The organism is Pseudomonas sp. BF-RE-22, assembly GCF_019956155.1.
In the GTDB taxonomy this organism is placed as follows: Bacteria; Pseudomonadota; Gammaproteobacteria; order Pseudomonadales; family Pseudomonadaceae; genus Aquipseudomonas; species Aquipseudomonas migulae.
This window is the reverse complement of the sequence record NZ_JAHBDD010000087.1, coordinates 55,435-113,105: the sequence shown is the minus strand read 5'-3', so window position 1 is coordinate 113,105 and position 57,671 is coordinate 55,435. Positions and strand designations below refer to the sequence as shown.

The following is a 57,671-nucleotide window of genomic DNA, read 5'->3' as shown; positions in this document are numbered from 1 at the left end:
GGACATGAAAGGTAATTTCCTACTGAGCCTGCCGGATGCCTGAACCGTTTCCGCATTGCGTTTCTGATTCAATTTCAGGCAGGATCGAAACACGGCTGCCCGAGTGAAGAACCGTTCGCCGTCAGAGCATGTGAAGACAGCCACTTGAAGACGAGACCTATCGATGCGGATTATTCAAGCGACCCTTGAACACCTGGACCTGCTGACCCCGTTGTTCGTCAAATATCGCGAGTTTTATGGTTCCCTGCCGTATCCGGACTCGTCCCGGGCGTTCCTCGAGAAACGCCTGCGTCGCAAGGAATCGGTGATCTACCTGGCCCTGGCCGATGACGACGACAAGAAGCTGATGGGTTTCTGTCAGCTGTACCCGAGCTTTTCGTCGCTTTCGCTTAAACGCGTATGGATCCTCAACGACATTTATGTCGCCGAAGACGCCCGCCGGCAGTTAGTGGCTGACAACCTGATGCGCACCGCGAAAAAAATGGCCAAGGAAACCAATGCCGTGCGCATGCGCGTTTCCACCAGCAGCGACAACAAAATCGCACAGAAAACCTACGAATCCATCGGATTCAAGGAAGACACTGAGTTTAAAAACTACGTGTTGCCGATCAGCGACGAGCTTTGATCCGCACCGAGCCCTCGTAGGAGCGAAGCTTGCTCGCGAAAGCGGTATGTCATTCAGCATATCCGCCGGATGCTCGACCGCTTTCGCGAGCAATCGAGCGTCGACCGGCTGCTCCTACAAAAAAAAGCAGACCGCGCCGCCGGTCTTGCGCGACACTCCTCGCTACAAACTCGACGCGCTTTTCACTTCTCAGCCCGTATAATGCCGACCTTTCCGGCTTGTAAGAAAAACTACACCCGTCTGTAGCCTTACGCGAAGTCATCCGCACAGGCCTGCCGAGTCGGGCCGTCACCACAGGTGCCTCCATGGATTTCAACCCGCTCGACCTTATCCTGCATCTCGATGTTTACCTCGACTTGCTGGTAAACAACTACGGGCCATGGATCTACGCCATCCTGTTTCTGGTGATCTTCTGCGAGACCGGCCTGGTGGTGATGCCTTTCCTGCCGGGCGATTCCCTTCTTTTCATCGCCGGTGCCGTGGCGGCCGGTGGCGGCATGGACCCGGTATTGCTCGGTGGCCTGCTGATGCTGGCGGCGATCCTCGGGGACAGCACCAACTACATCATCGGACGAACGGTGGGCGAGCGACTGTTCAGCAACCCGAACTCGAAAATTTTCCGCCGCGATTACCTGCAACAAACCCACGACTTCTATGACAAGCACGGCGGCAAAACCGTGACCCTGGCGCGCTTCCTGCCGATCATCCGCACCTTTGCTCCGTTCGTCGCCGGCGTGGCGAAAATGCCTTACCCGCGTTTCTTCTTTTTCAGCGTCCTCGGCACCATCCTCTGGGTTGGCGGCCTGGTGACCCTCGGTTACTTCTTCGGCAACGTGCCGTTCATCAAGAAAAACCTCTCGCTGCTGGTAGTGGGCATCATTCTGCTTTCACTGGTGCCGATGATCATCGGCGTGATTCGCAGCCGCTTCGGCAGCGCCGCGTCCAAAGCCGAACCACACTGAACGATGTGGTCGCTCAGCGCCTGGCGTCGCCGGCGCATCCTGGCCAGGCACCCGATTGCCGACGATATGTGGCAGCGGGTGCGCCATCACCTGAGTTTCCTCGACGGCATCAGCGCGGCTGAAGACCAGTGGTTGCGCGAAGCCTGCGTACTGTTTCTCGACGACAAACACCTGACCGCCCTGCCCGGCGTCGAACTCCATCAGGAACAGCGTTTACTGCTCGCCGCCCAGGCGCAATTACCGTTGCTGAAGCTGGGCGATCTGAACTGGTATCAGGGTTTTCACGAAATCGTCCTCTACCCCGACGACTTCCTCAGCCCGCAGCGCCATCGCGACGCCAGCGGCGTTGAACACGAGTGGGACGGCGAACACAGCGGCGAAGCCTGGCAGCAAGGCCCGATCATTCTGGCCTGGCCCGGCGTGATGGCCAGTGGTGGCTGGGAAGGCTACAACCTGGTGATCCACGAACTCGCGCACAAGCTCGACATGCTCAACGGCGACGCCAACGGCCTGCCGCCGCTGCACGCGGACATGCGCGTCAGCGACTGGGCCAAGGTCATGCAAGAGGCCTACGACGACCTCGACGGGCAACTGGAGCGCAACCCGGACGCCGAAACCGCCATCGACCCCTACGCCGCGGAAAACCCCGCCGAGTTCTTCGCGGTCACCAGCGAATACTTCTTCAGCGCCCCGGATTTGCTGCATGAGGCTTATCCACAGGTGTATGAGCAGTTGAGGCTGTTTTACCGGCAGGATCCACTGGCGCGTCTGCGGCAACTTCTGGCCGAGAACCCTGTCTATCAGGCACACGACTAAGGTCTACACGACCTCTGATCCGTAGCGTGATCGGCGGAATATGCCTATAATCGCCGCCACTTTTTGGTCAATCCGGCCAAGTGTTTTTGGTCAACTAACGGGGGCACCGCCCAATGAGCTACAGCAAGATTCCGGCTGGCAAAGACCTGCCGAACGACATCTACGTCGCTATCGAGATTCCGGCCAACCACGCGCCGATCAAATACGAAATCGACAAAGACAGCGATTGCCTGTTCGTTGACCGTTTCATGGCCACCCCGATGTTCTACCCGGCCAACTACGGTTACATCCCGAACACCCTGGCTGACGACGGTGATCCCCTCGACGTGCTGGTCGTGACCCCTTACCCGGTTGCTCCAGGCTCCGTGATCCGCGCTCGTCCGGTCGGCATCCTGAACATGACCGACGACGGCGGCGGCGATGCCAAAGTCATCGCAGTCCCACACGACAAGCTGTCCCAGCTGTACGTCGACGTGAAGGAATACACCGACCTGCCAGCCCTGCTGATTCAGCAGATCGAGCACTTCTTCGCGAACTACAAAGATCTCGAAAAAGGCAAATGGGTGAAAATCGAAGGCTGGGCCGGTGCAGACGCCGCCCGCGAAGCGATCACCAAGTCGGTTGCTGCCTACAAAGGCTGAGACGCCACTGGCCTTGCGCCACTGACGACTTGAAAAAACCCCGGTTTATCCGGGGTTTTTTGTGCCCGCAGAAAAGCTTTTAAACGTGCCGTTTAACCATCCGGTGAATCGGTTTTTTCTTGTTTAATTTTTACTCGATACGTCTTACATCCGGTCTTAAATTTCCCTCGTATTTTGAACGGTTCGTTTATTCAAAGCCTCGCCATACGCCCGTAAACTCGTGCCCATGAAGAAAAAAAACACTAGCGGTCCACGGTTTAAAGCGCTCCTCAAAGTAGCGAACATCACGACGACCGGATTCGCCGAATACCTCGGCACGGCGCCGCAAAACGTCCACAACTGGTACACCCGCGGTGTGCCCGATCACTGCATGGAAGCCGTCGCCAGAAAACTCTCGGTCAACAGCGAGTGGCTCAAATATCTCGAAGGCCCGAAAGACGCCAAACACCTGCGTCTGGTCAGCGACACCGGCAACACCTTCGACGCCCAGGCCCTCCGCGGCATCTACACCGTCATCGAACCCACCGATGTCGAATTGCACTTTTACAAAGAAGCGCCCATCGCTCCCGGCTCCAGCAAAACCCACGTGGTCGAGGACACCAGCCACCCCATCCGCCTACCCCGCAGCCACCTCGACTCCCTGGAAATCAACCATGCGGATGCCATCTGCGCCTACATGATCGGCAACAGCATGGCCGAGAAAATTGAAGACGGCTCAACCATCGCCATCGATCGCGGCCTGACCCAGATTGTCGATGGAGAAATTTATGCGATCGAACACGACGGGATGCTGCGCATCAAGTACCTGCACCGAATGCCGGGCAATGGATTGCGAATGCGCAGCCACAACAGCGCCGAGTACCCGGATGAGACTTTCAGGGCCGCGCAAATTGAAGAGCAGAACATCCGGGTGTTGGGGTGGGTGTTTTGGTGGTCGACCCTCAACAAACGCAGACCGCCGTTGCCGTTCCTGTAATACCGCGCCGCATACTTCGCCGGCAAGCTGGTCTCGCTCCTACAGGTACTGCGCAGTACCTGTAGGAGCGAGCCTGCTCGCGAAGGCGGTGGAACATTCACCGAAAAATCCACGCGAATTACCTGGCCAGAGCCCACCCGACAGCTCTACCCCACACACCACACTGGGAATTCCCCAAAAAAATCAGTATGCTGCGCCCCACATTTGCGCATCGACCCGCCCAGCGGCTCCGATCGCACCGACAAGGCAGATGATTTTCTCGCCGAGTCCCACAGCCGGACGCAAGATCCGGGTGTACGTTTTGAAGGCTGGCGCGGTTTACCAAAAATGAACCAAGCCAGTCCCCGAGAAGCCGGCCACAAGCCGGCTTTTTAATGTCTGCAGCCTTTATAAAATAAGGCCCATTTTGCAGAGCCCATCTCAGCCATACTTCAGCCCATATCCTCGATTTCGCAAGCTCTAGGCCATCGCGAACACTTCGAACAGTTGCTGTTAACAATCCCCGGTAAACCACAAGCAGAGCCTCCAATACCTACCGCTCCTGCATTGCCTATGACATGTAGGCAGTTCGACGGGTTAAACTCGGCTTTTTTGCCTACTCCAAGGAACTGTCGCGTGAATACGGAAAACCATTCCCAGACGGCCGCCTTTCTCTGGTCGATTGCCGACCTGCTCCGTGGTGATTTCAAGCAGTCCCAGTACGGCCGCATTATTCTGCCATTCACCTTGCTGCGGCGCATGGAGTGCGTGCTGACCCCGACTAAGGACGAAGTGATCAAGCAGACCTTCGCTCAGGAAGGCCGCCCCGATACCGTGCGCGAAATGATTCTGCTGCGCACTGCCAACCAGCAGTTCTTCAACGGATCTCCAATGACTCTCGGCACGTTGTCCGACACTCAGACCGCCGCGGACCTGATGAGCTACGTTCAGGCTTTCAGCAAGGACGCCCGCGAGATCTTCGAACATTTCCACTTCGAGGATTTCGTCCAGCAGTTGGCGACCGCCAATTTGCTGTATCAGGTGGTGCAGCGTTTTGCCGTCGCGCCCTTGGAACCTGAGCGCATCAGCAACTTCGGCATGGGCATCATCTTCGAAGAACTGATCCGCAAGTTCGCCGAAAGCTCCAACGAAACTGCGGGTGAGCATTTCACCCCACGAGATATCGTGCACCTCACCACTTCGTTGGTGATTACCGATCAGGACCACAAGCTTGCGCCCAACAGTATCGTCACCATCTATGATCCAACCGCGGGTACGGGTGGTTTTCTGTCCGAGGGCGATGAATACATTCAGTCCATCAGCGAAAAGGTCAGCGTCTCCCTGCACGGCCAAGAGCTAAATCCCGAGTCGTACGCTATCTGCAAAGCGGACATGCTGATCAAGGGCCAGGACGTGGCCAGCATCAAGCTCGGCAACACGCTGTCCAACGACCAACTGGCTGGCAAGCACTTCGACTTCATGCTCAGCAACCCGCCGTTCGGCGTGGAATGGAAGAAGGTGCAAAAGCAGATCACCGACGAGCACAGCCACAAGGGGTTCGACGGCCGCTTCGGCCCTGGCCTGCCACGAGTGTCTGACGGCTCGTTGCTGTTCCTGTTGCACTTAGTCAGCAAAATGCGTGACCCACGCGACGGTGGCTCGCGCATCGGCATCATCCTCAACGGCTCGCCGCTGTTTACCGGTGGCGCGGGTTCGGGTGAGTCCGAGATTCGCCGCTATCTACTGCAGAACGACCTGGTCGAAGCTATCGTTGCGTTGCCGACTGACATGTTCTATAACACCGGGATTGCCACTTATGTGTGGATACTCAGCAACCACAAAGCCGCCGCACGGCAGGGCAAGGTGCAGTTGATTGACGGCAGCCAGCACTTCGCCAAAATGCGCAAGTCGCTGGGCAGCAAGCGGCAATACATCACCGAAGATCAAATCAGCGAGATGGTGCGCCTATACGGCAGCTTTGAACAAACCGCGCAGAGCAAAATCTTCCCCATCGATGCCTTCGGCTACCGGCGCATCACCGTCGAGCGTCCGCTGCGCCTGAACTTCCAAACTAGCGCTGAACGCATCGGCAAAGTGCTGGAAGAAAAAGCACTGCAGAAGCTCGACAGTGCCATTCAGCAGCAACTGATTGCCGCCCTGCAAGTCATGGACTCGGGCGTGCTGCACCGTAACCGCGAGCAGTTCAGCAAGCTGCTGAAAAAAGCCCTCGCCACGCACAGCGTCAGTCTCAGTACACCAGAGCGCAAAGCTTTGCTCAATGCCCTGAGCGAGCGCGATCCAGAGGCCGACATCTGTACCACTAACGGCCAACCGGAAGCTGACGCCGGACTGCGTGACAACGAGAACGTACCGCTTGGCGAGTCGGTGCACGCCTACTTCCACCGCGAAGTCATCCCCCATGTGCCGGATGCCTGGATTGACGAAACCAAGACAGACGCCCTGGACGGAGAGGTCGGCATTGTCGGCTTCGAGATTCCATTCAACCGACACTTTTATGTGTTTCAGCCACCGCGTCCATTAGCAATTATCGACCGTGACTTGAAAGCCTGCACCGATCGCATCAAGCAGATGATTGAGGGGCTGTCGGCATGACGTTTCCAACCTACCCAGAGTACAAAGACTTCGGAGCACTGGGGTCCGGTGAGGTGCCAACGCATTGGATTTTAGGCTCCATAAAGCGTATGGGCTGGATACGTAACGGAAAAGATTACAAGGATGTAGAGAGCCCTGACGGTGAATACCCAGTTATTGGCTCGGGAGGGCAGTTTGCAAAGGCCACACGGTATCTTTATGACGGAGAGTCTGTATTGCTTGGCCGGAAGGGAACAATAGATAAACCTCTATATATTCACGGTCGATTCTGGACTGTCGATACCATGTTCTACACCGAAGTGTGCTTAGGCGCTTCAGCAAAATTCTTCTATTACAACGCGCTCACAATTCCCTTTCAGTTCTACTCAACCAGTACTGCTCTACCGAGCATGACCCAGGGCGATTTACTCAATCACCCTTGCGCCATTCCACCAGTTGAAGAACAAACCCAAATTGCTCGCTTTCTTGACTACGAAACCGCCCGCATCGATGCCCTGATCGAAGAGCAGCAGCGCCTGATCGAACTGCTCAAGGAAAAGCGCCAAGCCGTGATCTCCCACGCCGTCACCAAAGGCCTCGACCCCACGGTTCCTATGAAAGGCTCCGACGTAGAGTGGCTAGGCGAGGTACCGGTGCATTGGGCGGTTGCACCAACAAGCTATCGCTATGAAATTCAGTTGGGGAGAATGCTGAACGAACAGCGTGCGCAGGGCGAATACCTGAAGCCCTATCTCCGAGTATTTGATGTTCAGTGGAACGCAATTAATACTCTGGATTTGCCTCTGATGGATTTTCCTCCAGAAGCTCAGCGCTCATACCGGCTAAAAATTGGAGACCTGCTGGTCAATGAAGGTGGTAGCTATGTTGGTCGCTCGGCAATATGGAGAGGTGAGTTGGACGAGTGCTACTACCAGAAAGCTCTCCATCGATTGCGACCCCGTGATTTCAATAGCGATACTGCGGAATTTTTTTTATACGTGATGGAAATGGCGACTCAAAGAGGGGTGTTTGTTGCCGGCGGTAATCAGACTACGATCGACCATTTGACTGCCGAACAGCTGCGTCAGTATCGATTTGCTTTTCCTCCTTTAAAAGAGCAACAGCAGATCTCAAAGCATGTATCTATCGAAACATCGAAGATTTCTAGTACAGCCCGCGATGCAGAAGAACTTATTGCTCTTCTCCAAGAGCGTCGCGCTGCCCTAATTTCAGCAGCTGTGACTGGCAAAATCGACGTGCGCGGCTGGCATCCTGCAACCAGCACGCGTGAGTTTCCCGAATTAGAAAAAGAGGCTGTGTAATGGCGGACAGCAAGGAAGCGCAGTTTCAACAGGACATTATCGCCGCACTGGTCGTCCAAGGCTGGTTAGTGGGTACGGCCAGTGGCTACGACCGCCACACGGCGTTGTACACCGAAGATGTGTTGGACTACTTCAAGGAGGCTTGGCCGGAGCGCTGGGACAAGTTCGCCAAGGCCAACCCCAATGCTCCAGAAGAGGTTCTGGTACAGAAGCTCGTGCGCGAACTGGAGCAGAGCGGCACCCTGGATGTGCTGCGCCATGGCTTCAAGTTGCCGGCGGTGAAGGTGGAGCTGTGCAGCTTCCAGCCCGACCACGGTATGAACCCGGATACCTTGAAGCGCTACCAGTGCAACCGCCTGCGCGTGGTACCGGAGGTGTCCTACTCGCCGCATGCGCGTGAGGCTGGCAGCAGTGGGCAGAGCTACAATCCACGGCTGGATCTGGTACTGTTCGTTAACGGCATCCCCACAGCCACGCTGGAGCTGAAAAGCGAGTTCAAGCAGTCGGTCGAGAACGCCAAGCGTCAGTACCGTTACGACCGCCCGGTGAAAGACCCGCTGACGCGCAAGCCCGAGCCGCTGCTGACCTTCAAACGTGGCGCGCTGGTGCACTTTGCCGTAGGCCAGAATGAGGTTGCGATGACCACAAAACTGGCGGGCAAGGATACCTTCTTCCTGCCTTTTAACCTCGGCAATGAGGAAGGCGGCGCGGGCAACCCAATACCTGCCGACGATAGCCAGTACGCCACCAGCTACCTGTGGCAGCGTTTGTTGCAGCCAGATGCCTGGCTCAAAGTCCTGGGGCGCTTTCTGCACCTGGACAAAAAAACCAGCGAAGGCTTCGACGGAACACTAGTTACCAAGGAAACGATGATCTTCCCGCGTTACCACCAATGGGAAGTGGTCAACAAGCTGGTCAACACCACCCGCGCCGAAGGACCTGGCAAGCGCTATTTAATCCAGCACAGCGCCGGCTCGGGCAAGTCCAACTCCATCGCCTGGACTGCGCATCAACTGGCCTCGCTGTATGACGCCGCCGGCCAGCGCCTGTTCAACTCGGTGATCGTGGTCACCGACCGCACGGTGCTTGATAGCCAGTTGCAGAACACCATTTACCAGTTCGAACATGCCCAGGGCGTGGTCAAACCGATCAGTCGCGATGTTGGCAACCAGAGCAAGTCCGAACAACTGGCTGAGGCGCTGGCTGAGCAGACGCGCATCATCATCGTCACCATCCAGACTTTTCCTGCGCTGTTCGATGCCCTAGACAAGTACCCCAAGCTGGCTAGCGGGCGTTATGCAGTAATCGCTGACGAGGCGCATTCCTCGCAAACTGGCACGTCGGCCAGCAAGCTGAAACAGATTCTAGGCAGCGATGCACTGGACGCCGAGGAAGTCAGCGCCGAAGAGTTGTTGGACGCAGCCGTACAGGCGCGCCAACCGAATGAGCGCATCAGTTACTACGCCTTCACTGCCACACCCAAGGCCAAGACCCTGGAGCTGTTCGGTCGCCCGGTCGACCCCACGCTGCCGGCCAGTTCCAGCAACAAGCCGGAGGCTTTTCATCTGTATTCCATGCGCCAGGCTATCGAGGAGGGTTTCATCCTCGACGTGCTGCGCAACTACACCACCTACAGCACCGCTTGGAAGATCGCCCACCCAGATGGCGAAGACGACGAGGTGGACAGCAAGAAGGCGCGCATCAAGCTAGCGCGCTGGGTGCGTTTGCATCCATACAACATCAGTCAAAAGGTTGAAGTGATCGTCGAACACTTCCGCGCCAATATTCGCAATTTGCTCAATGGCCAGGCCAAGGCCATGGTGGTGACCAGCAGCCGCCAGGAGGCTGTGCGTTACCAGTTGGCGGTGAGAGCCTACGTACAGCAGATGGGTTACAACGATGTCCACCCGCTGGTGGCATTTTCCGGCAGCGTGCTACCGGATGAGGTGATCCCCGAAGAGGTGACGGAAAACAGCAGCCTGCTCAACCCTGGCCTGAATGGCCGCGACCTGGCAGTGGCGTTCGACACCCAAGACTTCAACGTGATGATCGCGGCCAATAAGTATCAGACTGGCTTCGATCAACCCAAGCTGTGTGCCATGTACGTGGACAAGAAGCTGCAAGGCGTGGACTGCGTACAGACCCTGTCGCGGCTGAACCGCACTTTCGGTGACAGCAAGGAAACCTTCATCCTCGACTTCTTCAACGAGCCGCAGGATATTCTCGACGCCTTCTTGCCGTACTACACCAAGGCCGAGCTGACCGATGTAACCGACCCGCAGATCATCTATGACCTGCAGAAGAAGTTGGATGCCGAAGGGATCTATCACTGGCAGGAAGTCGAGGCTTTCGCCATGTCCTTCTTCGACCGCAAGGCGGCGGCCAGCAAGCTCAGCTATTACTGCGCGCCGGCCAAGGAGCGCTTTGCCAAGCGTTATGCCTTCTCGGTGGAGTCGCATCAGCAGGCGCTGGATTACAAGCGCATGGCCGAGGCGAACGGTGACAGCGCCGGCCTGAAAAAAGCCGAGCATGCGCTGAAAGCGACCGGCGAACAGATCGATCAACTGGACCTCTTCCGAAAGAATCTGCAGAGCTTCGTGCGCCTGTACGAGTTCCTCTCGCAGATTGTGCCCTATGAGGACCGCGAACTAGAGCAGCTCTGCGTGTACGCCAAACATCTGCACCCGCTGCTGCGCTTCGATCGCCTGCAACAAGACGACGTGGACGTGGGCGAGCTGCAACTGAGCCACTACCGCCTGAGCAAGCGCGCCGAGCATCAGTTGCGCCTGAACGAGGAAAACGGCGAATACACACTCAAGCCCGGCAGTGATGTGGGTAGTGGTAAGCCTCATGATCCGGAGAAGAAGCGCTTGTCAGAAATTATCGAGGCGCTGAACGATATCTTCGGTGCAGAGGTGAGCGATGACGATCAGTTGCAGTTCCTCACCGGTATCGCCCAGCGTATCAGGCGCCAGGAAGATGTGATGGCCCAGGTGAACAACCACTCCGTGGATCAAGTGATGCATGGCCTATTTCCTAAGCGCGTTCTCGATACCGTATTAGACGCCATGACAGACCACGAGAAGCTGTCGCTGGAAGTTTTGGATAACGAAACGAAGAGCCGGGCGTTTGCACTGGTGATTTTGAAGATGCTGAAATCGGCAGCGAGCCTTGATAAGACCGTTCCACAGGCGTAAGGAGTGACAATGCCAATTCCGGATTTTCAAAGCGTGATGCGGCCGGTGCTGACCACCGTGCAGAACGGCGCACCACTACCGCTCAATGCACTGCGCGAGCAGATTGCTGATCAGTTCCAACTGACCGAAGAAGAGCGCAAGGAGCACCTGCCTTCCGGGCATCAGACGGTGATCAACAACCGCGTAGGCTGGGCTCGGACCTATCTAAATAAGGCAGGCCTACTGACTATTCCAGCGAAGGGCATGGTGCAAATCACCCCGCGCGGCCTCGATGCCTTGTCCAATGGACCAGAGCGCATCACCGTGAGCTGGCTAAAGCAATTCCCCGAGTTCGCCGATTTCCATACCACCAAGCCACACGCAGCGGGCATACCCGTTGTGATGGATATCACTACATCGGAAACCACTCCAGATGAGCAAATGGCCGAGGCCCATCAAGCTCTTGTGCAATCACTTGCTGATGAGCTTCTTGTTCAGGTGCGGGCAGCAACGCCGAGCTTTTTCGAACAAGTGGTGGTCGATCTGATGCTGGCCATGGGGTACGGTGGCTCACGCAAGGAAGCCGGCAAAGCCACTCAGCTCACCAATGACGGCGGTATCGACGGCATCATCAAAGAAGACAAACTTGGCTTGGACGTGATCTACCTGCAGGCCAAGCGTTGGAACAACACCGTGCATCGCCCTGAAATCGACAAATTCATCGGCGCACTGACCCGCCAGCGGGCCCGCAAGGGTGTGTTCATTACCACCTCGGACTTTTCCATGGGCGCAAGGGACGCTGCACTTAGCCTTGATATCAAGGTGGTACTTATCGATGGTGTCGAGCTCGCTCGGCTGATGGTAGAGCATAACTTGGGCGTGAGCGTTAAGCAGGTATACGAGGTAAAGCAGCTCGACAGCGATTACTTTGCCGAAGAGTGATTCGCGAACGGTCAGTTGGCTCATTTCAACTGGTGCGAGGATCCAGAACACGGCTTACTTCAGGAGTGCAGCAAAGTTCTGATGACCTCATCAGCCTGATCTGGTAGCGGCGATTTGCGTAGCCGGGTGAAGTGTTCAACAGCGCAACTGTGCGTGAAGCGTTAAAGCATTGGGATGACGTAGCCGGGGTTGCCGCCCGCAAAAGCATACTGTTTGACGATTCGGCGTTTGATATTGCTCTCAAACGCTTGATCTCCACTGGTTTAAGGTCTGAAATTGCGACTGCTCGGAAAGGACGTCCTTCACCTTGCACTCACGACCGGCATTCACCGACTCCAGGTCTCACGAGGCCACTTTTAAAAAACCAATTTTGACTACTACGCTCAAGTTTTCTTCTTCAAAGTTAATATTAGCCGTGTCATTTCGTTCTGCAGGTCTGCCAACTGTCTTTCAAGGTCAACTTGACGCTCAACCAGTGTTTCCAAGGGATTAACATCATCGAGCACTTCACGTACAAGATATTTGGAAACGCTCAAATTCCAATCATTATTTTCAATATCCGCCAATGACACCAATTTAGAAAAATCCTCATCATCTGATCTGGCGTCACAAAGAGCAACAACTTTACTCACCGCCTCACCGAGAATAACATTCCGATTACGGTCCTTCGAAAAAAAACTAGATGCATCTACAAAAAGCACATCACTTTCTTTTCGAGTTCGACGAAGAACCAAAATATTTGCAGGGACAGCAGTGCCGTAAAAAGTATTCGGCGGCACAGCCACGACCGTTTCAACATGATGATTAGCTAAAAACTTTACTCTAATAGCCTTCTCAACACCCTCTCGAGAGAGAACCCCAGTGGGTACAATAACTGCAGCACGGCCATTTTCCTTCAGACTAAACAACGCTCGCTGAAGAAAGGCATAATCTGCATTAGATCTAGGTGGAATGCCGTACTCAAAAAAAACATCGCTCGCATTGCCATCCCAGCGGAGGGAAAACGGAGGATTCGCAGTGACCACATCAAAGCGCCCGAACTTCCCTTTACCGTCATGAACGCTGAACATACTATTTGAAAGCTCAATACTTTTTTCATCCAACCCATGCAGCAGCATATTTGACTTTGCAATAAAAAGTGAGGCAGATGAAATATCTTGACCGTACAAATTTAACTGACCACCACTTGAATCCTCACTAACACGCCTTGCTGCTGCTATCAAAAACCCGGCGGACCCACATACCGGATCATACATACTCTCCGATTCTTGAGCCTTTAGCATCTCCGTCACCAAATGCACCACACCACGTGGAGTATAAGAGTAACCCGCACTATCGATACTATTTTCTGCAAATATAAAAAGGAGCAACTCGAAACACTCCCCAAGCGCTACTTGACCATCCCCTCCTTCGAATGGCAAGTGGCTCAGTCCTTGCCACAACTCATACAGATCCGCTTGTAAACGTGCATCTGTCCTCATCGAAGCAATGGACTTTAGACAAACCGAAACAAAATACTTTTTAAAACTACTCGAGTCACGGCCACTTTTTTCTACGGTGACCATTAACCATCGATCAAAATTCTCTCGCCCGCTTAACAATGGTACGCTTTTGGAAAAATTATAATCTAAAAAATAAAACCTCAAAACCATCAACAGTACTATTTGCTCAACCAACTCTGAACCACTTAAACGCGACCGCAGCCGTTCAATCGAGGGAGAGACAACACGAATAAATTCCTGCTGCAAGTTAGCCGTCACTTTACTTCACCTTCCAATACTTGCATACAAGCACTGGCCATCAAGTTTTCACCATTCACCAAAAGCTCCTGCAATACTGATTTCTGCTTACACCAATTATCATAGATTTGCAGAATCATCCCCTGATCTTCAGGACCCGGAATCGGAATTTCTATTTCAGATAAATTTTTTATACTTATGTTTGGAATCGTCGCACCGCCACGAATTGAATCCAACGCTCTACGACCAAAAGGCGAATTTAAATACCAATGAAAATATGCAGAACCAACACCCTGATCCAACGACTTTATTACTGCCACTTGATTTGTCGTGACGACTAAAATGTCAGAGTTCTTCACGCTATAGAGCATAGCCTCACTCCTATTCCCTCTCAGAGGTAACAGGACATCACCAAAAGTCAAAGATACTTTAATCTTGGCCGGATCAATTTCCGCAAAAGGCAATTCGTCAGCATCTATCAGAGCCCCCTCACGAATATCTTTTATTTGAATCAAGCGTATGCCACTCTCATCGCTTATCGCTTCTGCTTTTTCTCTGAAAGTCTGCCCAACAGAAATTTTTGCAACCGATGAAAGTTTTTTTTTCTGAATCATTTTTTTAGGAGTCCGCTCTGGTCGACAACGTCTTTTTTTAGCGCTACCTCTATGCTACTGATGTGTGAACCGTCAATCGAGGTTGACAGGGACTGTCTGAAGTCGAAATTAATGCTCGGGCTTAGGACAAGAAAAATCGCCACCGTCAGGGCGTGAGTAGAAAATTTCTTAGATCGTTTCTTTTTCATTTTTTTTTGCTCCACCCATCGCTTAACAAGATCAGCGGCGACCACAGAGGCCTGTACTGCTGGTACTGCTCATGCAGTAAGGCAAGAGTAGGTGCTTGTCTCGCTACTGTCAAATCAGTATTGCCAGTACCGCGCTGAATTCTCTTGGCGATCTATCCTCCACTCAGCTGATCAAACCAAAACCAATTGCAATCTTTTTCAGCCACGGCTTATGAAAAATCTAGCAATGCTGATCACGGATAACTAAACCCCTTAACCAACGTCAACTCCCCCACCGCCCGCATCGGCACCAGAAAAGTCTCCATCTTCTCGTTCGGCGTCCCTTCCTCCGTAATCACCGTCACCTGCGCCGTCGTCAACGGCTGAACCGCATCCTCCTGCCCCTCTTCATCACTCCGATACCCGCCCCCAAAGTAATTCACATACACCAAATACTGCCCCTTGATCGGCGCCGGCATGGCGAAGATTTCCGGCCCATACCCCGTCGTCACGTCCACATCCAGCGCCGCGCCATTAGGCGCAACACGATCGCCATACCAGATATGCGCACCATCGGGCGTGATGAGGTGCAAGTCCAGATCCGTGCCGTCGCTGTCCCAGGCCAGCAACACCCGCAATTTCGCCGGTGTCGCACCGCCGCTGGCGTTGAGGAACTGTGTGCGATGGCGTTGTTGGCCATCGGGGCTGCGGACTTCGACGCTGTTGCTGCCGTTGGGGAAGGAGAACGGTCGGTCAAAGCGGCCAGCGGGATCGATCTTCAGCGGCATGCTGACGCCGTTTACGATCAACCGGCCCGGTTCAGTGGACTTGGGGGTGGCTTTGATCTGGCCGGTGATGCGTGCGGTGTTGGCCTGTCCTACCGGCGTATTCACTGAGGAGGCCGGGTAGTTGACGGTCTGGCGGAAGTTTTCGCCTTCGCCCTCGGCCGCGCCCGTGCGCCAGCCGCCGACGGGGGTGTCGAGTTTGACGGCGCTTTCAGCCGCAAAAACCGTCGGCAATACGCAAACAGAACAAAGGAACAGGAAGACCTGTGGATAACGGAGTTTCATGGCCTATTCCAGCAAGAGGTGGCGGGCGAGCCCTTCGATGTAGGTTTCATCCTGGCCGTTGGGGTGTGCTTCGAAGGCCAGGTGCAGGTATTCGTGGGTCAGGTCGAGGCGGTCTTGCAGCGACAGCACGCCGCGCACGTAAATGCGCTGACGCTCGCGGTCCACAAAAGGGCGGCCGAAGGCCAGGCGGCAGACGGCGAAGGTGCTGACTTCGTTGTAGCCGGTTTCGCTTTCGAGGCGTTGGCGCCAGCCGCGTCGTTGGGTTTGCAGCCAGTCTTGGGCGGCGGGCAGTGCTTCGCAGGAGGCGACGGGGTTGTCCCAGCGGCTGAGGCTCGCGCGCGGGTAGGCGTGCAGCAGGATGGCGTCGTAGCGCTGGCCGGCGTTGGCTTGTTCGACGGCGTGTTGCCAGGAGAGTTTGTCCGGGCCGGGTTGATCGGAGTGATAGGTGACGGTGCTGCCGGCGAGTACCAGGTCGCTGGTCCATGCGGCGATGTTGCGTGATTCGGCGGTGGCCGGGCGTGGGGCGACGCGTTGGCGGCTGCTGCTGTCGTCGATGCTCAGGCAGTCGCCGTTGCGGGTGGCGTTTTGCAGCAGGTAGGTGCGGATGGCGATGGCCAACGCTTTGGCGGCTTCAGCAGGTTCGGGTTTGGCTTCTCGTTGCAGGACGCGAGCGACATATTCTTCTCGGTCCAGACGGGCGATCAATTTATCGCCCACCAAAAACAGTTCTCCGTCGCTGTGGATATCGAGTTGGTTGCCATTAGAAAACTCGACGCGAAAATCGCCCTGCAGTGGTCCGGAAGAAACAACACGATCCCCCGCCAGAATCCGCCCGATCGGATAACGAGAAAACAGACCGACTTCGACGCAGCGCCCCGCATCCAGAGGCCATTCAACCGGCAGCACCGAAGCCAACGCCTCACCATAATTGCGCAGCACCATTTGACTGGTCCCGCGCCCACCCGCCCAGATCGGCGTTCCATCCACCATCCAACCGGCAAACCCACCTTGGCGCGTCGATGGATCCTGGTCGCCCAACCAGCTCCAGGTTTTCACCCGCAACCGGCCACCGAGTTCGCCCACGACATTGCCGTCGGCGGCATTCAACACCACGTCCAGCAACACTCGCCGTGCCTGATCCTGCGCGGGCATCACGGCCAGCACTTTAAGCAATTCAGCCACCGACACTCGCGTGGATGGCTGCAATGAAGGCAAGTCCAGCAACCACTCCGGCGCCTGCCGTGCCTGCCAATATGTGCGCCAATCAGCGCCAGCAATGCCCAGCCGCGTAGGCTCAAAGTACAAGCCACACGACTTCACCAGCGCCTGATCACGCTCGATCTTGCCGCCTGCGGTGCAGCAATAGACTTCTTCTTTCGACTGCCCGCGACACTCATACGCTGGCTCACGGGCGCCGGTTTCCACCAGCCAGCCGTACACAAATAACTTCCACAGACTGCCCAATGGCGTTTGCAAATCCGAAGGCAACGGCTCGCGAGCAATCACCTGAGTCCGGCTCAGCGACAGCAATTCACCCTTGAAGCCCAGACGCAGCGGCTCGTCCTGCGCCGTCGCCAGCGCAGGGATCAAACACAGCAGCCACCAAAGCAAACGCCGGGTCATGTCAGTTGACCGTGACCTGGCCAAGCGCCGGTTTCTGTTCCTGAGCCTGATGCTGCGGCGCGTAGACCTGAGTGAAGCGCACTGGCGGCAGGTTGAACTGGCCTTTCTGCGAGAAGCGCACCAAGTGACGCAAACGCAATTCGCCGCTCAAGGCATCTACCGGAATTGCGTAAGCCATCTGGCCCGGCTCAAAGCGCGCCTTCTCCAGCGCCGTCGGTTCGGTGCCCGCCTTGCCCATCAACTTGATGCCCCACGTGGTGCGCTCGACATCCGCGCCCGGCGGAAGCGGCACTTCGATCATGCCGTAGCGCAGCGGTTTCGCGGCTTTGCTGGTGATGATCACTTCGTCCAGATACAGGCTGTCGCTGGACAACGGTTTGGTGCCCACCGCTTCCAGTTTGAAGGTGAAGGCTTCGTCACCCGGCACCAGACGCGACAAGCGACGCGTGATGGTCACAGCCATCGGATCAACCGGCGGTTGTTTCGTCTGGAAACTCAACACAGCACGCAACGGACGCTCTTGCGTCCCGCTCAGCGACAACACTGCCGGCACCGACGAAGCACCCTGCCACGTCCAATACATCTCACCGGTATCACCGTAGTTTTTCTTCCAGCCTTCACCCGGTGCCAGTGCGATGGTGGGCGAGGCCTGCTCGATGCTGCGTTGCAACCAGGTCAGCGCCAATGCGCGCTCCAGGGTCGATTGCTGTGGCAACAAACGTTGCAACAACGCTTGCGCATGAGCCTGATCGAAGCTTTGCAGCGACAGGTTCAAGGCTTCGGCAAACGGCTGCGAACTGACGGCCAGACGCTGTTGCGCATCCGCCAGTTGCCGATTGAAAGCATCCGGCAAAGTGACCTTCGACTGCTTCGCCAAAGAAGCGGTCAACGCACGCGCCGCCGCCAGACCCAACGCCGAATCCGGATCGCTCATGACAATGCTGTCTTCGCCATCCTCCATCAGCGTCGCTGCATTGCCCTCACCCGCTTTCGCCAGATCATCCATCAAACCACTGAGCAAGGTGTTGACCGGCAATTGCATCTGTTTGGCGAACGACAGGATCAACGCACGCTGCAACAGCGGCGTATTTTTCGCCTGTTTCGAATAGACCTCCAGCACCCGCTGCCAATGCTCCGGCGGCAGGCTCAGTTCCAGTGCTTTGCTGGCGTGCCAGTCGGCGTAATAGGCGTACGCAGTGAGGAACGCGTCCGGCTCACCGTCCATGCCCCACCAGGTGAAACTCGCCGACGGCCCGGCCATTTGCACCAGACGCAGACGGCTGTTCTGCATGATCAGGCGCAAGCGATCGCGGATCTGTGGGTTCGACGACAAAGTCGGGTACGCAATGCTCAACGGCAACAAACGACTGGCCGTCTGCTCGACGCCGCCATACGGATAGCTGAGCAAATCATCCAGTGCCGAACGGAACAGCGCTTGCGGACTGTCATCCAGACGCAGGCGAATGTCCGTCGCATCTGCCGGCAAGGTCAGCGGCGTATCACCGCTGGCCACGTCCAGGCTTTGACTCTGCGTAACGAGCCAACCTTCGCCGGTCGCGGTCAGACGCACGGCCAGGGCGTCAGCGGTTTTGCCGTCCTGCACCAGCTCGGCGGTCCACTCGCCACTGGACAAGTCGAACGCCGGCAGCGCGATGTAGTTGATGCCGTTGTTCAGCGTCACGGGCACGCGCTGTTCGGCACCTGCGTAATGAATCACCAGCTCAGCCTTGACCGGTTTTTCCGCCTGACTGAAGGCGAACACGCCGAGGTCCGGTTTGTCGCCACTGCGGAACTTGGTCGGGCCGCTCCACTTCAGGTACAGCGGTTTTTCCGAGCGCAGGAATTGCTTTTTCTGCCCGACCTGACCGTCATCGGCGATGGCGCGCGCAGTGATGCGCCAGCGGGTCAGCGAGTCCGGCATCTTGAAGGTGAAGCGGGTTTTACCGCTGGCGTCGGTAATCAATTCCGGCTGCCACGCGGCGGTGTCGACATCTTCACGTCGCGGCCGCTCCAGCACTTTCACACCACGTTCGCTGCGGTTGGCTTTGCCCGGCGCACCGGGGCTGCCCGGCAACGCGACGTCATAGCTGATGAATGACAGACTGGCGCTGGTGCGCACGTTGTTGCGGCGCGGGTGATAGAAGAACTGGTCGATGGTTGGCGCGACTTCCGGTTGCAGCGCGTAGACCATTTCGTCGACGACGCTGACCGTCAGGTGCGCCGGAATCGGCTTGCCGGCGAACTGCGTTGTCAGGTCCACGGACACCGTATCGCCCGGCTGATACACCTCTTTATCGGTGACGATGGCGACGTCGATTTGCGGCGCGACCACCTTGATGCCAGCGTTCTGGAAGCTGTACTGGCCGCCCTTGGTGTACAACACCGAGAACGTCAGGTTCGGCGCAAAGTTATCCTTCACCGGAATGCGCGCGCGGTATTGGGTGTCGCTGAGTTTTTCCATTTTCAGCCAGTCGCCGCCCTTCGACATCAGCGCGGTGGCCTCGACCTTGTCGCGTTCCAGCGACAGCAAGGCATCGCTGACAGGCTCGGGAAAAGTGATCAGCGCGAGGGCTTCGTCGCCCGCCTTGTACTCGGGTTTATCGAGGACGATTTCCACGGTGCCGGGCACGGCTTTGACGCCATCGCCAGTGACCGAATGCCCCGTGGCACCGACCACGCGACCATGGTCATCCTTCAACGTCAGGTTGTAAGTCCCCGGACGTTCGAAGGCCAATGTGAAGCCTTTATCGCTTGCCGCCAGTTTGCCTTCGCCCGTGGTCTGATCTTCCAGACGCACCCAGCTGTAGCCGCTCGGCGTGACCGCCTTGCTCTGCTCGCTGCCGCCTTCATTCAGGTAGCTGAACGCAACCTTGTCGCCCACCGCACTGAAGCGCTGCGGCGCGTTCAAGCGGAAACTCGCGGCGCCACGGTCGATGAGGATTTCCTTGGTGGTCTTGACCCGATACGCCGCGCCATCGCTGGCGAAAACGGTGAGCATGTAACGGCTCGGTTTCTCGGCGGCAGGCAGGTCGAGGGTCGCGTTGCCTTTGGAATCGGTGGTCAGTTCGGTGCTGGTCAGCTCCACCGGGAATTGCCCGAGGTATTGCAGCTCGTTATCGACCATCGACAGTTGCTGGGCGCGCAGGCTCAGGCTCAACTTGGCATTCGCGACGGGTTTGCCGTCCGGGTACAACAGCACCAGGCTGCCTTTCACCGGTTCGCCGGTGCGGTAATCCTGCTTGGCCAGGTTCAGCGAAATCTCGAAGTGCGGCTTGATGTATTCAGCCACGCGGAAGGCGCTGCTGTAGGCCTGATCCTTGTAGCTGAAACGCAGTTCATAACCACCCGCCACCGCGTTGTCCGGCAGCTGGAAACGACCTTGTGTGCCGGCCTTGGAATCGAGTTTCAACGCCAGCGTTTGCAGCGCGGTGCCGGTGGCATCTAGCACCGTGACATTCACATCCGCCGCCGTCGGCAACACCGAGTCACGGGCGTTCTTGAACTCGCGACCGACGATTTTCAGCGATACCCAATCTCCCGGCCGATACAGCGGCCGGTCCGTAAACGCATAGAGTTTGGTGTCGTAGATTTCGCTGTCGTAATAGAAGTTCTCGGAGACAAACACCCCGCCCTCTTCGTCCTCGCCGATCACGAAAGAACGCTCCGGGCTGACGTGTTTCAGGCGCAGCAAACCATCGGCATCGGTGGCGCCACTGCTCATCACGCCGAGGCCATCGGTCCACAACACATTAACCTTCGGCACCGAACTGCCTTCGTGTTTACGTGCGGCCCAGACCAGCAGTTCATCACCGGCAATCTTGCTCACGGCCACGGTGTTGGAAACGAAAACCATGGTGGTCGCGCGGTACTTGCCGATCAGCGCTTCCACCAGATACAGCCCCGGCTTCAGGTTGCCCAACGGGATGTACACGTTGCCCGGCGCGACAGTGACGAACTCGCTGGACGAACCGGCGAGGTTCACGCCCTCGGGCGGCTGGATCGGTTTGGCTTGCCACAGTGGATAACGGAACTGGCTGACCACCGGCAGGCCCGGGATCAGTGCGAATTGCGGCTGCGCGTCGTAAGGCGTTGGCGCGGCGATGGCAGTGCCCATCTTCAGTTCCGGCACTTCCTCGGTGACTTGTTTACGCGACTCGTAGGAAAACGCCCGCTGCATCACGCGACGGGATTTGCGGTACCAGTTGTCCCACAGGTACGCGAGGGTGTTCGACAGGCCTTCACCCTTGAACTGACCGTCGCTGACCACGCGGTGCAGGTTCTTCTGGCGCTTGAGGAAATCCAGCGGTTTGTCGATGCGGTACACACGAATGTCCGCGCCGCCGTAAGGCTCCATGCGGAAACGACGATAGTCACGGCCCGGTGCTTCGAGGCGCACCATCGCCTGTTCGTCGCTGGCAAAACTGCTGTCCGCCAGCAGGAAAAAGCTTTCACCGGCCACCGGCGTGTAGCCGCTCGGTTCGACGGTGTCTTCGGCATTCACTGCCGAAAAAGGCAGGACCAATACCAACAGTAGAGACAGAAAACGCAGCATGCGGGCACCGGTCATTGGGAGAGAAAGTTCAGTCGATAGACGCCGATGAAGTTGGGGTTGGCTGCGTCGGGTATCCATCGGGTGTCCTTCCATGTCATGAGTTGCTGCAGGCTCGCGGAACGCATGCCGTTGTCAGTGAGGGTTGTGGTGCCGGTGTGATAGGCGATGTAGCGGCCCATCCAGATCATCAGGTGCTGGTCGTCGCCCTGATCGAAAAACATCAGGTCGCCGGGCCGGGCTTGGGCCAGGTCGCGGCCAACCAGATGGCTGTTGAACTGAATCAGTTTGATCGCGTTGACGTACGGCCCGACCTTGCCGCCGCCCTGCTGCCATTGCTGGGCGAGACCGCGTTGCGCCTCGCTCAGTTGCAGCTCCGGCGGCAGGTAGCGGTTGGACAGGCCATTGCTGCGCAGCCATTTGTCGTCATGGACTTTCAGCGCTTCGTTGGCGGCAAAACGCACCAGCCCCGCGCAGTCCTGCTGATACCAGCGCGGGCTCGGGCCCTGGGTCAGTTGCTCTTGGGCGATGCGCACGAACCAGGCGCGGAACACCTGGGATTGCTGCACGTCGAGCGGCGCGGCGTCACTGGCAAATACCCGACTGCCCAGCAACATCGCCAGCAGGCCGAGGCCTCGGATAAGTGCGGTCACAGCGCTTTCCATTCCAACGGCAGCCATTGCCAATGGCCGTCGGGCTCGCTGCCTTCCGGCAACGTCAGCGCGTATTTGCCGTAGCCGCCGAGCTTGCGCAGTTTCGGGATCAGGTAGGTTTGCGCGGCGTTGTAGAACACCGGTTCCATGTCCTGCGGCAGGCTGTCGAGGGTTTCCTGTTGCATCAGCTGCGCCATGGAATCCGGGCCGAAGTAGACCGGCATCAGCAAGTCTTTCGGCACCACATCGGCCATCGGCGGGAAGCGTTTGTCGAGGGTGCCGAGGGCTTTGTCCACGAGTTTGTCGTCGAGGGAGAACAGCAGCGTCGAACCGTGGCGCGCCAGGCTCACGCGCATGAACGCCTTGCCGGTGATTGCGTCCGGGTTCTCGGCGTCCTTGGCTTTGTAAGGACCGAAATTGGAACTGACCTGACGCTGCCACTGGTGGTTTTCACCTTCCTGCTTCTCGACCACCGGGAACGCGTGTTCTTCGACGTTGCCTTCGTAGGCGCCGACCATCGAGCTGAACAAATTGCCCAGGTCACCGTCGAGTTTGGCGCTGTCGTCGTCATTCAGACTGGCCACCAGCAGCGGCGTGTACAGCCGCGAATCGGCGTACCAGCACAGGCCGGCGGCACCGGCCATGTGTTCGGTCAGTGCCTGGGCCACGGTTTCTTCGGCACCGAGTTTCACCAGCAACGGCTTCTGTTGTTCGGCGGCGAGCGGCAAGGCCACGCAAGCACTGGCGCCCATCGGCATGGCTTGCCAGATCGGTTTGAAATCGAAGTCCGGCTGGTTTTCCAGTTCGTCCATGGCGAGGAAGCTGTGCCAGCCCTTGTCGTCCATGTCGAAACGCAGGCCGGCGAAGTTCGGGATGAACCGCTGGTAACCCATGGCCAGTACGCTGGAATTGACCGACAGGCGTTGTTTCACTTCCGGCGCGCGCAGCGGCAGGCCGAAGGCTTCGGGGAAGAGTTTCTGACCGCCGAGCAATGCTTCCAGCGATTGAGTCGAAACCATCCCAGGCTCATCGATCGGGCCATTACTGTTGTCGTACAGTTTCGAAGGATTGGACAGCACCACCAGCTTGTCGCCATGAGAGGCAAACAGCAGCGCCTTGCTGTTGTTGTAGGTGAGCTGATACAGCGGCACCGTATCGCCGGCGACCTTGATGTCACCGAGTTGCGTCAGCTGCGAATCATCCATCGCCACTTTGGCCAGCGGCTCCAGCACCTTGGCCAGACCACCGCGATCCATCACCAACAAAAAGTCTTTCAGGCGACCATCCGCCCCGCGCCACAACGCGACATCCGCCGGTTGATCGAAAAGCTGCTCGATCAGGCTGTCCTGCAGCTTCAGGTCATGTTCGTAGATGATCCGCCGCAGACTGCCGATCAAGCCGAGGCGATCGGCATGGGCTTCGTAATAGAAGACGAAATCTTCGGTCAGGGTTTCCTTGAGGAACGGCACCGCCAGCAAGTCCTTGGGCAATTGGCTCAAGGAGCGGGTTTCAAGCAGACCGTCCGGGCGGCTCATGCCCAGTTTGTCACTGGCCAATTGCGCCGCCGGCGCCTTGGGTTTGTGCATGAACCAGCCAAGTCCGGCCGCCACGCCAGCCACCAGGATCAGCCCGCCCAACAGCAACGGCCAGCGCCGGGAAGGTTTGGCAGCAGGTGCGTCAGCAGCCGGGGTAACAGTGTTATCGCTCATGTTCACAACGCCCAGTTCATCCGTGGTGCGGGATGCTTAATAGTTGAAAGTCTTGACCAGCAGCAGGTCACCGATCGCGCGCAGGGGCACGATGAAGGTCTCGCGTTTTTCGTCGACGGTGTTTTCGTTCAGCACCAGGTTGATCTGCGAGGTGATCACCTCGTTCTGGTTGCTGGTCTCATCGAAGTTATAGCCGCCGCTGCCGAAGTTGCCCCAATAGTTCACGTAAACCAGATAGGTGCCATGCAGCGGCGCGGTCATGGTGAACATTTCCGGGCCGGGGCCGTCGACGCCGTCCGGGTCGAGGCCGCCGCCGTTGCTCATCGCCGGGCGAGCCCAGAACGCATGTTGGCCGTCGGGGGTAATGATGTGCAGGTCGAGCTCGGCTTTCGGATCGTCCCAACCCAGCACCACGCGAATCCGCGCCGGGGTACGCAGGTTGTTGGCTTCATAGAATTGGACGCGCTTGAGGGACTGGCCTTCGACGCTGCGCACTTCGACGCTGTTGGAGCCTGCGCCAAACGCGTAGGGCCGGGCGAAACGCCCCTGGTCGTCGGTGTACAGGTTCAGAGGATTGCCGTTGACCGCCAGCGTGTGCGGCCCGCGTTGAGTGCCGATGGCCTTGAGCTGGCCTTCGATCATCGTGCGATTGCGCTGTACGCCCCGGTCGATGGGCGGCGTTGGGTAGGCGACTTGCGGGTTTTCGCTGCGATCGAGCAGGCCGTTGTAGCGCCAGCCGCCCACCGGTTCCGACAGCTCGGCTGTCGGTTCGGCACAGGCTGCGGTCGCGCAGACCCACCCCATCAGCAATAGAAGAAATGAACGCATGTGATGCCTCCTGCCATGCATAACGAAACCTTGCGCCTGATCCTCGGCGCGTTACAGATCCAAATACTGCGTTTCGTCAGAAAGACCCGTGACTATTGGGTCGTAGAAGGCGCGAAGGTTAGCCATTTGGCGGGTTTTTAACAATCGGATACATCTTGAATTGCGGGGGGGATCACGATGATTGTTGGATGTGGGCTGAATAATCCTCGTCATTGCAGTAGTGCTGTTACCTGAGAAAGCAGTCCTGCGGATGTACCCGGTACCTTTGTGGGAGCGGGCTTGCTCGCGAAGGCTGTGTGTCAGGCGGTAAGTTTTTTGATGGTGTACATATCCATTACTGGGGTAGCGGCGGCTATTGGTTCCGCCCTTACGGCGGGTTACTTGGAAAAGCGCCAAGTAACCAAGCGCCTGCGCCCCTGACGTACGGTGCCTCGCCAAGGCTCGGCATACCCTCGCTCCGGTCCTGCTCCGTGGGCCCGCCGCCATCGGCCATCCATGGCCGGGGGCGGCTAACCCGGCATCCATGCCGGGTTGCCCACTGCGCAGAACCTCCACTCGGCCTTCCGACGGGGCAGATCAAGATCAAAAGCCAAGGCAAAAACGAGGCGGCCTGCCAGCCGACCTGGCTCTTTGTTCGTACGCATCCCCCTGTAGGAGCCGGCTTGCTGGCGATGGCGTCCTGCCCTACCGCTATCGCCAGCAAGCTGGCTCCTACAAGGGAAATGCACATGCGTTTGGATAAATACGATCAACTGTAGGAGCCGGCTTGCTGGCGATAGCGTCCGTCCAGCCAATAAATATGTTGGATGACCCACCGCCATCGCCAGCAAGCCGGCTCCTACAGGGGGCGCGTACGCTTTTGATTCTCACCACTCATCAGGCCGAGCGTTAGCTCGCCTTCCGCTTTTGATCTTGAGGTACACGCCCCCTCGAGAGGCCGAGTGGAGGTTCTGCGCAGTGGGCAACCCGGCATGGATGCCGGGTTAGCCGCGCACGGCCATGGATGGCCGATCGCGGCGGGCCCACGGAGCAGGACCGGAGCGAGGGTATGCCGAGCCACAGCGAGGCACCGAACGAAAGGGGCAAAAGCCCTTGGTTACTTGGGGCTCTTCCAAGTGACCCGCCGTAAGGGCGGAACCAATAGAAGCCGTTACCGCAAAAACGGATATACCCCCAACCAACCAACCAACCGCGCACCAGACAATGCCCTCATTTGCCCATAACCCCCATGTCTGCTAGTGTCGCGCCGGTTTAACGTCAACCGGAAATCGCCGCCATGGCCCGCAAAAAAGCTGCACTGGATTTCGAACAATCCCTCGCCGACCTGCAAACGCTGGTAGAGCGACTGGAGAACGGCGAACTGTCGCTGGAAGACTCGCTGACGGCTTTCGAGCAAGGCATCGGTCTGACCCGTGATTGCCAGGCAGCGCTGGCCCAGGCCGAGCAGAAGGTTCAAGTGCTGCTCGAACGTGATGGCGAGCTCGCCGAGGAACCCTTCGACGCGGATCAACCAGAATGATTGCAGCGTATTCGGCGACGAGCCAGGCCCGCGTCAACGCGGCACTGGAAACCCTGTTCAACGCACCAAGCCCGGAACTCGCGCGGCTCTACGAAGCCATGCGCTACAGCGTGATGAACGGCGGTAAACGCGTGCGTCCGCTGCTGGCCTACGCAGCGTGCGAAGCGCTGGGCGGCAAGCCCGAGCAAGCCAACGGCGCTGCCTGCGCGGTGGAGCTGATCCACGCTTATTCGCTGGTGCACGACGATTTGCCGGCGATGGACGACGACGATCTGCGTCGCGGCCAGCCGACCACCCACAAAAAATTCGATGAAGCCTGCGCGATTCTCGCCGGTGACGGTTTGCAGAGCCTGGCCTTCAGCGCCCTGCTCGACCCGCGCCTGAGCACGTCCGACGCTGAGATCCGCCTGCAAATGGTCAGCGCATTGGCATTGGCAGCAGGGCCGGCCGGCATGGTCGGCGGTCAAGCCATCGACCTCGGTTCGGTCGGCTTGAAGCTCGATCAGAAAGCCCTCGAATACATGCACCGGCACAAGACCGGCGCGCTGATTGAGGCCAGCGTCAAACTCGGCGCCCTCGCCAGCGGCCGGGCCGAGAAAGACGAACTGAAGTCCTTGCAGACTTATGCACAGGCCATCGGCCTGGCCTTCCAGGTGCAGGACGACATTCTCGACGTCGAAAGCGATACCGAAACCCTCGGCAAACGCCAGGGCGCCGACATCGCGCGCGACAAACCGACCTACCCGGCCCTGCTCGGCCTCGATGCGGCCAAAGCCTACGCGCTGGAACTGCGCGATCAGGCCCTGCACGCGCTGCGACCGTTTGACGCGGCCGCCGAGCCATTGCGCGATTTGGCCCGGTATATCGTCGAACGGCGCAGCTGACAGCGTATCCGCCAAAAAAGAGCAACGCGTGGGCAGGGGCCGATGCATCAGGTAAACTGCCGCCTCTTCTATACCTATAACGATTCGCCTGATGCCCACGACGTTTCATGAGATTCCCCGCAAGCGCCCGACCACGCCCCTGCTCGACCGTGCCAACACGCCGGACGGCCTGCGCCGGTTAGGCGAAGCCGAGCTGGAAACCCTGGCCGATGAGTTGCGCCTGGAATTGCTCTACACGGTCGGTCAGACCGGCGGGCATTTCGGTGCCGGCCTGGGCGTCATCGAGCTGACCATCGCGTTGCATTACGTCTTCGACACCCCGGACGACCGACTGGTGTGGGACGTGGGTCATCAGGCCTATCCGCACAAGATCCTCACCGGCCGTCGCGAGCGCATGGGCACCCTGCGCCAGAAGGATGGCGTCGCCGCCTTCCCGCGCCGCTCCGAGAGCGAGTACGACACCTTTGGCGTCGGCCACTCCAGCACGTCGATCAGCGCAGCGCTGGGCATGGCCATTGCCGCCCGCCTGCAAAACAGTGATCGCAAGGCGATTGCCGTGATCGGCGACGGCGCGTTGACCGCCGGCATGGCGTTCGAAGCGCTGAACCACGCGCCGGAAGTGGACGCCAACATGCTGGTGATCCTCAACGACAACGACATGTCGATCTCGCGCAACGTCGGCGGCTTGTCGAATTACCTGGCGAAAATCCTTTCCAGCCGCACCTACGCGAGCATGCGTGAAGGCAGCAAAAAGGTCCTGTCGCGCCTGCCCGGCGCCTGGGAAATCGCCCGTCGCACCGAAGAATACGCCAAAGGCATGCTGGTTCCCGGCACGCTGTTCGAAGAGCTGGGCTGGAACTACATCGGCCCGATCGATGGCCACGACCTGCCGACCCTGATCGCCACTCTGCGTAACATGCGCGATCTCAAAGGCCCGCAGTTCCTGCACATTGTCACCAAGAAAGGCAAAGGCTTCGCCCCGGCGGAAGTCGACCCGATCGGTTACCACGCCATCACAAAACTCGAACCGCTGGACGCTCCGGCCGCTGCGCCGAAAAAAGCCAGCGGTCCGAAGTATTCCGGCGTGTTCGGCGAATGGCTGTGCGACATGGCCGCGGCCGACCCACGCTTGGTGGGCATCACCCCGGCGATGAAAGAAGGCTCCGACCTGGTGGCCTTCAGCGAGCGTTTCCCGCTGCGCTATTTCGACGTGGCGATTGCCGAACAGCACGCCGTCACCTTCGCGGCGGGCATGGCCTGTGAAGGCGCGAAACCGGTGGTGGCGATCTACTCGACGTTCCTGCAACGCGGCTACGATCAGCTTGTTCACGATGTGGCGGTGCAAAACCTCGACGTCCTGTTCGCCATCGACCGCGCCGGTCTGGTCGGCGAAGACGGCCCGACGCACGCCGGCAGTTTCGACCTGTCGTTCCTGCGTTGCATCCCCGGCATGCTGGTGATGACCCCGAGCGACGAAAACGAACTGCGCAAAATGCTCACCACGGGCCATCTGTACAACGGCCCGGCGGCGGTGCGTTACCCGCGCGGCAACGGCCCGAACGCAACGATCGAGAAAGACCTGCAACCAATCGAAATCGGCAAAGGCGTGGTTCGCCGTCAGGGCAGCAAAGTCGCCCTGCTGGTGTTCGGCGTGCAACTGGCCGAGGCGCTGAAAGTCGCCCAGACGCTGGATGCCACCGTGGTCGACATGCGTTTCGTCAAACCGCTGGATGAAGAGCTGGTTCGCGAAATCGCCGGCAGCCACGAGTTGCTGGTGACCATCGAAGAGAACGCGATCATGGGCGGTGCCGGTGGCGCGGTCAGCGAATTCCTCGCCCGCGAGAACATCCTCAAGTCGGTGCTGCACCTGGGCTTGCCGGACCTTTACGTCGAACACGCCAAGCCCGCGCAAATGCTGGCCGAGTGCGGGCTGGACGAGGCCGGGATCGAAGCCTCGATCCGCGAACGCCTGCAACTGCTAGCTCAGTAACCCCTCCCCCTGTAGGAGCGAGGCTTGCCCGCGAAGACGATCTAACGGTCAACATAAATGTTGAATGTTATGACCTCTTCGCGGGCAAGCCTCGCTCCTACAAGTCCCGTGTTTGCTACGGATTACCGATGAATTTCTCCCGCCTCGCCCTGACGCTGACCCTTCTGCCGTCCGGCCCGCTCCTGGCCGACACCTTCGAACGCGATCAAGCCCTGAAACTGCCCGACGTGCTGATCAGCGCCAACCGCCAGGTCGAAGCGCGCAACGACAGCAGCGCCGCCAACACCGTGTTCACCCGCGACGACATCGACCGCCTGCAACCGGGCAGCATCACCGACCTGCTGCGTCGCGTGCCGGGCGTGCAAGTCGGGCAAACCGGTGGGCGCGGCAGCTTGCCGGGGGTTTACATTCGCGGCACCAAATCCGCTCAGAGCCTGGTGCTGGTGGACGGTCAACGCATCGGCAACTCGACTTCCGGCGACAGCAACCTGCAACACATCAACATCGAGCAAGTCGAGCGCGTGGAAGTGCTGCGCGGCTCCCGCTCGGTGATTTATGGCAGCGATGCGATTGGTGGGGTGATCCAGATTTTCACCCGTCGTGGCGCCGAACAAGGCCTGCAACCGCGCCTGCACATGGGTTTTGGCAGTAACCAGACGTGGGAGCGCAGCCTTGGCGTGTCCGGTGGCGATGAGCAAACCCGCTTCAACCTGGGCGCCAGTCTCGATGAGACCGCCGGGATCAATCGCACCCACGCGTCGTACCCCAGCGATGGTGATCACGATGAGTATCGCAACAAGTCGGTGAGCCTGAGCCTGAGTCACGCCCTCACCGATGACCTCGAAATCGGCGCCAACCTGCTGGATAACCGTGGCAAAAGCGCGTTCGACAACCCGTTCGGCCGCTTCGATGCCACCACCTTCGAATCGGTCCAGCAGCAGCCTTACAACGAATTCACGGTGAGCAGCCTCAGCAGTTACCTCGATGCGCGCATCAACGACCGGTGGAAAACCCGCGTTGAGTTCGGCCACAGCGAAAACCGCGAGCAGACCTTCGACAAGCTCAACGATGAACGCAGCGTGTTCAACACCTACCGAGACTCGGTGAACTGGCAGAACGACCTGACGCTTGATGCGCGCAACAGCCTGATCCTCGGCGGCGATTGGTACGAAGACCGCATCAACAGCAGCACCGCATTCGACGAGGACAGCCGCTGGAACCGCGCGGCATTTATCCAGCATCGCTATCAGGCCGACAGCTTTTCCACGGAACTGGGCCTGCGCCGCGACCAGAACCAGCAGTTCGGCAGCCAGAACAGCTGGAGCGGCACCTTCACCCTGCCGTTGAACCCGGATAACGATGTGCTGCTGACCTACAGCGAAGGCTTTCGCGCACCAACGTTCAATGACTTGTATTACCCGGATTTCAGCAATCCGGACCTGAAGCCTGAAACCTCGAAAAGCTACGAGCTGCAATGGCGCAGTCAACTAACCGAAAACAGCCGCCTCGAAGCCTCGCTGTATCGCACCGATCTCAAGGACGCGATTATCTTCGGCAGCAACAACCGCCCACAGAACGTCGCCTCGGCACGGATCAACGGGTTTGAAGCGGCGTTGAAGCAGGAGCTGTTCGGTTGGCAGAGCAACCTTGGCGTGGCGTTCATCGACCCGCGGGATCGCGACAGTGGGCACACCCTGGCGCGTCGTGCACGGCGGACCTTGAGCCTGGATCTGGATCGACAGTTTGATCGACTGGGTCTCGGCGCCAGTTGGCAAGCGGTGAGCAGCAGCTTTGACGATGAGGACAATCGACAGCCGTTAGGCGGGTATGCGCTGCTGGGGTTGCGCAGCAGTTGGGAGCTGAATCGTGAGATCAAGCTTGAGCTGAAGGTCGATAACCTGCTGGACAAGGGTTACAGCCGGGCGTTGTACAGCCATGACGGCAGTCAGTATGGGTATCGCGAGGAAGGTCGGGTGTGGATGTTTGGGGTGACCTGGACGCCGGAGATCTGATCCGACATTCGCGGTGTTCAGGTGGGCCTCTTCGCGGGCAAGCCTCGCTCCTACAAAGCACCGTGATCCTCTGTAGGAGCGAGGCTTGCCCGCGAAGGTGGCGCCGCGGTTTAACGATCGGGCGCTATCAATTGGCAGAGCTTGGCCGTTGCCTCAATCATCTGCCCACTCGGCCGCTCCAGCCCTTTATCCGTCACCAACCGCAATCGCCCCTGCGCCACCGCCGCCACTTGCGGCCAGGCCTTCCACGCCTCCAGCTGCGCCTGATCACTGGCCAGAATCACCTCGGGATTGCGCTGCAACACCGCCTCCACGCTGACCTGCGGCGCTGGCAATGTCAGGTCGGCAAACACATTGCGCGCGCCGCACACGTCCAGCGCATCACTGATGATCTGCCCGCCACCGACGGTGTACAGCGGACGATCCCAGACCTGATAAAACACCCGCAGCGGTTCATCCCGTCGATAGCGCTGGCGCAGTGCATCGAGGCGCTGACGCAGTTCGCTGGCCAATGTCGCCCCTCGCTCGGGCCGGCCAAGCTGCGTGGCAATCGCCTCGATTTGCGCGGTCAGTTGGTCAAGAGTGTGGGGGTCGGCGACGTACGTGGGGATGTTCAGGTGCTTGAGTTGTTCACGCTGGGCCGAGCCGACGCTGCCGGGCCAGAGCAGCAACAAATCGGGTTTGAGGCTGAGCAACTGCTCCATGTCCAACTGGCCGTAGCGGCCAACGGAAGGCAGGTCTTTGAGTTCAGCGGGACGATCGCCGGCATCCAGTACGCCGACCAGAAGATCAGCCGAACCCAGCTCAACGACGATTTCAGAGAGAGACGGCGCAAGGCTGACGACGCGCTCGACCGCAATAGCCGAAGCGCTGACGACCAGCAGCAAAACCGCCAGCCCGATGCGGCGCATCAGCCGAGTTGACGCGGGATACGGTAGAGGTAGAACAGCACCGTGGTCGACAGCGCCAACAGCACCAACGGCACCGCTTCAAGACCGACGAATACGGCCAACGCACCGATCCAGGCCGGTAAACCGGCGGCCAGAAACGCAGTGCGGCGCTTGGCAGCCAGGACAATCCACGCGGCGGGCTCTTCAGGGGTATCGAGGGCTTTCTGGGTGGCGATCAGTGCGTGTTTGTAGCCACCGAAAAACTTCAGGCTGACAAACATCGAGGCCACACCGGCGATGAACAGCGGCATCGCCAGCACCGGCAGGATCGCCTCGCCCTGGCCAAACACGCCGTTGATCACGAACAGCGGCAGCAGGGCCAGCGCCAGGTATTGCCACCAGCTGACGGACAGTCGGCGCCGCACTTGACCGCGGGTCACGCCCGGTCTACCTCACCCTGATGCTCGTTGCCCATCATGTGGTCGAGCTTGCTGGCCTTGGTGGCCAGGTAGAGTTTGTTGTGCGGATTGTGGCCAGTGTGCAGCGGCACGCGCTCGGCGACGACGATACCCATGTCGGTCAAGGCTTTGACCTTGCGCGGGTTGTTGGTCATCAGGCGCAGGGATTTCACCCCCAGGTGCTCAAGCATCGGCAGGCACATGGCGTAGTCGCGCTGGTCGGCGGCGAAGCCCAGACGCTCGTTGGCTTCAACGGTGTCGGCGCCGCCGTCCTGCAATTCATAGGCGCGGATTTTGTTCAGCAGGCCAATGCCACGGCCTTCCTGACGCAAATACAGCAACACGCCACGGCCTTCGCGGGCGATGGCCTGCAAGGCAGCCTCGAGTTGCGAGCCGCAGTCGCAGCGCTGGCTGAACAAGGCATCGCCGGTCAGGCATTCAGAGTGCAAGCGGCCGAGTACCGGGGCACCGTCGTCGAACTCACCGAGGCTCAGTACAACGTGCTCGCGCCCGTTCTCTTCATCGAGAAAGCCATGCATGGTGAATTGCGCAAAAGGCGTTGGCAGCTTGGAAGCGGCGACAAAAACGACAGGCACCGGTGTGCTCCTGATCAATAAGTACTGGAGATTCGCAGACGCGGCATTGTAACAGCAGGTTCCTACAGACGCTTAGGCTGAATTATGGAGCATAACGATCTAAAAGTTTGATCACCGAATGCGCAACAACACCTGTAGGAGCCGGCTTGCTGGCGATAGCGGAGGTTCAGCCTGCATATTTATCGCCTGAATGGACGCCATCGCCAGCAAGCCGGCTCCTACAAAGTTCGCGGTGTGCCGCGGAACTTGTGTTCAATTCGGGTCGAACGGATACGGCTGTTTCCAGCGTTCGAAAATCGGTTTCAACTGGCCGTTTTTGACCAGCACGTCCATTCGCTCGTCGAACAGCGCCATCAGTTTCCGCGCCTTGGGCGTATTGGCAAAGCACAGGTACAGCGGCAATTCCGCGATGTGCGTGCGCCGGAACTGGGACGGATCCTTGGTCCAGCGGAGCACGTAATCCACCTCGGTCAGCGCGTCGATGTAGTAGTCGGCACGGTTGTGGGTCAGCATCGACAGAATGCCGGTGCGCCGCATCACCTCGTTATAGCGACGTACGTTGGGCAGGTAATCCTGGAAGCTGTAACCCCGGACCCAGGCCAGCCGGTAGTTGCCCAGCGTTTGCGGCGTCGGCACCGGATTGCTGGCCAGCCCCAGGGCGTAAATGTGATCGGTGTCGTAATTCCAGCGCGGATACAGCAAGTCGCTGACGTCATCCCGATAACCACCGACACAGGCGTCCACTTCGCCACGCTGCGCCAGGCCGATGGCGCGAATGTAGGGTTCGGTCCTGATGTCCAGTTTGACGCCGACCGGTTCGAAGACTTCGCGCAACACGTCCCAACCCAGGCCATGGCCATCGGCGGCGGTGTAATCCTCCCAGTCTTCGCTGGCCAGATGAATCACCGATGGCGTTGTCACTGCCTCCCCCGCCTGGGCGAGCGAAGCAAACAGTGCGAAACCCATCACAGCCAACCAGCGTCGAGCCATCCTAGTTCCCTGTTCCGCCACTCAGGCGAAAATCCATACCAGCCCCTGCATCGCCAACCACGCGAACACCCCGGCCAATACGTCGTCGAGCATGATCCCGACACCACCGTGCACATGCCGGTCAATCCAGTGAATCGGCCACGGCTTGAGGATGTCGAAGAAGCGGAACACCAGGAAACCCGCGAGCAACCAGTACCAGCCTTCCGGCACCAGCCACAGGGTGATCCACATCCCGACCATTTCGTCCCAGACGATGCCTTCGTGGTCGTGCACCCGCAGATCGTCGGCCACTTTGCCGCACAGCCAGAAGCCGAACAGCATGGTGATGCCCAGCATCAGCCAGTAACCCCAGTCGGGCAGCATCTGCCACAACGGAATAAAGGGTAGCGCAACTAACGAACCCCAGGTGCCCGGTGCCTTTGGCAAGGTGCCCGAGCCGAAGCCGAACGCCAGGAAATGCCAGGGATTGCGCCAGACCGACGGCGGTACGAATTCCGCCGGAACCTGTTTGGGATGATCTGTCACGGTGTCTCCCGAAAATGTTGATAGCCCCGTGCTTGCGGGGTGATGTCTTGTCCGGCGGCATCCAGCAGCACAACGCCCTGCCCCGTGACCACGCGCCCGATCACATGGATTGGCCAGCCATCTGCCAGCAACCCCGGCAACTCGACGGGCGGTAAGGTGAAGGCCAGTACGTAATCGTCACCACCGCTCAGGGCGGCGTTTTCGGCGCCCGATTGACCGAGGAAGGCCACTAAGGCCTTCGACAGCGGCAAGCGGTCCCGCTCAACCTGAATGCCGACCCTCGACGCGAGCGCGATGTGCCCGCAGTCGGCGAGCAAGCCATCGGAGATGTCCAGCGCCGAAGTGGCTTTACCGCGCAACGCCTGGCCCAGCGCGAGTTGCGGCTGTGGCGACCAGTAATGCGCCAGCAGCGGATCGGCGATGGCGGCTTCAGCCGTGCGCTGACCGAGCACCAGCGGCAAGGCACCGGCGGCGTTGCCCAGCTCACCGCCGACACACAGCAGGTCGCCTGGTTGCGCACCGCTGCGGGTCAACGCCAAACCACTTGGCACACGCCCGAACACGGTCATGGTCAGGCTCAGTGGCCCACGGGTAGTGTCGCCCCCCACCAGCGCGACGCCGCAGTTCTGCGCCATGCGGTTCAAACCACGGGCATAGGCGTCCAGCCAATCGGCGGTTACCGTCGGCAAGGTCAGGGCAAGGGTAAAGGCAACGGGGGTGGCGCCCATGGCCGCCAGATCGCTGACGGCCACGGCCAGCGAACGCTGACCGAGCAGAAACGGGTCGCAGGGGTCTGCGAAATGCACACCGGCCACGAGCGTGTCGGTGGAAATCGCCAGCTGCTCCCCGGGGGGAACAGCGAGCAAGGCGCAGTCATCGCCGATCCCGAGGGCAACGCCTTCGCCGCCCTGCGCACAAGGCGCGGCGGCGAAGAAATTGCGGATCAGCTCAAACTCGCCCATAGCAGTTACAAGCGCGGATCAGCGCTTGAACGCCTTCACTTCAGCTTCACGCAGACGCGGGGCCAGCTTGTCGAGTACACCGTTGACGAACTTGTGGCCGTCGGTGGAACCGAAGACTTTCGCCAGTTCGATACCTTCGTTGATCACAACGCGGTAAGGCACGTCGACGCGCTCGAGCAGTTCCCAGGTGGACAGGCGCAATACCGCCAGTTCAACCGGATCCAGCTCTTCGATGGTCAGGTCCAGGCAAGGTGTCAGTGCGGCGTCGATACGGTCTTTCTGCGCGGGAACCCCATGCAGGATTTCACGGAAGTAGGCGCCGTCGACATCGCTGAAATCGTTATCGACCCGGAACTGCGCTTCGATCTCGTTCAGCGATTGCCTGGCCATGTGCCATTGGTACAGCGCCTGAGTCGCGAGCTGACGGGCTTCGCGACGCTTGACGCTTTTCGATGGCTTGCCGGCATCCGCAGGCTTTGGATCGCGCGGGTTGAAACGATCGCTTTCGTCGCTAATCACTTGGCCTCCAACTGCGCCAGCAGGCTGACCATTTCCAGAGCGGACAGGGCAGCTTCGGCACCTTTGTTACCGGCCTTGGTGCCGGAACGTTCGATGGCTTGCTCGATGGAATCAACGGTCAGGACGCCGAAGGCAACCGGAACGCCGAACTCCATGGACACCTGGGCCAGGCCCTTGGTGCATTCACCCGCCACGTATTCGAAGTGCGGAGTACCGCCACGAATGACCGCGCCCAGAGCGATGATGGCTGCGAACTCGCCCTTCTGAGCGACTTTCTGCGCAACCAGCGGGATTTCGAAGGCGCCAGGTGCGCGGATGATGGTGATGTCGCTTTCGCTCACGCCATGGCGAACCAGGGCATCAACTGCACCGCTGACCAGGCTTTCAACAACGAAGCTGTTGAAACGGCCCACTACCAAAGCGTAGCGGCCTTTAGGGGCGATGAAGGTACCTTCGATGGTCTTCAGGGTCATTCGTTAGTTCTCTTAAAGAGCCGGGACGCGTCTTCTACGCGTCCCTCAGTGATATTTGAACCGCGAATACAGGGCCGGGAACAACCGGTCATTATTCGGAGGGCACGTATTCTACAACTTCCAGATCGAAACCGGATATCGCATTAAATTTCATTGGCGCAGACATCAGGCGCATTTTGCGCACGCCCAGGTCCCGAAGGATCTGCGAACCGGCACCGACGATGCTGTAGGTGGTCGGTTTTTTCACGGCTGCGTGATCGGCGGTTTCGCGGATGTGCGCCAGCAACACGTCGCCATCGAGCGGGTGACCGAGCAACAGCACCACGCCGCTGCCAGCCTCGGCAACCGCGGCCATGGCGGCGCGCAGGCTCCAGCGGCCCGGTTGCTTGACCATCAACAGGTCGCGCAGCGGGTCCATGTTGTGCACGCGAACCAGGGTCGGTTCTTCGGCGCACACGGTGCCCAGGGTCAGTGCCATGTGCACGTCGCCTTCCACGGAATCACGATAGGTCACCAGGTTGAATTGGCCCAGTTCGCTGTCCAGCGGCTGCTCGGCAATCCGCTGAACGGTACGTTCGTGGATCATCCGGTAGTGAATCAGGTCGGCGATGGTGCCGATCTTGATGTTGTGCTCGGCGGCGAAAGCTTCCAGTTCGGCGCGACGGGACATGGTGCCGTCGTCGTTCATCACTTCGCAGATCACGCCGCTCGGCTCGAAACCGGCCATGCGCGCGAGGTCGCAGGCAGCTTCAGTGTGGCCGGCGCGAGCCAGGGTGCCACCGGCCTGGGCCATCAGCGGGAAGATGTGGCCGGGGCTGACGATGTCTTCAGCCTTGGCGTCTTTCGCGGCAGCGGCCTGCACGGTGCGCGCACGGTCGGCGGCGGAGATGCCGGTGGTCACGCCGGTGGCGGCTTCGATGGACACGGTGAACTTGGTGCCGAAACCGGAACCGTTGCGTGGCGCCATCAACGGCAGCTTCAGCGTTTCGCAGCGCTCGCGGCTCATCGGCATGCAGATCAGGCCACGGGCGTGCTTGGCCATGAAATTGATGTGTTCGGCCTGGCAGCACTCGGCGGCCATGATCAGGTCGCCTTCGTTCTCGCGGTCTTCGTCATCCATGAGGATGACCATCTTGCCTTGGCGGATGTCTTCAACCAGTTCTTCGATGCTATTGAGCGCCACAAGGCACCCCCTTGGGTCAGGATTTGAGGTAGCCGTTGGCGGCCAGAAAGCTTTCGGTAATGTTACTGGAGGTTGGCTCTGCGGCCTTGTCGCCCAGCAACAGGCGCTCCAGGTAACGGGCCAGCAAGTCCACTTCCAGATTCACCCGGCGACCCGGCTGGTACGACGCCATGATGGTTTCGCTCAGGGTGTGCGGAATGATCGTCAGCAGGAACTCGGCGCCATCGACCGCGTTCACGGTCAGGCTGGTGCCGTCGACGGTGATCGAGCCTTTGTGGGCGATGTACTTGGCCAGTTCTTTCGGTGCACGGATGCGGAATTCCACGGCACGTGCGTTCTCGGTGCGGGCAACCACTTCGCCCACGCCATCGACGTGACCGCTGACCAGGTGCCCGCCGAGGCGAGTGGTCGGGGTCAGGGCTTTTTCCAGATTGACCGGGCTGCCGCTTTTCAGGTCGTTCATGGCGGTGCAGTCGAGGGTCTCGCGACTGACGTCCGCGGCAAAGCCGTTGCCTGGCAGCTCAACGGCCGTCAGGCACACGCCGTTGACCGCGATGCTGTCGCCCAGTTTGACGTCGCTCAGATCGAGCTTGCCGGTTTCTACATGGACCCGCACATCTCCGCCTTTTGGGGTCAATGCACGAATACTGCCGATGGATTCGATGATGCCGGTAAACATGAAGTCCTCCTCGAGAACAGGGCCGTCGCGTGGCGCAGGCCCGGAATTATACGCTCGCCGTCGGCGCAGGAATGGCAATGACTCGCCAGTCATCGCCAACCGCGCGGATTTCAGTGATTTTGAGCTCGGGCGCGTCTTTCATCTGCGCCAGTGGCCAGTCCAGCAACGGGCGCGCTGACGAGCCCAGGAACTTGCCGGCGATGAAAATCTGGAATTCATCCACCAGACCTTGCTGGGCAAAGGCCCCGGCCAGACGCGGACCGGCCTCGACCAGCACTTCGTTGACGCCGCGATTGGCCAGTTCAACCAGCAACTTGCGCAGGTCAACCAAGCCATCGTCGCCGGCCACGATCAGGCATTCCGGGCCGTTGGCGTATTGTTCTTCAATCGCCATGCAGGTGGCGACCAGCGCCGGACCGGCCTTGAAGAATGGCGCATCGAGTGGCACGCGCAGGCGGCCATCGATTAAAACGCGCAGCGGCGGACGACTCATTGCCAACGCGGTTTGCTCGGCGTCCAGCCCCAACTCGTCAGCGCGCACGGTCAAACGGGCGTTGTCCGCCAGCACTGTGTCGGCGCCAGTCAGCACCACGCTGGCCTGGGCGCGCAGGCGTTGAACCGCCGAACGTGCGGCCGGGCCGGTGATCCATTGGCTTTCGCCGCTTTCCATCGCCGTACGACCGTCGAGACTCATGGCCAACTTGACCCGCACGAACGGCAAGCCGTGTTCCATGCGCTTGAGGAAGCCTTGATTGAGCTTGCGTGCCTCACCTTCCAGCACACCGCTTTCGATGGCAATGCCGGCCTGAGCCAGACGCTGCATGCCACGACCGGCCACCGACGGGTTCGGGTCCTGCATCGCCGCGACGACGCGTGCGAGGCCGGCATTCACCAGCGCATCGGCGCAAGGCGGCGTGCGGCCGTGGTGGCTGCACGGTTCGAGGGTCACGTAAGCGGTGGCACCACGGGCCTTGTCGCCCGCAGCGCGCAGCGCGTGGACTTCGGCGTGGGGTTCGCCGGTGCGCTCGTGCCAGCCTTCGCCGACAATCTGCCCGTCCTTCACGATCACGCAGCCGACACGCGGGTTGGGATGCGTCGTGTAGTGGCCTTTGCGCGCCAGTTCCAGGGCGCGGGCCATGTAATGGGCGTCGAGGATGGCAAGCTCTGTGGAGGTGGTCATTCTTTCACCGGCTCACGGGCCAGGCGATCGATCTCTTCGCGGAACTCGTTGAGGTCCTGGAAGCGCCGATACACGGAGGCGAAACGAATGTAGGCGACTTCATCGAGCTTTTGCAGCTCGGCCATCACCAGTTCACCGACCACGAGGGACTTGACCTCGCGCTCGCCGGTGGCGCGCAGCTTGTGTTTGATGTGCACCAGCGACGATTCGAGGCGCTCGACACTCACCGGGCGCTTCTCCAGCGCACGCTGCATGCCGGCGCGGAGTTTTTCTTCGTCGAACGGCTGGCGGCTGCCGTCGGTTTTGATCAGGCGCGGCAACACCAGTTCAGCGGTTTCGAACGTCGTGAAACGCTCGCCGCAGGCCAGGCATTCGCGCCGGCGGCGCACCTGTTCGCCCTCGGCGACCAGACGCGAGTCGATGACCTTGGTGTCGTTGGCACCGCAGAAGGGACAGTGCATGGTGGCAGGCAACAAAAAAAGGGAGGGCCATGGTAGCGCATCCCGGTGGCAAGACAAGCCATAGGGTTTGCGGTATACAGACTGGCTATAGAGAATGATCCATGGATTTCACCTTGCTGGAGCCGCAAATGTCACTCAGACCGCTCGTATTGCTCAGCCTTTTCAGCCTGTTGGTGGCCTGCAGCAGCGATGCACCCAAGCCCCAGCCGCCAACGCCCGGCCCCGCTCCACAGGCGGCGCAGAAAAAAGCCCGCGAGTCCGCCAACCTCGGTCCGTTGCCCGCTTATCAGCGTGAATTGAGCGGCACCTTGCAAGGCGTGCCGGCCGGTGCCGAAGTCGAATTGGCGCTGCTGGTGATCGATGACAAGGATCGCCCGCAACAATTGCTCGCCAGCTCCAGCCTGATCGGCACCAATCAGGTATTGCCGTTTCACCTGCGCTTCAACCCGGATTCGTTTCCGGCCGGTGCCCGCGTGGAACTGCGGGGCCGCGCCAGCCAGTCCGGCCAGCTGATTCTGCACCTGCCGTCGCAAGTCATCACCCAGCCGACGACCCAGGCCCTGGGTCAACTGCAATTCGTCAAAGCGCCATGATTGCACCGCTCGACCTGCAACAGGCGTTGGGGGAGTTGCTGGGCGATGCACAACTTGTCCCGGTCGCCTTGCCCGATACCGCCCTGAAACTCTGGCTGATCGACGGCGACAACATGGACCGCGCCTTCAGCCCGGAAGAAACCCGGCGGATTCTGCATGAACCGCCGTACTGGAGTTTCTGCTGGGCCAGCGGGTTGTCGATGGCCCGCTACCTCGCTGAATTCCCCGAGTGGGTCAAAGGCAAACGCGTGCTGGATTTTGGTGCCGGTTCCGGCGTCGCGGGGATTGCCGCGGTGAAGGCCGGGGCGCTGGAAGTGGTGGCGTGTGACCTGGATCCGCTGGCGATTGCCGCCTGTCGGGCGAATGCCGAACTCAATGAAGTGGAGCTGAGTTACTCGACGGACTTTTTCGCCGAGGCGGATCGCTTTGATCTGATCCTGGTGGCCGATGTGCTGTACGACCGGGAGAATCTGCCGCTGCTCGATGAGTTTTTGAGTCGCGGCCGAGAGGCGCTGGTGGCGGATTCACGGGTTAGGGATTTTCGTCATCCGCTGTATCAACGCATCGAAATGCTCGAAGCGATGACCTTGCCGGATCTGGCCGAGCCTGAAGAGTTTCGGTATGTGAGCCTGTATCACGCGCGGCGCGCTTAAAAGCTTCGCGGGCAAGCCTCGCTCCTACAGGTTTAGTGCCGCTCTTAATAACGACGCGGACCTGTAGGAGCGAGGCTTGCCCGCGAAGGCCATCTGTCAGACTGCGCACACTTTCAGCCACCCCCCACCAAGCCGTATAGTTGCCCCATTCACGCTTTTACGAGATCCCCCATGAGTCAGCAAACGCCGTACATTTTCGACGCCACGACTGCCGATTTCGACCAGTCGGTGATCGAGAACTCTTTCCACAAACCGGTGCTGGTGGATTTCTGGGCCGAATGGTGTGCGCCCTGCAAAGTGCTGATGCCGATGCTGCAGACCATCGCCGAGAGCTATCAGGGCGAGTTGCTGCTGGCCAAGGTCAACTGCGATCTGGAACAAGACATCGTCGCTCGCTTCGGCATCCGCAGCTTGCCGACCGTGGTGTTGTTCAAGGATGGCCAGCCAGTGGACGGTTTTGCCGGTGCGCAGCCGGAATCCGCCGTCCGCGCCATGCTCGAGCCTCACGTACAAATGCCGCCACCGGCGGCGGCTGATCCATTCGAACAGGCTCAGGCGCTGTTTGACGAAAGCCGTTTCGCTGACGCAGAAGCCATTCTCAAAGTGCTGCTGGGCGAAGACAACACCAACGCCAAAGCGCTGATTCTGTATGCCCGTTGCCTGACAGAGCGGGGCGAGCTGGGTGAAGCGCAAATCGTGCTCGACGCGGTGAAAAGCGATGAACACAAGGCCGCATTGGCCGGTGCAAAAGCGCAAATCCAGTTTCTCGGCCAGGCCAAGGACTTGCCGGATGCCGCCGACTTGAAGGCGCGCCTGGCGAAGAATCCGCAGGACGATGAAGCGGTGTATCAACTGGCGATCCAGCAACTGGCCCGTCAGCAGTACGATGCGGCGCTGGATGCATTGCTCAAGCTGTTCGTGCGTAACCGCAGCTACAGCGAAGGTTTGCCGCACAAGACGCTGCTGCAAGTGTTCGAATTGCTGGGCAATGATCACCCGTTGGTGACCACGTATCGCCGTAAGCTATTTGCTGCGCTGTATTGATCGCAACCTTGTAGGAGCACGGCTTGCCGGCGAAGGCGTCCTTGAGATCGCCTTCGCGAGCAAGCTCTGCTCCTACAAATTGGGGTTGATCCAGCTGTAGAGCGGCGTATCACCGCCGCTCGACACTTTCACTTCCGCGCTATGCCGCAACCGCACCAGCAGTCGCTTGCCCGACGCTGCACTGCCAGTCAAACCTTCCAGTTGCTCCAGCAAATCCGGCCCGCTCAGTTGCCCGGCCTTGCGCAGCAGATCCTTTGCGACCTGCCACTGCGCATCATCCTGATTCACCGGTTTGGCCGGCGTCGCACTGACCTCTGGCTTGACCACCTGCACCTGCGCGCCGAGTCGCGCCCAGTCAGCGTCGTCCATCTCCAGGGTCAAATCCACCGGCCAGTCGCCGATGCTTCCGCGTATACGCAACATGGTTTCGCTCCCGCACATTTCTGACCTGCATGCTCCCATGGGACTTGTGCAACGCCAAGTAGCCGGTCAAACTCCTCGCGCTTACGTTATAAGATTACATAACAAACTCTTCATTTTACTTTTCGGAGACCCGCCATGCGCCGTCTGCTGCTCGCTTTGCCGTTTGCCCTGTTGCCGCTGGCCATCGCCCATGCCGCCGATGAGCATGATCACGACCATGAACACGGCAGCCTCGGTGCCCACGAGCATGGTGTCGGTCGCCTGAACGCAGCGCTGGACGGTCAGACCCTGGAGCTGGAACTGGAAAGCCCGGCGATGAACCTGGTGGGTTTCGAACACGCGGCCGCCAGCGACGCCGACAAAGCCAAAGTCGCCGCCGCCCGTGCGCAACTTGAAAAACCGCTGACCCTGTTCAACCTGCCGAAAGCGGCGGGTTGCGTGGTCGCGACTCAGGAACTGGAAAGCCCGCTGTTCGGTGACAAGCCGGATGCCGATGATGATCATGATCATGACGACGATGCCAAAGACGAGCATCACCACGACCACAGCGAAATCCACGCTCACTACCAGTTCACCTGCGCAACGCCGGGCGCACTGAAAACCCTGGATCTGGCAAACCTCTTCAACACGTTCCCGGCGACCCAGAAAATTCAGGTACAACTGATCAGCCCGAGCGGGCAGCAAGGGGTAGAAGTGACGGCCAAGGCGGCCGCCCTGAAATTCTGAACCCACCGCCCCCTGTAGGAGCGAGGCTTGCCCGCGAAGAGGTCGTCACATTCAACATTGATGTCGACTGGCAGTATGCCTTCGCGGGCAAGTCGGATCGCCGCCCGCTCGCTCCTACAAGGGATTGGTGTTGCATGTGAAATTGAGACAACCCAATGAAACCGGTGTTATGACCCAAGCACTCATCGAACTGTCCGACCTGGGCTTCAGTTGGCCCGGTCACCCGCCGCTGCTGGACATCCCGGCCTTTCGCCTGGAACCGGGTGAAACCCTGTTCCTCAAAGGCCCCAGCGGCAGCGGCAAGACCACCCTGCTCGGCCTGCTCGGTGGCGTGCAAAAGCCCGATCGCGGCAGCATTCGCCTGCTCGGCCAGGAACTGACCGAACTCGGTGCCGGGGCGCGTGATCGCTTTCGCGTCGATCACACCGGCTACATCTTCCAGCAGTTCAACCTGCTGCCGTTTCTCTCGGTGCGCGAGAACGTCGAGCTGCCCTGCCACTTCTCCAGGCTGCGCGCCGAACGGGCGATCCAGCGCCATGGCAGCGTCGATCAGGCGGCGGCGACCTTGCTCGCTCATTTGGGTTTGAAGGATGAAAGCATCCTCGGTCGCCGTGCCGACTCGCTGTCCATCGGCCAACAGCAACGCGTCGCCGCCGCCCGTGCGTTGATCGGTCAGCCGGAGCTGGTGATCGCCGACGAACCGACTTCTGCTCTGGATTACGACGCCCGCGAAAACTTCATTCGCCTGTTGTTCGCCGAATGCCGCGAAGCCGGGTCGAGCCTGTTGTTCGTCAGCCACGACCAAAGCCTTGCGCCGCTGTTCGATCGCAACCTGTCGCTGGCCGAACTCAATCGCGCCGCCACTCCGTCCGAGGTTTGAGATGTATTTGTTTCGTCTAGCCATGGCCAGCCTGGCTAACCGCCGCTTCACCGCGATCCTGACCGCGTTCGCCATCGCCCTGTCGGTCTGCTTGCTGTTGGCCGTGGAACGCGTGCGCACCGAAGCCAAGGCCAGTTTTGCCAGCACCATCAGCGGCACCGACCTGATCGTCGGCGCCCGCTCCGGTTCAGTGAACCTGCTGCTGTACTCGGTGTTCCGCATCGGCAATGCCACCAACAACATCCGCTGGGACAGCTTCGAGCACTTCGCCAACAACCCGAAAGTGAAGTGGGCGATCCCGATGTCGCTGGGCGATTCCCATCGCGGGTATCGGGTGATGGGTACCACCGAGGCGTACTTCGAGCATTACCAGTACGGTCATCAACAACACCTGGAACTGGCTGACGGTCGCGCCTTCGCCACCGATCCGTTCGAAGTGGTGCTCGGCGCCGAAGTGGCCGATGCACTGCACTACAAACTCGGCGACAAACTGGTGCTGGCCCACGGCGTGGCGGTGATCAGCCTGGTCAAGCACGACGACAAACCGTTCACGGTGGTCGGCATTCTCAAACGCACCGGCACCCCGGTGGACCGTACATTGCACATCAGCCTCGGCGGCATGGAAGCGATTCACATCGACTGGCACAACGGCGTGCCGGCGCGCGGCAACGGTCGGATCAGCGCTGATCAGGCACGCAACATGGACCTGACGCCACAAGCGATCACCGCGTTCATGCTGGGCCTCAACAGCAAGATTTCGACCTTTGCCCTGCAGCGCGAAATCAACGAATTCCGTGGCGAACCGATGCTGGCGATCCTGCCGGGCGTGGCGCTGCAAGAGTTGTGGAGTTTGATGAGCACCGCAGAAAAAGCCTTGTTCGTGGTCTCGCTGTTTGTGGTGCTGACCGGGTTGATCGGCATGCTCACGGCGATTCTCACCAGCCTCAATGAACGTCGGCGCGAGATGGCGATTCTGCGCTCAGTGGGCGCGCGGCCATGGCACATCGCGACGTTGCTGGTGCTGGAGGCGTTTGCCCTGGCGCTGTCGGGCGTGATCGCCGGCGTGGCCCTGCTGTATGTGGGCATCGCCGCTGCGCAAGGTTACGTGCAGGCCAATTACGGTCTGTTTCTGCCGCTGGCGTGGCCCAGCGAATATGAATGGACGCTGCTCGGTGGCATCCTGATCGCCGCGCTGCTGATGGGCAGCGTGCCGGCGTGGCGCGCGTATCGCCAATCCCTGGCCGATGGCCTGTCGATCCGACTATGAGGACGTTAATGATGCCCCGCGCTCTGCTTGCGCTGTTGATGCTGGTCGCCTTGCCGCTGTGGGCCGCCGAGCCGAAAGAGCTGACCTGGTCGGAAATGATCCCCCCGGACGCCGCGCCGGAAGTGCCGAACATGACCCCCCTGCACGACCTCTCGCAGATGGGCAGCGCGCTGTCCGCCGAGTCGGCGCCAGCCGCGAAACAGGACATGCCCAATGCACCGGTGGTGAAGAGCCTCGACGGTCAGAGCATCCGCCTGCCGGGCTACATCGTGCCGCTGGAAGTGAGTGAAGAAGGCCGCACTACGGAGTTTCTGCTGGTGCCGTATTTCGGCGCCTGCATCCATGTGCCGCCACCGCCGTCGAACCAGATCGTGCATGTGAAAAGCGAAGTCGGCGTGAAGCTGGACGAGCTGTATCAGCCTTATTGGATTGAGGGGGCGTTGCAGGTTAAAGCGTCGACCAGTGAGTTGGCGGATGCCGGGTATCAGATGGAGGCGGACAAGATTTATATCTATGAATTGCCGGAGTGAATCTGGTGTTCACGTGTTGATTTGAAGGGCGCCTTCGCGGGCAAGCCTCGCTCCTACAGGTCCTGCGCTAACCTGTAGGAGCGAGGCTTGCCCGCGAAGGAGCCCTCAAAGGTTCCGCAAAAATTAGTGCCATCACCGTTTCATTGAGCTGAGTCAAAAGACCGGACCAGACCGCTCCGTACCATTGGACATCGAACATTTTCAACGTCCTCTGGAGCCTCCATGCACAAGTCCTTGCTCAGCGCCTCGCTGTTTGCCCTCGCGCTCGCAGCCCCGCTCGCCCATGCCCATGAAGCCGGCGACATCCTCCTTCGTGCCGGTGCAATCACCGTCAACCCGAAAGCCGACAGCTCCGACGTCAAAGTCGATCAAGGCCCGCTGGCAGGCACCAATCTGGGTGGCAAGGCCACCATGAGCAGCGACACCCAACTGGGTCTGAACTTCGCTTACATGCTCAACAGCCACTGGGGCATCGAGCTGCTCGCGGCCACGCCATTCGAACATGACGTGAAGCTCAAAGGCACCGTCCTGGGTGCGGCCAACGGCAAACTCGGCAGCCTGAAACACCTGCCGCCAACCTTGAGCGTTGTCTACTACCCACTGGACGGCAAGTCTGCATTCCAACCGTACGTTGGCGCCGGTATCAACTACACCTGGATCTACGACGAGCACGTCGGCAGCGAGGCCAGCGCCAATGGCTTCAGCAACTTCAAGGCAGACAACTCCTGGGGCATGGCGTTTCAGGTCGGTGCCGACTACATGATCACCGACAACATCATGCTCAACGCCCAAGTGCGTTACATCGACATCGATACCACCGCCACCGTGGAAAACAACGCCGTGGCACAAGGCACCCGTGCCAAGGTCGATGTCGACGTGGACCCGTTCATCTACATGGTGGGCCTGGGTTACAAGTTCTAAAATCGTTCACGTGGTGGGAACGAGCTGCAAAAAAAAGGCGCCTTCACAGGCGCCTTTTTCTTGCTGGCGAAAAACTCAGCGCCCCAACAACCGCGCCAGGCCGACACTCATCGGCGTCTGAGCAGGGCAGGAAAACCGCTCCAGCAGTCGCTGATTGTTCGCCCGCGAATGGCGGATATCACCCGAACGCGCCGGGCCGTAGCTCACTGGCGGCAGTTCACCGACCGCCACTTTCAACGCTTCCAGCATTTGCTTGAGCGTGGTTGCCTGGTTCCAGCCGACATTGACCGCGCCGACTTCAACCTGCGGTTTTTCGATGGCTTGTACCAGCACGTCGACCAAATCTTCGACGTAAACAAAATCCCGCGTCTGCTCGCCATCGCCAAACACCGTGATCGGCAGGCCGTTTTGCGCGCGCTCGCTGAAAATGCTGATCACCCCGGAGTATGGCGAGGACGGATCCTGGCGTGGGCCGAAGACGTTGAAAAAGCGGAAAATCACCGGTTCCAGCGCATGCTCGCGGCGGTAGAAATCGAAGTAATGTTCACTGGCCAACTTGTCTGACGCATACGGCGTCAGCGGTTCCTTGGGCGTGTCTTCGTCGATCGACTGGCCTTCGCCATTGTTGCCGTAGACCGCTGCGCTGGAGGCAAACAGCACACGTTTGACGCCGCTCTGACGCATGGCTTCGCAGACATTCAGCGAACCGATGAAGTTGCTCTGGTGAGTCTTCACCGGATCATCCACCGAAGCCTGCACCGACGCCACGGCCGCCAGGTGCGCGACCGCACGGCAACCGGCCATTGCGCGAGCGACCAGAGCGGCATCGGCGACGTCGCCGACTATCAGCTCGACGCGAGGATTATCCAGCGCCAGGTTGCTGCGTTTGCCGGTGGACAGGTCGTCGAGAATCCGTACCGAATGGCCCTTGGCGAGCAAGGCGTCGGTCAGGTGCGAGCCAATGAAACCCGCGCCGCCGGTGATTAAAACAGGGCCGTCAGCCATGGCGATAGAACCTGTCCAGTAAGCCAGGGAGTGCCGCACGCCAGGCGCGGGGCTTGATCCCGAAGGTGTGAAGGATTTTCTTGCAGGCCAGCACCGCGTGTTGCGGCTCTTCGGCAGCGTCCGGGCGTGCGGCGTGAGCCTGGGCGGTCGGCGCTTCGATGGCCAGCGGATGCAGTGCGCGGGCTTCGGTGAGAATCGCCTGCCCCAGCGCCAGCGGCGTGGTCGCCTCGTGCCCGGCGTAGTGGTAGGTGCCCCACAGTGGCGCCGCGCAATCGAGTTGCTTGAGCACCGAAATGATCACCCGGGCCGCGTCGTCGACCGGCGTCGGGTTGCCGCGACGGTCATCGGCCATCAACAGTTCTTCCGGCTTTTCGGCCCGGGACAGGAAACGCCCGAGGGTGCCGTCGGGGCTATCATCGAGCAGCCAGCCGAACCGCAGCAGCACATGCTGCGGGCAGGTCGCGCGCACGCTTTGCTCGATGCGCCACAAGGCCTGACCACGCAGGCCCAGCGGCACCGGCTCGTCTTTTTCGCTGTAGGCGGTCGCCCGCGAGCCGTCGAACACCCGATAGCTCGAGGGTTGCAGCAGAACGATGTTGTGATGCTGGCACAGTTCGGCCAGACGCTCGATTGCACGCTCTTGCCCGGCCAGACGCGATTCGCTGACCGTCTCCGCCTGGAACCAGTCGAAGTAGTAGGCGAGGTTGATCAACGCGTCCGGGCGCGTGTCGTCGAGCAGTTGCGTCAGGCTCGCGGCATCCCAGCCGTCTTGCGGTGGGCGGGGGGCGAGGAAACCGATGTCTTCCTCCGCACCGAGGCGAATCAGCGCCTGCCCAAGGGCATTTCCGCCGCCCAGTAACATAAGGCGCATTCGCATAGAGTCAGCAGGCCCAGTCTGATTGGATCAATGGCTTTATCGGCACCGCTCGCGGGCGGTGCCGTCGATAGTTGCCGGAATCGTTGCATTTTGCGGGTTTAGTGCGCAACCGTCATCCGTAAAGTGTAGATCTCCGGGATTTGTGGTGCTGCTTCGGGCCTCTTCGCGGGCAAGCCTCGCTCCTACAGAACTCGCGCACGCTCTTGTAGGAGCGAGGCTTGCCCGCGAAGAGGCCCTGAAGGCCAGCAGAGATCCCGAGCGGTACTTGCATCTTCCTCACCCCGCCCGCATAAATTACTCCATGAATCTGCCCATCCCCACGGACGCGGCCATGGCAGGCTTCCACCCCGCCGTCAGCGCCTGGTTCAGCAGCACCTTCCCGACGGTCACCGCCGCCCAGGCCCGGGCGTGGCCGCTGATCCGTCAGCGCCGTTCGACCCTGATCGCCGCGCCCACCGGCTCCGGCAAAACCCTCACCGCGTTTCTCGCCGTCATCGACGATCTGGTTCACCGTGGCCTGGAAACCGCAGACGGGCTGCCCAACGAAACACTGGTGGTCTACGTCTCGCCGCTCAAAGCCTTGTCCAACGACATCCAGATCAACCTGCAAAACCCGCTGGCCGGCATCACTGAACAGTTACGTGCGATGGGCCTGCCCGAGTTGCAAATCAACACCGCCGTGCGCACCGGCGACACGCCGCAAAAAGAACGCTCGGCGATGCGCAAGACCGCGCCGCACATTCTGGTGACCACCCCGGAATCCCTTTACGTGCTGCTCGGCTCCGACTCCGGCCGGCAAATGCTCGGCACCACGCGCACGGTGATCGTCGATGAGATCCACGCCATCGCCGCCAGCAAACGCGGCAGCCACCTGGCCCTGAGCCTGGAACGTTTGCAGGCGTTATGCGCAGCACCGTTGATGCGCATCGGCCTGTCGGCCACGCAAAAACCCATCGAAGCGGTCTCACGCTTTCTGGTCGGTCGTGATCGCGCATGCGAAATCATCGACATCGGCCACGCCCGTCCACGAGATTTAGGCATCGAAGTACCGCCGGTGCCGCTGTCGGCGGTGATGGCCAACGATGTCTGGGAATTGGTCTACGACCGCCTCGCCGTCCTCGCCCGCGAACACCGCACCACGCTGATTTTCGTCAACACCCGACGCTTGGCCGAACGCCTGAGCCGGCATTTGAGCGAACGTCTCGGCAAGGAAGCAGTCGCCGCCCACCACGGCAGCCTGGCCAAGGAGTTTCGCCTCGATGCCGAACAGCGCCTCAAGTGCGGCGACCTGCAAGTGCTGATCGCCACGGCGTCGCTGGAACTGGGGATCGATATCGGCGATGTCGACCTGGTCTGCCAGATTGCCTCGCCTCGTTCGATTGCCGGATTCCTGCAACGGGTCGGCCGCTCCGGCCACCAGGTCGGCGGCACGCCCAAGGGCCGATTGTTCGCCACCACCCGCGACGATTTGATCGAATGCACCGCCCTGCTCGACTGCGTGCGCCGGGGTGAACTCGATACTTTGCAGATTCCTCAAGCGCCGCTGGACGTACTGGCCCAGCAGATCATCGCCGAGGTCAGTTGCCAGGAATGGCCGGAGCACGCGCTGCTGGAGATGTTCCGCAATGCCTCGCCCTACGCTGAGCTCGACGAAACACATTATCAGGCGCTGCTGCAGTTGCTCGCCGAGGGCTACAACGGTCGCCAGGGCATCCGCAGCGCGTACCTGCACCGCGACGCCGTGACGCGTACGTTGCGCGGTCGGCGCGGCAGCAAACTGACCGCCGTGACCAGCGGCGGCACCATCCCGGACAACGCCGACTACAGCGTGCTGCTGGAACCGCAAGGGCTGAACATCGGCAGCGTCAACGAAGACTTCGCCGTGGAAAGCATCGCCGGCGATGTCTTTCAGTTGGGCAACACCTCGTACCGAATCCTGCGGGTCGAAACCGGCAAGGTCCGGGTCGAAGATGCGCAGGGCCAGCCGCCGACCATTCCGTTCTGGCTCGGTGAAGCGCCGGGACGCAGCACGGAATTGTCCTTCGCCGTGGCGCGCCTGCAAGCGCAACTTGACGACCTGCTCGGCGCCACGCCCGGCAACTTGCAACCGGCCCTCGACTGGCTGACCGAGACCCTCGGCCTGAACCTCGACAGCGCCGGACAACTGGTGGATTACCTCGCCCGCGCACGCCTGACACTGGGCGCCCTGCCCTCGCAGGACACGCTGCTGATGGAGCGCTTTTTCGATGAGTCCGGCGGCACGCAACTGATCATCCACACGCCCTTCGGCAGCCGCATCAACCGCGCCTGGGGCCTGGCCCTGCGCAAGCGTTTCTGCCGTACCTTCAACTTCGAATTGCAGGCCGCTGCCAGCGAAGATGCGATTGTGCTGTCGCTGTCCACCAGCCACAGCTTTGAGCTCGATGAGGTCTGGCGCTACCTGCACAGCAACAGCGCCGAACACCTGCTGATTCAAGCGGTGCTCGATGCGCCGCTGTTCGGCGTGCGCTGGCGCTGGAATGCCGGCGTCGCATTGGCGTTGCCGCGCTACAGCGGCGGGCGCAAAGTCCCCCCGCAGATTCAGCGGATGAAAAGCGAAGACCTGATCGCCAGCGTGTTTCCCGACCAGATCGCCTGCGTGGAAAACCTCGCCGGCGAACGGGAGATACCCGATCATCCACTGGTGGAACAGACCCTCGACGATTGCCTCCACGAAGCCATGGACTGCGAAGGCTGGCTGACGTTGTTGCGGCGCATGGAACGCGGCGACGTTCGCCTGATCAGTCGCGACCTGCCGGCGCCTTCACCGCTGGCCGCCGAAATTCTCAGCGCCCGGCCTTACACCTTTCTCGACGATGCGCCGCTGGAAGAGCGCCGCACCCAAGCCGTGCTCAACCGGCGCTGGACCGATCCGCAGTCCACCGACGACCTCGGCGCGCTGGATGCCGAGGCGATTCAAGCGGTGCGCGATGAGGCCTGGCCAACGCCGACCAATGCCGATGAAATGCACGAGACGTTGATGAGCCTCGCGTACATTGCCGATGCCGAGGCGCAGGCGAATGCGCAGTGGATTGATTGGTTGAGTGCCCTTGCCGAGAGCGGTCGCGCCAGTCGTTTGCAGATCGATGCCGGGCAATCGCTGTGGCTGGCGGTGGAACGGCTGACGTGCCTGCGCGCCATTTATCCACAGGCAAATTTGTCGCCACCGCTGGCGGCGCTGCCGGGGTTCGATGACGGCTGGGAAGCAGACGAAGCGGTGCTGGAAGTCATCCGTGCACGGCTCAGCGCTTTCGGTCCGTTGCCGCTGAGCGCGATTGCCGAACCTCTGGAATTACCTGCGAATCACGTCACCCAGGCACTCGCGCAACTGGAACGCGAAGGGTATGTGCTGCGCGGCCACTTCACCCCCGGCACTGGTCAGGAAGAATGGTGCGAACGGCATCTGCTGGCGCGAATTCATCGCTACACGGTCAAGCGCCTGCGGCGAGAAATCGAGCCGGTGGCGTTGCAGGATTTCATGCGATTCCTGTTCGACTGGCAGCATCTTTCTGCCTCGACTCAAGGCCAGGGCAATGCAGTGCTGCCCGCCATCGTCGCTCAGTTCGAAGGCTATCCCGCCGCCGCTTCAGCCTGGGACAGCGACATTCTTGCGGCACGGATCAAAGGCTATTCGGCGAGTTGGCTGGATGACCTGTGCCGCAGCGGCAAACTGGTCTGGACCCGCCTGACCGCGCACAACAAAAGCGCCAGCACGGCGCTGCGCAGCACGCCGATTGTGTTGCTGCCGCGCAGCCAGGTCGGGTTATGGAGCGGTCTGACTGAACAGACACCGGTCAGCGACCTGTCGCCCAAAACTCAAAAGGTTTACCAAGCCCTCAGCCAACACGGCGCGTTGTTTTTCGATGAGCTGATTTACGAGGCTCATCTGCTGCGCTCGGAGCTGGAAATCGCCTTGCAGGAACTGGTCGGCGCCGGGCTGGTGAACGCCGACAGTTTTGCCGGTTTGCGGGCGCTGATCACGCCGGCCAGTAAACGGCAGAATCGCAGCAGCCGACGCGGACGCGGGGCGTTTATCGGTGGCATGGATGACGCCGGACGCTGGGCCTTGCTTCGACGCGGGGCGCCAGCGCCGGTGGTGGATAACAAACATCCAACGCCGAGCGACACCCTGGAACACATCGCCATGACCTTGCTGCGCCGCTACGGCGTGGTGTTCTGGCGCCTGCTGGAACGCGAAGCAGACTGGTTGCCGAACTGGCGCGAATTGCTGCGCACGTTGCATCGGCTGGAGGCTCGCGGCGAGATTCGCGGCGGGCGGTTTGTCAGTGGTTTGGCCGGTGAACAGTTCGCCTTGCCCGAGGCGATTCCGTTGCTGCGCGAAGTGCGACGGCGGGCGCACGACGGGAGTCTGATTGCCGTGTGCGGGGTTGATCCGCTGAACCTCGCCGGCACGCTGCTACCCGGTGCGAAAGTGCCGGCGCTGACGAGTAATCGGTTGGTGTACCGCGATGGTTTGCCGGTGGCCGCCGAGATCGCTGGCCAGCAGGTTTTCTGGGTGGAATCGACGAGTGAAATACGCAACAAACTGAATCACCGCAATTCCCTGTAGGAGCGAGGCTTGCCCGCGAATAACGATGACGCGGCCTCCTTGATACACCGCGGCGCGTCCTTCGCGGGCAAGCCTCGCTCCTACAGGGATCTGGTGTACCCGTCAAAGCGATATTTGCGCTCAGGGCAAATATCAAATGCCGATACCTCTATTTTTCCGCACAACCCAATCCCCGACACTGCGCTCCATCAATCAGCCCACCGGAGTTGCAGCCATGCCCATTGCCTTGCTCGCGCTGACCCTCAGCGCCTTCGCCATCGGGACGACCGAGTTCGTCATCGTTGGCCTGTTACCCACTATCGGCGCCGACCTCGGCGTCAGCCTGCCGTCCGCCGGCCTGCTGGTCAGCCTCTATGCCCTGGGCGTTGCCATCGGTGCCCCGGTGCTGACCGCCCTCACCGGCAAAGTCCCGCGCAAAATGCTGCTGTTGTCGCTGATGGTGCTGTTCACCCTTGGCAACCTGCTGGCGTGGAAAGCACCGAGCTACGAATCGCTGATCATTGCGCGAATCGTCACCGGCCTGGCCCACGGGGTGTTTTTCTCGATTGGCTCGACCATCGCCACCAGCCTCGTGCCGAAGGAAAAAGCCGCCAGCGCGATTGCGATCATGTTCACCGGCCTGACGGTGGCGCTGGTCACCGGCGTACCGTTGGGGACGTTCATCGGTCAGCATTTCGGCTGGCGTGAAACCTTCCTCGCTGTCTCTGCTTTGGGTGTGATTGCGTTCATCGGCAGCCTGCTCTACGTGCCGAAAAACATCACCCACAGCAAACCCGCTTCGCTGCTGGAACAGTTGCAGGTCCTCAAGCAACCGCGCCTGCTGCTGGTGTATGCCATGACGGCAGTCGGTTACGGCGGTTCGTTCATCGCCTTCACGTTCCTAGCGCCGATTCTTCAAGACATTTCTGGTTTCAGCGCCGGCACCGTCAGCCTGGTGTTGCTGGTGTACGGCATCTCGGTGGCCGTCGGTAATATCTGGGGCGGCAAACTGGCCGACAAACGCGGCCCGATCAAAGCCCTGAAAATCATCTTCGCCCTGCTCGCTGCTGTGTTGTTCGTGCTGACCTTCACCGCCGGCAACCCGTGGCTGGCGCTGGCCACCGTACTGGTCTGGGGCGCGGTCGCTTTCGGCAACGTGCCGGGCTTGCAGGTGTATGTGGTGCGTCAGGCCGAACATCACACGCCGAATGCGGTGGACGTGGCTTCCGGCCTGAACATCGCGGCGTTCAACCTCGGCATTGCCGGTGGCGCGTGGGGCGGTGGTTTGATCGTCGCTCACATGGGCCTGATCCATACCGCATGGATCGGTGGTCTGGTGGTGTTGGTAGCGCTGGCGCTGACTGCATGGAGCGGTCGCCTCGATCGCCTCGGCCCGGTCTATGCCGCGGGCTCAACCCGCATAGTCGCCGGCCACTGATTACCCTTGTAGGAGCCGGCTTGCTGGCGATCGCGGTGGCACATTCAACATGGATGTGACTGACACACCGCTATCGCCAGCAAGCCGGCTCCTACAGGTCCGTGTGTCCATTCAAGGTTTGTACCGTCCGTAGTCCCGTCGAAACTTTCTCGCTTGCCCCGCAGTCATCAAAAGACAGGGGCAACCGGGGAACATCAGACGGGAGGCGACATGGCGGCGATTCACAGCGGTATTTCAGCTTGGCGCTTCTTTGCCTCCGGTGAGCCTGCGGCACAAGGCGTGCTGCCATGAACCGCGCCGAGCAGTTCAACCCCGACGATGACTCGTCAGGAACCGTGAACGCCGTACGCCGTTTCACCGTGCTGACGGTCAACACGCACAAGGGTTTCACCGCGCTCAACCGGCGTTTCATCCTGCCGGAATTGCGCGAAGCAGTGCGCAGCGTGTCCGCCGACGTGGTGTTTTTGCAGGAAGTCCACGGCACCCACGAGCACCATCCCCAGCGTTACAGCAACTGGCCGACGATGCCGCAGTACGAATTCCTCGCCGACACGCTGTGGCCGCAATTCGCCTACGGACGCAACGCGGTGTACCCGGCAGGCGATCACGGCAATGCACTGTTGTCGAAATTCCAGATCATTCGCCACGACAACCTCGACGTGTCCATCAGCGGGCACGAAAACCGCGGCATCCTGCATTGCGTATTGCGCTTGCCCGTCGATGGCCCGGAGGTGCACGCGATTTGCGTCCATTTGGGGCTGCGTGAAACCCATCGCAATGAACAGCTGAAGCTGCTGACCCAACGCCTCGCAGAATTGCCGAGCGACGCGCCGGTGATTGTCGCCGGTGACTTCAACGACTGGCGTCAGCGCGCCGACGCAATGCTCAAGCCCTGCGGTTTGCGCGAGGTGTTTGCCGAACTCCACGGCAAACCGGCGCGCAGTTTTCCGGCGCGCTTGCCGGCCTTGCGCCTGGACCGCATCTACGTGCGCAACCTCAAGGCCAGCCGTCCGCAAGTCCTGGCGGCACGGCCCTGGTCCCACCTCTCCGACCATGCACCGCTATCGGTGGAGATCGAGCTATGAGCAGCGCACCGATGGAAAAAACCACCGTGGATCACGTGCCCACCAACCCGCCGGTGCGCGAACCCGGCGTGGTCGACGTTCAATATGGCTGGCAGGGCAACAACCGGGTGGAACTGCTGGAAAACGGCGAAGAATATTTCCCGCGGGTGTTCGAAGCCATGCGCCAGGCCAAGACTGAAATCCTCCTGGAAACCTTCATCGTTTTCGAGGACAAGGTCGGCGAAGAGCTGCAGCACGTGCTGATCGACGCGGCTCAACGCGGCGTACGGGTGACCGCCAGTCTCGACGGGTTTGGTTGTGGCGAGTTGAGCACCGATTACCTCACCGCGTTGAGCGAGGCCGGCGTGCACCTGCAAATATTTGACCCGGCACCGAAGCGGCTGGGCATCCGCACCAACTGGTTCCGACGCCTGCACCGCAAAATCGTGGTGGTCGACGGCACGATTGCGTTCATCGGCGGGATCAACTTTTCCGCCGACCATCTGGCCGACTTCGGCCCCGAGGCCAAACAGGATTACTCGGTTGAAGTGCAAGGCCCGGCGGTAACCGACATTCATCATTTCGCCCTGCTGCAAAGCGGTCGCCCGGCCCGCGCCAAATACTGGTGGCAACGCCGGCGGCAGCGGCGCTCGGAGCTGGCGTTCAACGATCACGACGGCCAGGTCCGTTTGGTGTACCGCGACAACGGTGATCATCAAACCGATATCGAAGAGGTTTATCGACATGTCCTGCGCAGCGCCCAGCGTCGCGTGGTGATTGCCAACGCCTATTTCTTTCCCGGTTATCGCTTGCTGCGCGAGATACGCAACGCCGCGCGGCGAGGCGTCGAGGTGCGACTGATCCTGCAAGGCCAGCCGGACATGAGGGTGGCCAAACTGGCCGCGCGCATGACCTATGACTACCTGCTCAAATCCGGGGTGCAGATTCACGAATATTGCGAACGTCCGCTGCACGGCAAAGTCGCGCTGGTGGACGAAGACTGGAGCACCGTCGGCTCGAGCAACCTCGACCCGCTGAGCCTGGCGATGAACCTGGAAGCCAATGTACTGATCCGCGATCGCGCCTTCAACCGCGATTTGTTCGAACGCCTCGAGAGGCTGAGCGACAACCACTGCAAAGCCATGTGTGCGGAAAAATCCCCACGCGGACGGGTCTGGCACATGACCGTCGGTTTTCTGGTGTTTCACTTCCTGCGGCACTTCCCGGCGTGGGCCGGTTGGCTGCCGGCACACAAGCCACGCCTGAAGCCCTTCACCCATCTCGCCGGGGGCGATCACCATGAACCGCGCTGAAACCCATTCGGCGCCTCACGCCGACAGCCCGCACAAGTCGCATTG

At 60.0% G+C, this 57,671-nt stretch carries 50 protein-coding genes and 1 pseudogene (2 of these 51 only partly in view); 28 read left to right on the top strand and 23 right to left on the bottom strand.

The genetic code is table 11. The features are described 5' to 3' along the window. The 11 genes and pseudogenes from eutC to KGA82_RS28825 form a co-directional block, all read left to right on the top strand. On the top strand, positions 1-43 hold the end of the coding sequence (gene eutC / locus KGA82_RS28875) for an ethanolamine ammonia-lyase subunit EutC (protein ID WP_177318901.1). 782 nt of this gene lie to the left of the window's left edge; only the last 43 of its 825 coding nucleotides appear in the window; its start codon lies beyond the left edge, outside the window; the stop codon is at positions 41-43. A gap of 120 nt (positions 44-163) precedes the next feature. Beyond that, the gene (locus KGA82_RS28870; protein ID WP_008042983.1) at positions 164-625 is read left to right on the top strand and encodes a GNAT family N-acetyltransferase; all 462 of its coding nucleotides are present in this window, start codon (positions 164-166) and stop codon (positions 623-625) included. A 305-nt stretch (positions 626-930) separates the two neighbouring features. Next, positions 931-1,587, top strand: a complete 657-nt coding sequence (locus KGA82_RS28865) for a DedA family protein (RefSeq protein WP_008042985.1) — start codon at positions 931-933, stop codon at positions 1,585-1,587. A 3-nt stretch (positions 1,588-1,590) separates the two neighbouring features. Next, entirely contained in the window at positions 1,591-2,403 is an 813-nt protein-coding gene (locus tag KGA82_RS28860) for a zinc-dependent peptidase (RefSeq protein WP_223453268.1), read from the top strand. Between the two features lie 113 nt (positions 2,404-2,516). After that, positions 2,517-3,044, top strand: coding sequence for an inorganic diphosphatase (gene ppa / locus KGA82_RS28855; RefSeq protein ID WP_007990564.1), 528 nt, complete (start codon positions 2,517-2,519; stop codon positions 3,042-3,044). 226 nt (positions 3,045-3,270) lie between these two features. Further along, positions 3,271-4,020 carry a S24 family peptidase gene (locus KGA82_RS28850; protein WP_223453267.1) on the top strand — a complete coding sequence of 250 codons (750 nt, stop codon included), beginning with the start codon at positions 3,271-3,273 and terminating at the stop codon, positions 4,018-4,020. A 615-nt stretch (positions 4,021-4,635) separates the two neighbouring features. Further along, positions 4,636-6,612 (top strand): N-6 DNA methylase, encoded by a 1,977-nt coding sequence (locus KGA82_RS28845; protein ID WP_223453266.1) that lies wholly within the window; start codon positions 4,636-4,638, stop codon positions 6,610-6,612. Then, on the top strand, positions 6,609-7,913 hold the full coding sequence (locus tag KGA82_RS28840) for a restriction endonuclease subunit S (protein WP_223453265.1): 1,305 nt from the start codon (positions 6,609-6,611) through the stop codon (positions 7,911-7,913). Before KGA82_RS28845 ends, KGA82_RS28840 begins: the two co-directional genes overlap by 4 nt. Then, positions 7,913-11,110 (top strand): type I restriction endonuclease subunit R, encoded by a 3,198-nt coding sequence (locus KGA82_RS28835; RefSeq protein ID WP_223453264.1) that lies wholly within the window; start codon positions 7,913-7,915, stop codon positions 11,108-11,110. The genes KGA82_RS28840 and KGA82_RS28835 overlap by 1 nt, the downstream gene beginning before the upstream one ends. Before the next feature lie 9 nt (positions 11,111-11,119). Next, positions 11,120-12,031, top strand: coding sequence for a restriction endonuclease (locus tag KGA82_RS28830; protein WP_223453263.1), 912 nt, complete (start codon positions 11,120-11,122; stop codon positions 12,029-12,031). Between the two features lie 146 nt (positions 12,032-12,177). Further along, positions 12,178-12,309: pseudogene (locus tag KGA82_RS28825) on the top strand (Appr-1-p processing protein); the annotation flags it as partial. 105 nt (positions 12,310-12,414) lie between these two features. Here KGA82_RS28825 and KGA82_RS28820 read toward each other — a convergent pair. From KGA82_RS28820 to KGA82_RS28785, 8 genes are all read right to left on the bottom strand, one after another. Further along, positions 12,415-13,791 (bottom strand): N-6 DNA methylase, encoded by a 1,377-nt coding sequence (locus KGA82_RS28820; RefSeq protein ID WP_223453262.1) that lies wholly within the window; start codon positions 13,789-13,791, stop codon positions 12,415-12,417. Beyond that, positions 13,788-14,384, bottom strand: coding sequence for a restriction endonuclease subunit S (locus KGA82_RS28815; RefSeq protein ID WP_223453261.1), 597 nt, complete (start codon positions 14,382-14,384; stop codon positions 13,788-13,790). Before KGA82_RS28815 ends, KGA82_RS28820 begins: the two co-directional genes overlap by 4 nt. Before the next feature lie 421 nt (positions 14,385-14,805). Next, a complete protein-coding gene (locus KGA82_RS28810; RefSeq protein WP_223453260.1) occupies positions 14,806-15,621 on the bottom strand; it encodes a YfaP family protein in 816 nt (271 codons plus the stop codon). 3 nt (positions 15,622-15,624) lie between these two features. Then, positions 15,625-17,244, bottom strand: coding sequence for a DUF2300 domain-containing protein (locus tag KGA82_RS28805; protein ID WP_223453259.1), 1,620 nt, complete (start codon positions 17,242-17,244; stop codon positions 15,625-15,627). Position 17,245: 1 nt separating this feature from the next. Next, a complete protein-coding gene (locus KGA82_RS28800; protein WP_223453258.1) occupies positions 17,246-21,811 on the bottom strand; it encodes an alpha-2-macroglobulin family protein in 4,566 nt (1,521 codons plus the stop codon). Further along, positions 21,808-22,458 (bottom strand): DUF1175 domain-containing protein, encoded by a 651-nt coding sequence (locus tag KGA82_RS28795; RefSeq protein ID WP_411737578.1) that lies wholly within the window; start codon positions 22,456-22,458, stop codon positions 21,808-21,810. Before KGA82_RS28795 ends, KGA82_RS28800 begins: the two co-directional genes overlap by 4 nt. After that, positions 22,443-24,155 carry a DUF2138 domain-containing protein gene (locus KGA82_RS28790; RefSeq protein WP_223453257.1) on the bottom strand — a complete coding sequence of 571 codons (1,713 nt, stop codon included), beginning with the start codon at positions 24,153-24,155 and terminating at the stop codon, positions 22,443-22,445. The genes KGA82_RS28795 and KGA82_RS28790 overlap by 16 nt, the downstream gene beginning before the upstream one ends. 36 nt (positions 24,156-24,191) lie before the next feature. Then, positions 24,192-24,983 carry a YfaP family protein gene (locus KGA82_RS28785; RefSeq protein WP_008042997.1) on the bottom strand — a complete coding sequence of 264 codons (792 nt, stop codon included), beginning with the start codon at positions 24,981-24,983 and terminating at the stop codon, positions 24,192-24,194. 1,276 nt (positions 24,984-26,259) lie between these two features. Between KGA82_RS28785 and KGA82_RS28780 the strand changes: the two genes are divergently transcribed. The 4 genes from KGA82_RS28780 (at position 26,260) to KGA82_RS28765 (ending at position 31,388) form a co-directional block, all read left to right on the top strand. Next, positions 26,260-26,502, top strand: a complete 243-nt coding sequence (locus KGA82_RS28780; RefSeq protein ID WP_007894317.1) for an exodeoxyribonuclease VII small subunit — start codon at positions 26,260-26,262, stop codon at positions 26,500-26,502. Next, positions 26,499-27,386 carry a (2E,6E)-farnesyl diphosphate synthase gene (gene ispA, locus KGA82_RS28775; RefSeq protein WP_192228067.1) on the top strand — a complete coding sequence of 296 codons (888 nt, stop codon included), beginning with the start codon at positions 26,499-26,501 and terminating at the stop codon, positions 27,384-27,386. Before KGA82_RS28780 ends, ispA begins: the two co-directional genes overlap by 4 nt. 91 nt (positions 27,387-27,477) lie before the next feature. Next, entirely contained in the window at positions 27,478-29,376 is a 1,899-nt protein-coding gene (dxs, locus tag KGA82_RS28770) for a 1-deoxy-D-xylulose-5-phosphate synthase (protein WP_223453256.1), read from the top strand. A gap of 128 nt (positions 29,377-29,504) precedes the next feature. Continuing rightward, entirely contained in the window at positions 29,505-31,388 is a 1,884-nt protein-coding gene (locus tag KGA82_RS28765) for a TonB-dependent receptor domain-containing protein (RefSeq protein ID WP_223453255.1), read from the top strand. A 110-nt stretch (positions 31,389-31,498) separates the two neighbouring features. Here KGA82_RS28765 and KGA82_RS28760 read toward each other — a convergent pair whose 3' ends face one another. The 12 genes from KGA82_RS28760 to nrdR form a co-directional block, all read right to left on the bottom strand. Beyond that, complete coding sequence (locus KGA82_RS28760) at positions 31,499-32,299, bottom strand: cobalamin-binding protein (RefSeq protein ID WP_223453254.1); 801 nt, start codon at positions 32,297-32,299, stop codon at positions 31,499-31,501. Then, positions 32,299-32,718, bottom strand: a complete 420-nt coding sequence (locus KGA82_RS28755; protein WP_008033728.1) for a hypothetical protein — start codon at positions 32,716-32,718, stop codon at positions 32,299-32,301. The genes KGA82_RS28760 and KGA82_RS28755 overlap by 1 nt, the downstream gene beginning before the upstream one ends. After that, positions 32,715-33,332 carry a GTP cyclohydrolase II gene (gene ribA, locus KGA82_RS28750; protein ID WP_008033730.1) on the bottom strand — a complete coding sequence of 206 codons (618 nt, stop codon included), beginning with the start codon at positions 33,330-33,332 and terminating at the stop codon, positions 32,715-32,717. The genes KGA82_RS28755 and ribA overlap by 4 nt, the downstream gene beginning before the upstream one ends. Before the next feature lie 252 nt (positions 33,333-33,584). Next, positions 33,585-34,322: a substrate-binding periplasmic protein gene (locus tag KGA82_RS28745; protein WP_223453253.1), complete on the bottom strand. Its 738-nt coding sequence runs from the start codon at positions 34,320-34,322 to the stop codon at positions 33,585-33,587. 21 nt (positions 34,323-34,343) lie between these two features. Then, positions 34,344-34,847 carry a phosphatidylglycerophosphatase A gene (locus tag KGA82_RS28740; protein ID WP_008033735.1) on the bottom strand — a complete coding sequence of 168 codons (504 nt, stop codon included), beginning with the start codon at positions 34,845-34,847 and terminating at the stop codon, positions 34,344-34,346. Further along, positions 34,844-35,809, bottom strand: a complete 966-nt coding sequence (gene thiL, locus KGA82_RS28735; protein WP_223453252.1) for a thiamine-phosphate kinase — start codon at positions 35,807-35,809, stop codon at positions 34,844-34,846. The genes KGA82_RS28740 and thiL overlap by 4 nt, the downstream gene beginning before the upstream one ends. Before the next feature lie 18 nt (positions 35,810-35,827). Next, the gene (nusB, locus tag KGA82_RS28730; RefSeq protein WP_008042952.1) at positions 35,828-36,328 is read right to left on the bottom strand and encodes a transcription antitermination factor NusB; all 501 of its coding nucleotides are present in this window, start codon (positions 36,326-36,328) and stop codon (positions 35,828-35,830) included. Next, positions 36,325-36,801: a 6,7-dimethyl-8-ribityllumazine synthase gene (ribE, locus tag KGA82_RS28725; RefSeq protein ID WP_003228649.1), complete on the bottom strand. Its 477-nt coding sequence runs from the start codon at positions 36,799-36,801 to the stop codon at positions 36,325-36,327. Before ribE ends, nusB begins: the two co-directional genes overlap by 4 nt. Positions 36,802-36,892: 91 nt before the next feature. Further along, complete coding sequence (ribBA, locus tag KGA82_RS28720; RefSeq protein ID WP_008033745.1) at positions 36,893-37,984, bottom strand: bifunctional 3,4-dihydroxy-2-butanone-4-phosphate synthase/GTP cyclohydrolase II; 1,092 nt, start codon at positions 37,982-37,984, stop codon at positions 36,893-36,895. Between the two features lie 16 nt (positions 37,985-38,000). After that, positions 38,001-38,663, bottom strand: a complete 663-nt coding sequence (locus KGA82_RS28715; RefSeq protein WP_008033746.1) for a riboflavin synthase — start codon at positions 38,661-38,663, stop codon at positions 38,001-38,003. A 46-nt stretch (positions 38,664-38,709) separates the two neighbouring features. Further along, positions 38,710-39,843, bottom strand: coding sequence for a bifunctional diaminohydroxyphosphoribosylaminopyrimidine deaminase/5-amino-6-(5-phosphoribosylamino)uracil reductase RibD (gene ribD / locus KGA82_RS28710; protein WP_192228073.1), 1,134 nt, complete (start codon positions 39,841-39,843; stop codon positions 38,710-38,712). Continuing rightward, positions 39,840-40,304 (bottom strand): transcriptional regulator NrdR, encoded by a 465-nt coding sequence (nrdR, locus tag KGA82_RS28705; RefSeq protein WP_003228656.1) that lies wholly within the window; start codon positions 40,302-40,304, stop codon positions 39,840-39,842. The genes ribD and nrdR overlap by 4 nt, the downstream gene beginning before the upstream one ends. 128 nt (positions 40,305-40,432) lie before the next feature. Here nrdR and KGA82_RS28700 point away from each other — a divergent pair, with 128 nt between their 5' ends. From KGA82_RS28700 to trxA, 3 genes are all read left to right on the top strand, one after another. Next, the gene (locus KGA82_RS28700) at positions 40,433-40,897 is read left to right on the top strand and encodes a YbaY family lipoprotein (RefSeq protein WP_032829111.1); all 465 of its coding nucleotides are present in this window, start codon (positions 40,433-40,435) and stop codon (positions 40,895-40,897) included. Then, positions 40,894-41,550: a class I SAM-dependent methyltransferase gene (locus KGA82_RS28695; protein ID WP_008042945.1), complete on the top strand. Its 657-nt coding sequence runs from the start codon at positions 40,894-40,896 to the stop codon at positions 41,548-41,550. The genes KGA82_RS28700 and KGA82_RS28695 overlap by 4 nt, the downstream gene beginning before the upstream one ends. A gap of 171 nt (positions 41,551-41,721) precedes the next feature. Next, on the top strand, positions 41,722-42,594 hold the full coding sequence (gene trxA / locus KGA82_RS28690; protein ID WP_008042944.1) for a thioredoxin: 873 nt from the start codon (positions 41,722-41,724) through the stop codon (positions 42,592-42,594). Positions 42,595-42,666: 72 nt separating this feature from the next. Here trxA and KGA82_RS28685 read toward each other — a convergent pair whose 3' ends face one another. After that, positions 42,667-43,017 (bottom strand): hypothetical protein, encoded by a 351-nt coding sequence (locus KGA82_RS28685; protein WP_223453251.1) that lies wholly within the window; start codon positions 43,015-43,017, stop codon positions 42,667-42,669. A gap of 135 nt (positions 43,018-43,152) precedes the next feature. On the opposite strand from KGA82_RS28685, the gene KGA82_RS28680 reads away from it, so the two are divergent. From KGA82_RS28680 to KGA82_RS28660, 5 genes are all read left to right on the top strand, one after another. After that, complete coding sequence (locus tag KGA82_RS28680) at positions 43,153-43,743, top strand: DUF2796 domain-containing protein (protein WP_223453250.1); 591 nt, start codon at positions 43,153-43,155, stop codon at positions 43,741-43,743. A gap of 169 nt (positions 43,744-43,912) precedes the next feature. After that, the gene (locus KGA82_RS28675) at positions 43,913-44,623 is read left to right on the top strand and encodes an ABC transporter ATP-binding protein (protein WP_223453249.1); all 711 of its coding nucleotides are present in this window, start codon (positions 43,913-43,915) and stop codon (positions 44,621-44,623) included. A gap of 1 nt (position 44,624) precedes the next feature. After that, complete coding sequence (locus KGA82_RS28670) at positions 44,625-45,890, top strand: ABC transporter permease (RefSeq protein ID WP_008033758.1); 1,266 nt, start codon at positions 44,625-44,627, stop codon at positions 45,888-45,890. Between the two features lie 11 nt (positions 45,891-45,901). Beyond that, positions 45,902-46,420, top strand: a complete 519-nt coding sequence (locus KGA82_RS28665; RefSeq protein WP_032829112.1) for a DUF3299 domain-containing protein — start codon at positions 45,902-45,904, stop codon at positions 46,418-46,420. Between the two features lie 222 nt (positions 46,421-46,642). Next, complete coding sequence (locus tag KGA82_RS28660) at positions 46,643-47,341, top strand: OmpW/AlkL family protein (RefSeq protein ID WP_008042936.1); 699 nt, start codon at positions 46,643-46,645, stop codon at positions 47,339-47,341. Between the two features lie 75 nt (positions 47,342-47,416). Here KGA82_RS28660 and KGA82_RS28655 read toward each other — a convergent pair whose 3' ends face one another. Then, positions 47,417-48,346, bottom strand: a complete 930-nt coding sequence (locus KGA82_RS28655) for an NAD-dependent epimerase/dehydratase family protein (protein ID WP_223453248.1) — start codon at positions 48,344-48,346, stop codon at positions 47,417-47,419. Next, positions 48,339-49,223, bottom strand: coding sequence for a sugar nucleotide-binding protein (locus tag KGA82_RS28650; protein WP_032829110.1), 885 nt, complete (start codon positions 49,221-49,223; stop codon positions 48,339-48,341). Before KGA82_RS28650 ends, KGA82_RS28655 begins: the two co-directional genes overlap by 8 nt. 301 nt (positions 49,224-49,524) lie before the next feature. On the opposite strand from KGA82_RS28650, the gene KGA82_RS28645 reads away from it, so the two are divergent. From KGA82_RS28645 to KGA82_RS28625, 5 genes are all read left to right on the top strand, one after another. Continuing rightward, entirely contained in the window at positions 49,525-53,832 is a 4,308-nt protein-coding gene (locus KGA82_RS28645; RefSeq protein ID WP_223453247.1) for a DEAD/DEAH box helicase, read from the top strand. Between the two features lie 214 nt (positions 53,833-54,046). After that, on the top strand, positions 54,047-55,249 hold the full coding sequence (locus KGA82_RS28640; RefSeq protein WP_008034454.1) for an MFS transporter: 1,203 nt from the start codon (positions 54,047-54,049) through the stop codon (positions 55,247-55,249). A 287-nt stretch (positions 55,250-55,536) separates the two neighbouring features. Next, positions 55,537-56,334 carry an endonuclease/exonuclease/phosphatase family protein gene (locus KGA82_RS28635; RefSeq protein ID WP_008034453.1) on the top strand — a complete coding sequence of 266 codons (798 nt, stop codon included), beginning with the start codon at positions 55,537-55,539 and terminating at the stop codon, positions 56,332-56,334. Further along, positions 56,331-57,626: a cardiolipin synthase ClsB gene (clsB, locus tag KGA82_RS28630; RefSeq protein WP_223453246.1), complete on the top strand. Its 1,296-nt coding sequence runs from the start codon at positions 56,331-56,333 to the stop codon at positions 57,624-57,626. Before KGA82_RS28635 ends, clsB begins: the two co-directional genes overlap by 4 nt. Then, a protein-coding gene (locus tag KGA82_RS28625; protein WP_008044045.1) for a lysylphosphatidylglycerol synthase domain-containing protein crosses the window boundary here: on the top strand, positions 57,613-57,671 show its 5' end (the start). The gene runs 928 nt beyond the window's last position; 59 of the gene's 987 nt are visible here — the first part of the coding sequence; the start codon lies at positions 57,613-57,615; its stop codon lies off the right edge, out of view. The genes clsB and KGA82_RS28625 overlap by 14 nt, the downstream gene beginning before the upstream one ends.

Excerpts from the sequence above, each read along its gene's own strand:
- KGA82_RS28645 (WP_223453247.1), top strand. The coding sequence starts at position 49,525 with ATGAATCTGCCCATCCCCACGGACGCGGCCATGGCAGGCTTCCACCCC.
- KGA82_RS28850 (WP_223453267.1), top strand. The coding sequence starts at position 3,271 with ATGAAGAAAAAAAACACTAGCGGTCCACGGTTTAAAGCGCTCCTCAAA.
- KGA82_RS28665 (WP_032829112.1), top strand. The coding sequence starts at position 45,902 with ATGCCCCGCGCTCTGCTTGCGCTGTTGATGCTGGTCGCCTTGCCGCTG.
- dxs (WP_223453256.1), top strand. The coding sequence starts at position 27,478 with ATGCCCACGACGTTTCATGAGATTCCCCGCAAGCGCCCGACCACGCCC.
- KGA82_RS28860 (WP_223453268.1), top strand. The coding sequence starts at position 1,591 with ATGTGGTCGCTCAGCGCCTGGCGTCGCCGGCGCATCCTGGCCAGGCAC.
- KGA82_RS28685 (WP_223453251.1), bottom strand. The coding sequence starts at position 43,017 with ATGTTGCGTATACGCGGAAGCATCGGCGACTGGCCGGTGGATTTGACC.
- KGA82_RS28790 (WP_223453257.1), bottom strand. The coding sequence starts at position 24,155 with ATGAGCGATAACACTGTTACCCCGGCTGCTGACGCACCTGCTGCCAAA.
- KGA82_RS28670 (WP_008033758.1), top strand. The coding sequence starts at position 44,625 with ATGTATTTGTTTCGTCTAGCCATGGCCAGCCTGGCTAACCGCCGCTTC.
- KGA82_RS28675 (WP_223453249.1), top strand. The coding sequence starts at position 43,913 with ATGACCCAAGCACTCATCGAACTGTCCGACCTGGGCTTCAGTTGGCCC.
- KGA82_RS28660 (WP_008042936.1), top strand. The coding sequence starts at position 46,643 with ATGCACAAGTCCTTGCTCAGCGCCTCGCTGTTTGCCCTCGCGCTCGCA.
- thiL (WP_223453252.1), bottom strand. The coding sequence starts at position 35,809 with ATGGGCGAGTTTGAGCTGATCCGCAATTTCTTCGCCGCCGCGCCTTGT.
- KGA82_RS28780 (WP_007894317.1), top strand. The coding sequence starts at position 26,260 with ATGGCCCGCAAAAAAGCTGCACTGGATTTCGAACAATCCCTCGCCGAC.
- KGA82_RS28700 (WP_032829111.1), top strand. The coding sequence starts at position 40,433 with ATGTCACTCAGACCGCTCGTATTGCTCAGCCTTTTCAGCCTGTTGGTG.
- ispA (WP_192228067.1), top strand. The coding sequence starts at position 26,499 with ATGATTGCAGCGTATTCGGCGACGAGCCAGGCCCGCGTCAACGCGGCA.
- KGA82_RS28695 (WP_008042945.1), top strand. The coding sequence starts at position 40,894 with ATGATTGCACCGCTCGACCTGCAACAGGCGTTGGGGGAGTTGCTGGGC.
- KGA82_RS28865 (WP_008042985.1), top strand. The coding sequence starts at position 931 with ATGGATTTCAACCCGCTCGACCTTATCCTGCATCTCGATGTTTACCTC.
- KGA82_RS28765 (WP_223453255.1), top strand. The coding sequence starts at position 29,505 with ATGAATTTCTCCCGCCTCGCCCTGACGCTGACCCTTCTGCCGTCCGGC.
- clsB (WP_223453246.1), top strand. The coding sequence starts at position 56,331 with ATGAGCAGCGCACCGATGGAAAAAACCACCGTGGATCACGTGCCCACC.
- KGA82_RS28840 (WP_223453265.1), top strand. The coding sequence starts at position 6,609 with ATGACGTTTCCAACCTACCCAGAGTACAAAGACTTCGGAGCACTGGGG.
- KGA82_RS28870 (WP_008042983.1), top strand. The coding sequence starts at position 164 with ATGCGGATTATTCAAGCGACCCTTGAACACCTGGACCTGCTGACCCCG.
- KGA82_RS28655 (WP_223453248.1), bottom strand. The coding sequence starts at position 48,346 with ATGGCTGACGGCCCTGTTTTAATCACCGGCGGCGCGGGTTTCATTGGC.
- nrdR (WP_003228656.1), bottom strand. The coding sequence starts at position 40,304 with ATGCACTGTCCCTTCTGCGGTGCCAACGACACCAAGGTCATCGACTCG.
- KGA82_RS28800 (WP_223453258.1), bottom strand. The coding sequence starts at position 21,811 with ATGACCGGTGCCCGCATGCTGCGTTTTCTGTCTCTACTGTTGGTATTG.
- KGA82_RS28715 (WP_008033746.1), bottom strand. The coding sequence starts at position 38,663 with ATGTTTACCGGCATCATCGAATCCATCGGCAGTATTCGTGCATTGACC.
- KGA82_RS28635 (WP_008034453.1), top strand. The coding sequence starts at position 55,537 with ATGAACCGCGCCGAGCAGTTCAACCCCGACGATGACTCGTCAGGAACC.
- KGA82_RS28815 (WP_223453261.1), bottom strand. The coding sequence starts at position 14,384 with ATGATTCAGAAAAAAAAACTTTCATCGGTTGCAAAAATTTCTGTTGGG.
- KGA82_RS28830 (WP_223453263.1), top strand. The coding sequence starts at position 11,120 with ATGCCAATTCCGGATTTTCAAAGCGTGATGCGGCCGGTGCTGACCACC.
- KGA82_RS28745 (WP_223453253.1), bottom strand. The coding sequence starts at position 34,322 with ATGGCTCGACGCTGGTTGGCTGTGATGGGTTTCGCACTGTTTGCTTCG.
- KGA82_RS28835 (WP_223453264.1), top strand. The coding sequence starts at position 7,913 with ATGGCGGACAGCAAGGAAGCGCAGTTTCAACAGGACATTATCGCCGCA.
- KGA82_RS28640 (WP_008034454.1), top strand. The coding sequence starts at position 54,047 with ATGCCCATTGCCTTGCTCGCGCTGACCCTCAGCGCCTTCGCCATCGGG.
- KGA82_RS28785 (WP_008042997.1), bottom strand. The coding sequence starts at position 24,983 with ATGCGTTCATTTCTTCTATTGCTGATGGGGTGGGTCTGCGCGACCGCA.
- ribE (WP_003228649.1), bottom strand. The coding sequence starts at position 36,801 with ATGACCCTGAAGACCATCGAAGGTACCTTCATCGCCCCTAAAGGCCGC.
- KGA82_RS28760 (WP_223453254.1), bottom strand. The coding sequence starts at position 32,299 with ATGCGCCGCATCGGGCTGGCGGTTTTGCTGCTGGTCGTCAGCGCTTCG.
- KGA82_RS28680 (WP_223453250.1), top strand. The coding sequence starts at position 43,153 with ATGCGCCGTCTGCTGCTCGCTTTGCCGTTTGCCCTGTTGCCGCTGGCC.
- KGA82_RS28805 (WP_223453259.1), bottom strand. The coding sequence starts at position 17,244 with ATGACCCGGCGTTTGCTTTGGTGGCTGCTGTGTTTGATCCCTGCGCTG.
- KGA82_RS28650 (WP_032829110.1), bottom strand. The coding sequence starts at position 49,223 with ATGCGAATGCGCCTTATGTTACTGGGCGGCGGAAATGCCCTTGGGCAG.
- KGA82_RS28810 (WP_223453260.1), bottom strand. The coding sequence starts at position 15,621 with ATGAAACTCCGTTATCCACAGGTCTTCCTGTTCCTTTGTTCTGTTTGC.
- ppa (WP_007990564.1), top strand. The coding sequence starts at position 2,517 with ATGAGCTACAGCAAGATTCCGGCTGGCAAAGACCTGCCGAACGACATC.
- trxA (WP_008042944.1), top strand. The coding sequence starts at position 41,722 with ATGAGTCAGCAAACGCCGTACATTTTCGACGCCACGACTGCCGATTTC.
- KGA82_RS28795 (WP_411737578.1), bottom strand. The coding sequence starts at position 22,458 with ATGGAAAGCGCTGTGACCGCACTTATCCGAGGCCTCGGCCTGCTGGCG.
- ribD (WP_192228073.1), bottom strand. The coding sequence starts at position 39,843 with ATGACCACCTCCACAGAGCTTGCCATCCTCGACGCCCATTACATGGCC.